This is a genomic window from Streptomyces sp. GQ60 (genome assembly GCF_059758875.1).
Window position 1 is genome coordinate 1 of sequence record NZ_JCAXEG010000018.1, and the last position, 55,829, is coordinate 55,829.

Consider the following 55,829-nt stretch of genomic DNA (forward strand, 5'->3'; position numbering starts at 1 on the left):
CGGGAGGACACCGACCCGGGCGGCGGCGCGCCGGGCCGCCGCCGAAGACGCGGGCGGCTGTGGAGCGTCGCCACCTCCCCCCGCTCGCCGGAACTCCGGCAGGCAATAGCCAAAGGGACACTTCACCTATTACCGCAAGGAGGGCAGAGACGGGCGCCGGCCGACGGCATCGCGTGCCCTCGGGCAACGGGAAGGGGTGTGCCTTGATCCAGCGCTACGCGCTGCCGGAGATGGCGGCACTGTGGACCGCGGAGTGCGCGTACGAGACGTGGGTCCGGGTCGAAGTGCTGGCCAGCACCGCGCAGGCCGGGCTCGGAGTCGTCCCGGACGGGGCCCTGGCCGACATCCGGCGGGCCCCGGTGCCGTCGGTCGCGCGGATCCGGGAGCTGGAGGCCGAACGCGACCACGAGGTCCTCGCGTTCCTGGCCGCCTACACGGAGACGATGCCGGCCGGGTCGGCGCGCTGGGTCCATCACGGCATGACCAGCTACGACCTCGTCGACACCGGGCAGGGATACCTGCTCGCCCGCTCCATGGACCTCGTCCTGGACGCGGCCCGCTCCTTCACCCGGATCCTGACGGACCGGGCCCTGGAGCACTGGGACACCGTGTGCATCGCCCGTACCCACGGGATCCACGCCGAGCCGACCGGCTTCGGACAGAAGCTGGCCGTCCACGCCCAGGCCATGAGCCGCTGCCTGACCCGGCTGGCGGATGCCCGTACGGCGGTGGCCGTGGGGACCCTCTCGGGCCCCGTCGGCACCTACTCCCACATCTCCCCGCGCGTGGAGGAGTACGTGTGCGGGGAGCTGGGACTGGGGGTCGAACCGATCCCGACGCAGGTGGTCGCCCGCGACCGGCACGCCGAGCTGTTGTCCGCGCTCGCCATCACGGGTGCCGTCGTGGAGCAGTTCGCCCTGGAGATGCGGATGCTCCAGCGCACGGAGGTGCGCGAGGTCGACGAGCCCCGCACCAGCGCGTACCAGGGCTCCAGCGCCATGCCGCACAAGCGCAATCCGACGACCAGCGAGCGGCTGTGCGGACTGGCCCTGGTCCTGCGGGCCAACGCGGGCGCCGCGTACGAGAACATCGCGCTGTGGCACGAACGGGACCTGGCGCACTCCTCGGTGGAGCGGATCGTCCTGCCGGACAGCCTGACGATCGCGCACTACCAGCTGGTCTCGGCCGCGGCCCTCGTCCGGGGCCTGGAGGTCTTCCCCGACCGGATGGCCCGCAACATCGACGAGACGCACGGCCTCGTCCACTCCTCCGAGGTGTTCCTCGGCCTCGTCGCCGACGGCGCGGAACGCGAGCACGCGTACCGGCTGGTCCAGGCGGCCGCCGACCAAACCTGGCGTACGAACGTTCCGTTGGCCGACGCCCCGGCGGCCCGGGGGGTCACCGTTCCGGCCGGCCTCCTCGACCCCCGGCGGTTCCTCGCCAACCGGAACCACCTCAAGTCCCGGCTCGAAGAACTCGGCGAACGACTCGACCGACACCTCGGCGAGGAACACGGCAAGGAGCTGTACCAGCACGTGGAAGTGTGAACAGGTCATCGGCGGCGCCCTCGACGTGGAGGAGGTGGCCGCGCTGTACCGGGCGTCCACCCTCGCCGAACGACGCCCCGTGGAGGACACCCGGCGCTTCACCCGGATGCTGGCCGGCGCCAACCTCGTCATCGTCGCCCGCGACGAGGACGGCCGCCTCATCGGCATCTCCCGCTCGATCACGGACGGCGCGTACTCCACGTACCTCAGCGACCTCGCCGTCGACGCGGCGTACCAGGGCCAGGGGGTGGGCAAGGACCTCGTCCGGGCCACCCGCGAGGCCGCGCCCCAGGCCAAGCTGATCCTGCTGTCGGCCCCGGCGGCCGTGGACTACTACCCGCACATCGGGTTCACGGCGCACACCTCCGCCTGGCCGATGGACGGTCCGGCCGCCCAGGCCTGAGCCGCCGCCCCCGTACCCGTACGCGCGCGGCCGGAGCGGGCGTGGCGGGTACGGAGTCCAGGCGGCGGACGGCGGAGCGCCGCTGGACCACCGACAGGGCCGCGATCCCCGCGCCGAGGGCCAGCCAGCCCGCCGGGCCGGCCGTCATCACGACGCCCGTCAGGAGCAGCGGACCCGCGGACTTCTGGACGGACTGGGCCATGCCCGCCACTCCCAGGTACGAGGCCCGCGCCTCCTCGGGGGCGAGCGAGACCGCCAGTTCCCAGGAACTCACCGACCGCAGCAGCTCCGCCACCGTGACCAGGACCGCGGCGACCAGCAGGACCACCGACGCGGCCACGGCTCCGGCCCCCGCGGTGAGGGCCAGGAGGGTGCAGCACGCGAACATCGTCAGCCCGTAGACGGAGACGGCCGCCGCGGCCCGGTGCGGTTCCTCGAACCTGGCCGACACGCGGAGCTGGAGTACGACGACCAGCACGGTGTTGATGACGAGGAAGACCGGGACCAGGGTGTGCGGTGCGTCGGTGTGGACCACCAGCCACAGCGGCAGGCCGACGGCCAGGACCGAGTCGTCGAGGTGCATCGGGATGTCGAGGAGGACGAAGCGCAGGTAGCCGCGATCCCGCCACGGACTCGGCGCCCGCGTCCGGCCGGTGGTCGGCGCCTCCTCCGACGCCGCACCATCCCCCGACGCGGGGCCCCGCGCCGCCACATCCCCCGACGCGGGGCCCCGCGCCGCCGTGCCGCCGGTCGTCGTCACAACCCCCGTCGCCGCAGGCCCGGTCGGCGCGACCCCGGCCGTCGCAACGGCGCCCGCCTCCCCGACACCCGCGGCCACCCGCCGCCCCTCGGCCCGCGGTTCCCTGGTGCGCCGGACCAGCGCGGCGGCCGCGAGGAAGGACAGGGCGTTGGCCAGGATCAGCGCCTGGTACGCCGCCGGCGTCCCCACCGCGAGACCGGCGGCGGCGATGCCCGCGCCAACCGCGTAGCCGGCGTTCGCCGTACTGCGCGACAGCGCCTGATAGGTGCCGCGCCGCTCCCCCGCCACCCGTGTGGCGAAGAGCATCTCGAGCGCCTTGGCCGCCCGGTCGCCCAGGTAGGTGACGGCGACCAGGGGCAACAGCACGTCGAAGCGGGTGACGACGAGCAGTGCGCCGAGGGTTCCGAGGCGCAGCAGATGACAGCCGATCAGCAGGGACCGCACCGGGAAGCGGCCCGCCAGGTGTCCCGCCAGGGGCGACCCGACGATGCCCGCCACGGCCGCGGCGCCCAGCAGCAGTCCGATCCGGGCGGCGTCCAGGCCCATGACGAAGGTGAAGTAGAGGACCGAGGCGGCGGCCCACACGCCCGTGCCGGTGCGGTCGAGCAGCTGGGCGAACAGCATGATCCGGGCGTCCCGGCCCCCGGGCGGCCGCCGCAACTGTGCCACCAGCCCGGGTCGCCGCGGCCCCCGCCCCGGCCCCGACGGCCCCTGCCACCCCTGCCACCCCTGCGAACCCTTCCGGGTCCCCGTGCCGCGCCACCACATCCCGTGCCTCCGACCCCCGCGAAAGTATCTCGATATCGAGATACCAGCGGAAGCCTGCCCGAGATGAATCTTGACGTCAAGATACTTCGAGCGTGCGAGAGGGCCGCCGGCGCGCGCATTCCGACGCCGGATCGGGGCAGAAGCAGCCTGCGAGATGGGAGAACATCATGATTGCGCTAGGCATCGTCCTGTTGATCGTCGGCTATCTCCTCGGCATTTCGATCCTGTGGACGCTGGGAATCATCCTGATCGTCATCGGGGTCGTCCTGTGGGTGCTCGGCTCGGTCGGGCACGCGGTCGGAGGACGTCGTCACTATTGGTAGCGCGGACCCGTACGGACGCTTCCCGGGAGACGGTTTCATGATCCAGATGTCCATACCGCTGATACCCGCGGATGACGGCGTCCTGATCCCCGCCGATCACGTCACCGGCCTCCTGCGCGGCCTCGCGGCCGACTGGCTCGAATCGGAGGACACCGGAGAAATGCGCGGGGACGAGCAGACCGTCCGGGACTTGGCGAACGTACTGACCGAACTCGCCGATCAGATCGATGTCGAATGCATCGGGTTCGCTTCGGCCGCTCCGCATCCGTAGGGCGGCCGCACCGGAAGCTGCGCCCGCCCACCGGCGCACTGCCGCTTCAAGCGACAGATTTCAGGCGATTCGTCATATATTGCAGGCGGACGTCCCCTGACGCATGGTGGCAGCAGCACCACCCGCACTTCTCAGGAAGGAACGCCGGTCATGAGCAAGGCAAAGGCAAAGGCGAAGCAGGCCAAGGGAGAGCTCAAGGAGAACCTCGGCAGCGCGATGGACGACACGCGCATGCAAGCAGAGGGAAGCGGCGAGCAGATGGCCGGCAAGGCTGAGGAAACGGCCTCCCAGGCCACGGACAAGATGAAGAAGGCCAAGGGCCAGCGCTAAGAATGCCCGAAGAGCCTCACGAGCACGATCCCGCGCAACCGCCCCCGTCGACGGGGGCGGTTGCGCGGGAGAGCGTGGTCCGCCTGTCCGGCGAGATGGACATCAGCCGCGTCGACGAGGTGCGCGCCCTGCTGCTCGAAGCGGTGACCCGAACGGACGGCCCCGCCGACATCGTCGTCGATCTCAGCGGTCTCACCTTCTGCGATTCGGCCGGACTTAACCTGCTGCTCCGGGCCCGCCTGCAGGCGGTGGAGTCAGGTCACACCCTGCGCCTGGCCGCACCCAGCGCGCAGATGCTCCGCCTGCTGGAGATCACCGACTCCCTCGCCCTTTTCCCCATCGACCTCGCCCCGCCCGGGTTTGACGCCCTATGACGGGGTAGGCGCGAGACGTAACCGGTGTCGAGACCCAAACCACCGGGGGAAGGGGTTCTCATGCCCTCGGCGGACGATGACCGCTTCGCGGTCGACGTACGACCCCTCGACGGTGCCACCGTCCTGACCTTGGCCGGCGAGCTCGACCACGACACCGCCGAGCCCCTGCGCGCGGCTCTCGAAGCTGCCCGGACAGGTGGCGGGCGACGCCTGCTGGTCGACGTCAGCGGTCTGCTGTTCTGTGATTCCACGGGATTGAACGTGTTGTTGCACAGTCGGCTCGCGGCCCGGGAAACGGGTGGCAGCCTCGAACTGATCGGGCTGCACCGGCCGGTCGCGCGCATGTTCCACATCACGGGCGCCGCAGGGCTCTTCCCGCAGCACCCCGATGTGGAGGCGGCACTGGCGAGTCCCCGGTGCGCGTAGCGGAGGAGCACCGATGAGCGAGCGCCGGTCACCCGAGTGGACCCGGCGTCTGCTGTTGCACGGCACCACGGATGTCGTCGGCCGGTGCCGCGACTTCACCCGCCGGGCCCTGACCGAATGGCAGTGGCTGCCGGAGGCCGGGAACGGGAACGGAAGCGGGAGCGGGAGCGGGACCGGCACCGAGGACGAGGCCGCGGAAACCGCGGACGACGTGCTGCTCCTGGTGTCCGAAGTCGTGGCCAATGCCTGTATGCACGCGGGCGGGCCCCGCTCTCTGCTCTTGCACTGCACCGGCGATCGGCTGCGCATCGAGGTCACGGACGGCAGTCCGGCGGTGCCCGTCTTCCACTACCCCTCCGATCCGGCCCGGCCCGGCGGGCACGGGCTGCTCATCGTGGAGCGGCTGGCCCGTGCGTGGGGGGCGGATCCCGTGGACGGGGGGAAGTGCGTGTGGGTGGAGGTCGTCACTCCACTGGCCCTCCGGGGGGACGCCGAGGCGCCCGCGCGCCGACCGGGCAGGTCTCCCCGCCCGAACGGTTGAGCGTGGGCCCGGCATCACCGGCTCAGCGCTCGGCCCTACGTCTCGGGGCCACTCGGCGCGCGCGCCCGGAGCGGCTCCGCGATCGCACCCTCCCGGGCCTTCTCGTCGCCCTCGTCCTCTTCCTCGTCCTGCAGCATCCCGGTCCGCAGCCTGGCCATGATGCGGCTCAGCAGCCGTGAGACGTGCATCTGGGAGAGCCCCAGCCGAGCGCCGATCTCGGCCTGGTTCAGCTCCTCGCCGAAGCGCAGCGAGAGGATCAGCCGGTCGCGGTCACTGAGCGTGGCGAGCAGCGGTTTCAGCGTTTCCAGGCACTCGATGAGGTCGTACGCCGCCTCTTCCTCCCCCAGCGGCCACGCCCGGGTGCCGCCCTCCGCCTCGGGCCCCACCGGCGCGTCCAGCGATCCCGCCACGTAGCCGTTGGCCGCCCGGCGGCCTTCGTCCAGCGCCTCCGTGCTGATGCCGAGGTGCTCTGCCAGCTCGAGGTCGGTCGGGTGCCGCCCGAGCCGCTGTTCGAGCACGTCGTGGGTTTTGGCGATGTCGAGCCGGAGTTCCTGGAGCCGCCGCGGGACCTTCACGGACCAGCTCGTGTCGCGGAAGAACCGCTTCATCTCGCCGGTGATGGTCGGAATGGCGAACGTGGTGAATTCGACCCCGCGCTCGACGTCGTACCGGTTGATCGCCTTGATCAGGCCTACCGTGCCGACCTGGACGATGTCCTCCAGGGGCTCCGAGCGGTTGCGGAACCGGCGTGCCACGTACTTCACCAGGCTGAGGTTGAGCTCGACGAGCGTATTGCGCACGTACGAGTACTCGGCCGTCCCCTCGCGCAGCTCCTTCAGCCGCCGGAAGAGCGCGGTGGACAGCGTCCGCGCCTCGCCGGTGCTGGCGGTGAGCGGGTCCTCGGGGAGGTCTGGGGTCTGGGCACGGAGTTCGATGCGGAACGGATCCGTGATGTCGCCGGATACGGGTGCCATGAGTTCCTCCGACGGGTCGGTGGGTACCGGCCGCCCCTGAGCGGGGCGGCAAGAACCGTCGTGGTCTTCCCGGAGGGATATACCCACATAGGGGAAATATGACCCTCTTTTTTTACGGAACCTCCCGGTCGGGGCCGTCCGCGTCCGGAACGTGAAGGTCCAGGACGCAGACGTCGTCGCGATGGGTCGCGCACAGCGCGGCGAGCCTGCGGGCGAGGGTTTCGCCGTGGCCCTCCCCGAGGAGTCGCAGGACCGACGCCGCGAGGCGGTCGAGTCCGGCTTCGATGTTCTCACCCGGCTCCTCCACCAGCCCGTCGGTGTAGAACAGCAGGTGGTCGCCGGGCAGCAGGTCGATGACGGCCTGCTCGTAAGAGGCTTCGAAGGTCGCGCCGAGCAGGGTGCCCTGCGGCTGCTCGAGGAACTCCGCCCGGCCGCCGCGGATCAGCAGGGGCGGCAGGTGGCCCGCCCGTACCCACATCAGCCGCCGGTCCCAGGGCTGGTACCGGGCCATGACCATGGTGGCGGTGGCACTCCCCGAGGGGTCCGAACCGGTGTGCAGCAGGAGGGTGTTGAGTCGGCGCAGGACGTCGGGCAGGGCCGACCCGGTGACCGTCATGCCCTTCGTGGTGAACCGGAGCTGGGCCATGGTCCCGACGGCCGCCAGACCGTGCCCGGCCACGTCTCCCACGACGAACAGAGCGCTCCCGTCGGGGAGTTCGATGGCGCTGTACCAGTCGCCGCCGACGTTGATCCCGCTGTCGGCGGGGACGTAGGCCACGTCGATGCGGAGACCCGCCAGTTCCAGGGACTGTTCGGGGATCGGCAGCAGGGTGTCCTGGAGGCGTGCGGCGAGCGCGCGTTCGGCCTGGAGCATGCCGCGCTGGAGGAGGACGGCCCGCTCGCTCTCGCGCAACGCGACTTCCACGTCGTGCTGCGCGGTCAGGTCCTGGAAGAAGCCGTGTACCTCGACGGGGGCGCCGTCGGCGTCCGTCTGTGCCTCGGCGACGATCCGGAGGTGCCGGACTCCGCGCGCGGTGGTGATCCTGAACGCCTGGTCGATGGCCTGCCCCTCGCTCAGCAGCCGTTCGACGGCGGCACCGAGCTGCGGAAGGTCGTCGGGGACGAGGTGGTGCGGCAGTTCCTCCAGCGTCATCGGGCCCCGGGCCGGATCCCGGCCGAAGATGGCATAGACCTGCTCGGACCAACTGACGGTGTCGGTGACCAGGTTCCAGGCCGCCCAGCCCAGGTTGCCGAGGCGCTGCATGTCGGCCAGCCGGCGCGTCTCGCGCTGGCTGCTGTCGTGGCAGACCCAGGACACGACCAAGTGGTCTCCGAGCCTGGAAGCCCGGACCGAGTAGACGGACTGCCGGGGCACGCCGGCGATCACTTCCTCGTAGGTGAAGGGTTCCCCTTCGTACCTGGTTCCGGTGGTGAGCGTCTTGAGGTAGCCCTCCCAGAGCGCGGTGCCCGCCACCGTCGGGTACGTCTCCAGGATCCGGCGACCCACGAGTTCCTTCCCCCGCCGGCCGACGACGTCCACCGACTCGGGCGCGGCCGCGTCGATGCGGTAGTCCTCCACCTCCCCCGCCTCCGAGCGCAGGGGGGTGAGCAGGGTCGCGGGTCCGGCCATGGTGTCCAGGATCAGCTGGACGGCCGCCGCGTAGTCTCCGCCCGCCACCACGGTCTCCGTGTCGCGGGCGCGTTCCGGCGCCCCCAGGGGCCCCGCGCACAACCGGGTCGCCTGGCGCAGCAACGCCCGGGTGTCGGCTGCGAAGGGGCCGGGCCGTGTGCGCAGGAACCCGACGGCCACCGTCGGGGGTCCGTCGCCGGGCACGGGGATCCAGGCCCGCGAAGGCCAGCGCTCCGGCGGGTCGCCGATCAGCAGATAGCGCCGGGCGTCCTGTTCGGGGTCCTCCAGCCAGAGGGCGCGGCGGCCGGCGATCGCTTCGAGGCCGGCGACCCCGATCAGTGGGGGAACGTGGCGCCACTGCTCGGCCAGCGCCTCGTCGATTCCGGCACTTCCGCTCAGGTCCAGGCTTCCGGCGGCGGCCACGGCGTAGATCATCACCGCGTCCACGCCGGTGGCCCCGCCGAGCACGCTCACCAGCAGCTCCGCGATGTCGTCGCCGCCGTGCGCCACGGCCAGTCCGTCGGCCACCCGGGACAGGAGCGCACTGAGTTCGGCCGCACCTTGGTGGCGGCCGGACAGATAGCGCCGCCTGCTGAACGCCGAGGCACCCGGCGGCGCACTGAGTTCGGCCGCACCTTGGTGGCGGCCGGACAGATAGCGCCGCCTGCTGAACGCCGAGGCACCCGGCTCACCCGGCTCCGTCTCCGGGGCCTTCTCCATCTCCGAGGCCTTCTCCGCGTCCGGGGCCTTCTCCGCGCCCGGGGGCTCCTTCGGGCCCGTGGCCGCAGCTGTGGGCAGGGAGATCCGGGCGGTCCCCGGCGGCCGGCGCACGCGGACCTGGCCCAGCGCGATCCAGCATTCCTCCAGGACGGTGCGGCCGCGCCGGGCGGCGCGTTCGAGAAGCAGTTCGTACGCGTCGCCGGCGGAGACTCCCGCCTGGGCCATCAGTACGCCCTTGGCCCGCTCGACGACGGCCGTCGTCGCGGCCACGCCCTCCAGGTCCACGACTTCGGAGCGGAGTCTGGCCACCACCTTGGCGAGCGCCACCACCTCGGGTGCGGCGCCCTCACCCACGGGTGCGGCATCGCGCTTCACATCTTGAGCATGGCACGCCCACCCTGCGGGCGCCCAGGTGCGACCCGGCCTCACTCACCGCGCGGGCCGACCCACCGGGTGCCCTTCCCGTCCGGCTTCTCGGGCTGCTGGGGACGGTCCAGACGGCTGGCTTCGTCCGTGTCGGCCGCCGTCGTGGTTTTGTCGTCGTGACGCTCGGTGGTCCTGTCGTCGTGACGCTCGGTGTGCGCCTTGCGGCGCTTGTCCTGTTTCCCCTCTCCTTCCAGCGGCACTCCTCCTGCGCCACCCTGCTCGTCGTCCATGGCCGTCCTCCTCCTCGCTCGACGGAATCCCCGCACGGGCGGCTGCCCCGCTCGGGGTCCCGCAAACAAACCGGCGTGCACGCTCACCGCACCGCGCAGGCGTCGGCCGCGCGCGACCGGGTAGGCGCCCGGCGCGGGATGCGGCCTCGGCCTCATGGCTGCGACGGGGGTCGCATTCCGTCGTCGCGGGACGGCGACGGCCCGTACGGGCGCCGGGAGGGCCCGGACCACCGAGCAAGGCGTACGCGGACCCTTTCCGGGAAGGCGCGGAAGAAGGAAAGGACACGCACGGAGAGGCTCGAACCATGAGCGGGCAAGACATCTGGGGCCACGAAGACGCCACCGGCTATGCGAAGGGGATCGACCTCGTCGGCTACAAGGTCGAGGCCACGGACGGCGCCATCGGGAAGGTCGACAAGCACTCCGAGGAAGTCGGGGCCTCCCTCATCGTCGTCGACACCGGCATGTGGATCTTCGGCAAGCACGTCCTGCTCCCGGCCGGCGTCATCACGCGGATCGACACGGGCGAGCAGACCGTCCACGTCGACAGGAGCAAGGAACAGATCAAGAACGCGCCGGAATTCGACGCGTCCAAGTACGACACGGGGCCCAGCTATCTGGAGCAGTTCGCCCGGTACTACAACCAGCCCCACATGTGACTCCGTCCGCCTCCGCCTCCCGTCGCCGGGGCGCGCTCATCCCCCTCGCGCTAATCCCCCTCGAAGGGCTCCGCCAGTACGTCCTCCGGGCGGATCTCGCGCCGTACGAGCCGCGCGGCGGCGTCGGCGGTCCGCAGCCGGCGCCGTGCGGCGAAGGCGCGCAGGTGCAGTTCCGCCTCGTGGGGCCGTAGGGATGCGGTGGCGGCGAGCACGCCGTGTCGACGACGGCCTTCGTCGAAAGCGCCGCCTGGGTGCGGGTGACGATGTCGGCGACTCCCAGGGGCTCCCGTACCCAGGTGAGCAGGGCGTCGTCGCGACGTCGGCCAGGGCCCGCAGCACCCCGATCTCGTCCGCGGTGAGCGTGGTGGGGACCCGGGCGAGCAGGTTGAGCGCTCCCAGCGTGTGGTCCCGGGCGCGCAGCGGCAAGGCGTGCGCGCTCTCGTATCCGCTGCTGCGGGCCACCCGGAGGAAGACCGGCCAGCGTTCCTCGTGGTCGCTCAGCCGGTCGGCGTGGACCGGAGCGCCGAAGGTGAAGGCGTCGACGCACGGGCCCTGACTGGCCTGTGCCTGCATCAGCTCGGTGAGGGCGTCCGTGGCCGCGGCCGGCCGGAGCTGGTCGCGGGCGTTGGCGAGCATGACTCCCGCGGCGTCCACCCGCGTGAGCGCGACGCAGTGGCGGACCAGGCGGTCGAGGAGCGTCAGGGGGTCGACGTCGTCGGTGAGGGTGTCGCTGAGGTCCACGAAGGCCTCCGCCAGCTGCTGGTCGCTCGTCATGCCGGTCTCACCGCTTCCGTGCTCCGACCCGTCGGTGGGGGCGGGCCTAGTCATGAAACCTGATTCTCCCGGCGATGACGTCGAAAGCCGCCTCGGTGACGGACTGCCCGCCGGCGAAGGCGTGGGCCCTCAGGCGGGCCAGGGCCTGAGGGGGGCCGATCCCCAAATGAACCATGATCATTCCGGTTGCCTGGTGGACTTCCTCGTGGTCCGTCTCGGCTCGTCCAGCCAGGAGCCGTCCAGTCCCTCTCCGGCGTCCCGCGCCTGGAGGGCGAGCAGGGCGGTCGTGATGGGGTCCGCCGCGGCGCACGCGAAGGAGCGGTCCCGCGCGGACCGCGGACCGGTGCTGTCGCGGTAGAGGTCGAGCGTGCCGATCGCGAGGGCGCTGCTGCCCAACGGGAGCGAGAAGACGGCCCGGACCCCGAGTTCCACGGCCTGCTGGGTGAAGACGACCTCACGGGCGGCGTCCGCGCCGCCCGTGAGGTCCGGGGCGAGCACCGGGGCGACGTGCGTGACAGCGGTCACGCACGGCCCGTCGCCGAGGGTGTACTGGGTCTCGGCGAGGCGGCCCGCGCCGTCGTCGCTCGGCCACCACAGGGTCCGCGTGTCCATGTCCCCGCCCGTCAGCGAAATCAAGGCGCCCGTGACCTCCATGAGGTCGACGCACTCCCGGCACAGAGCGGCGGGCACGTCGGTACCGGTGACACCGCACACGGCTCCCGCGAAGAGTTCGCCGAGCCGCCCGGTGGTCTCCGTGTCGGGGTGGGGGCCGCCGCCGGGGGACCGCCCGTCGTCCTCCGGTTGCACGGGGTCCACGGCCATCACCTCCACCCGTCGGGCCCGTTCCGCCCCGTCCTCCCCCACACCGGGGGCGCCCCGCACGCACCCCGACCGGCGGGTCACGTCCCGGCGGGTTGCCGTCCCGGGGCAGGGGTGTCCGTCGTCGGCGCGGGCCCGGCGGGCGCCCTCCGCGCGCCACCACGGTCCCTGGCGTCGAGGCTCCGGCGCAGCGTGGCATCCTCCGCGTCCGGCCCACTGCCGGAGGGGCTGCGTAGCGAGAGGCGCAGGAATCGGGGGGCGTGGCGTACCCGTCCAGGGTGCGTACGAACTCCACCAGGACGGCGGAATCGCCGTCGGCGAACCGGCGCCGACGGACCGGGGCGGCAGGACGGCCGGCCCGCGCCCGATCGCTTCCGCGCCGCCGGCAGCGGGCTCCGCCGGGCCGTCGGGGCACAGGCGGAGCCAGGAACTGAACGTGCGTGGTCCGGAGCGCCAAGAATGGCGCGGCGGGCAGCGGAAGGGCGGAGCCGTGGCCCGCTGCCGCCCAGCGGCGCCACCGCCCGCCGGCGCCACGGCTCAGCGGCGCAGTCCGGGTGACCGGGATGACGACGGGCTCAAGTGACCGGCTCCGGGGCCGGCACGGGGCCCGGCAGGGGCCCCGGCGGCGGGTGCCGATCGGGCCGCGGTGCCGGGGGCGGATCGGGTTCGGGCTGCGGAGGCGCCGGCGGCACCGGGTCCGGCCCGGGCGCCGGTACCGGTCCCGGCAACGGCCCGGGTTGCGGTCCCGGGCCGGGGCCCGGCGCGGGGGTCGGGTTGGGTGGCACCGGGTCGTTCGGCGGTGTCCCCATCGACGCTCCCGCCCCTGGTGCCGGACGGGGACGGGTGGGCGGGCGGCCTTCGGAATGGGTCATGCTGCGTCCGATCGTTCGTGCGGGAACCGGCGCGACGCCGGTCGGGCACCTGGTGGTGCCCCGGTGCGCACGTCACTGCTGCCCGGCAGCAGGCGCGGCATCCCGCGCCTACCCGCATCGCCGGTCCGTAGACGCCCCTCGCCGGCGTGGGCCCCTGCCGCCGAGCGGCCCTGTGGGAAAGCGCCTAGCGGTGGCAGCCGCCGCGGGCGCTGGGCCTCACCGGCCGCGGTCGGTGAGGCCGGAGACCCAGTCGGGCATGGCCGTGGCCAGGCTCGGGCATGGTCGTGGCCAGCCCGGGCATGGTCGTGGCCAGCCCGGGCATGGTCGTGGCCCGCACCCGGCTCGGCGGCACCCGGGTGGCGGACCTGCCGATCGCGGAGCAGCTTCCGCGGATCTGCCGCACGGCACCCGTCCTCCGCCGCGGGCCCCGCCGCGGTGGCGGCCGACTGCCGCGGGGTTAGGCTCGGAATGAGGCCGCGAAAGGAAGGTTGCGCATGTGCCGGTGGCTCGCCTACTCGGGTTCCCCCATGCTGCTCGACGCCGTGCTCTACCGTCCGGAGCACTCGCTCATCAACCAGAGCCTCCATGCCCGGATGGGTGTGGAGACGACGAACGGCGACGGATTCGGGCTCGGCTGGTACAGCGGCAACGGGGACGGCACACCGGCGGTCTTCCGGGACATCGCCCCGGCCTGGAACAACCGCAATCTGCGCGAGCTCGCGGCTCACGTACGGTCGCACCTGTTCTTCGCGCACGTGCGCGCCTCGACGGGCTCGGCCGTCCAGCAGACCAACTGCCACCCGTTCCGTCACGGCCGGTGGCTGTGGATGCACAACGGGGCCATCGCGGACTTCCACCGGCTGCAGCGCGACCTCTGCCTGGCCGTCGACCCGGCGCTCTTCCCGTCCATCGAGGGGTCCACCGACTCCGAGGTGATGTTCTACCTGGCGGTGACCTTCGGGCTCGACCAGGACGTCCCCGTGGCGGTGGCCAGGATGGCCGGGCTCGTGGAGCGGCTCGGCAAGGAGCACGGTGTCGCGGAACCGCTCCAGATGACCCTGGCCATCAGCGACGGCGAGCGGCTCTGGGCCTTCCGCTACTCCAGCCAGGGTGCGTCCCGGTCCCTCTTCTACAGCAGCCGCGCCGAGACCGTCCGCCACCTCCACCCCGAGGTGGAGTACCTCCAGGAGATCTCCGACGCCTCGCGCCTCGTGGTCTCCGAACCGCTGGGGGACCTGCCCGGCGTGTGGAACGAGCTTCCCGAGGCCAGCTACACGGTGATCCCGTCCGTCCACGAGCAGGACTACCTGCCGTTCGTCCCGGAGTACGGCTGACGGCCCGCGCCGGACCCGGCAGGCCGCGCCCCGGCCCCCGCCGTCACCGGTCCCCCTGCGTGCGCCGCGCTTCGAGGGGTAGGAGCCCTTCATCAGCCGGCCCGGGACGCCGGGGCCCGATCGACCGCTGATCTGCCTCGACTCACGGAGGGGCTTTCGATGTCACTGACCGTATCCACATCCGCAGCCACATCCGGACAGAAGGAAAGCGCCGCACCAGTGTCGGCCGCCGCGGACCACGGCCGCGAGGGCGTCTCCGGACGTGTCCGTGCCCTGACCATGGGCGTCGAGGAGGAGTTCCTGCTCGTCGACCGCTGCAGCCGGGCCCCGGTGGGGCGCGGCCCCCGCGTCATAGAAGCGGCCGCGCACGCACTCGGCCCGCTGGTCCAGCCGGAGTTCTTCACCGCCCAGGTCGAGGTGTGCACCACCCCCACCGCGAGTGCCGCCGCGCTCCGAGCAGAGCTGTCCCGGCTCCGGGCCGAGGTGATCCGTGCCGCGGCCGCCGAGGAGTGCCTGCTGCTGGCCGCCGGAACCCCCGTCGTACCGCCCGAGCATCCCCTGACGGTCACCCGCAACGAGCGCTACCGCAGGATGGAGTCGCGCTTCGCCTCGGTCCTCGGCAACTACGACCAGGCGGTCTGCGGCTGCCACGTCCACATCGGCATCGACTCCCGGGCGCAGGCCCTGGACCTCGCGAACCGGATGCGTCCGTGGCTGCCCGTGCTCCAGTCCCTCGCGGCCAACTCCCCCTTCGACCGGGGCAGGGACTCCGGCTACGCCAGTTGGCGCGCCGTGGAGCACGCCCGCTGGCCCACCGTCGGACCCGCCCCGGTCCTCGACGAGGCCTCGTACGAGCACTGCGCCGACGAGCTCGTGCGCAGCGGCACGGTGCTGGACCGGGGGATGATCTACTGGTACGCCCGCCCGTCCGAGCACGTGCCGACGCTGGAGATCCGCGTCGCCGACGTGAACGCCCGGCTCGATACCGTCGTCCTCCTGGCCGTGCTGGTACGGGGCCTGGCCGCCACCCTGCGCACGGAGGCGGCCGAGGGCGCACCGGCCCCCGAGCCGCATTCGGCGATGCTCCGCGAAGCCCACCGGCTCGCGGCCGCCCACGGCCTGCACGGCAACGGCCTCGACCCCGTCGGCGGCGCCGCGGTGCCCGCCTGGACCCTGGTCTCCCGGCTGCGGGAACGCGCGGCCCCGGGGCTCTCGGCGTCGGGCGACGCGGTCCTCGTCGACGACCTGCTCGACGAGGTCCGGACCGAGGGAACCGGAGCGGCACGGCAACGGGCCGCGCACCGGCGTGACGGACGGCTCAGCCGGGTCGTGGACAGCCTGGTGGAGGCCGTGGCCGCGCCCTGAGGGCCCCCGCCCGACACCCCGCCTGGAGATGCCGGCCGGGTGGATTGGGGAGCGCGGGAGAGGGCAGGCGCCGTGCGTGCGGCGGGCCCGCACGCACGGATCCCGTGGGGAGTTCCACGGGACGGAACCCGGAGGTGAAGCGCATGGAGCGGACCACCGAACCGCGCCCCGAGGGCCCCGGACCCACGCCCGAAGGGCCTGATCCGCTGCCCCGCGATCCCGTGCCCGCGCGCCCCGGCCCCGAGCCCGACGACCCGCGACCGGCTCCGGAGCCCTCGCCCAGCGAACGGCCCGTGGTGCCCGAACCCCCCGACTGAAGGAGGCGAGTCCGGTGCGCATCGCCTTTCTGACCGCGCCCGAGGGCGTGGAGGAGATCGAACTCACGGAGCCCTGGAAGGCCGTCGAGCGGGCCGGGTGGAATCCGCAGCTCGTCTCGACCGGACCGGGCCGGGTCCGCGCCTACCATCATCTCGACGAGGCCGGCAGCTTCCCCGTCGACCACATCCTCGCGGGTGACACCGCGGACGCCTTCGACGCCCTCGTCCTGCCCGGGGGGCTGGCCAACCCCGACGCCCTGCGCCTGAACGAGCGGGCCGTCGGGTTCACCCGTAGCTTCTTCGAGGCGGGCAAGCCCGTCGCGGCGATCTGTCACGCGCCGTGGATGCTGGTGGAGGCGGACGTCGTCCGGGGCCGCACGCTGACCTCGTGGCCGAGCCTGGCCACCGACATCCGCAACGCCGGGGGCGTCTGGGTGGACGAACCCCTGCGCGTCTGCGAAGCGGCGCCCTCGACGCTCGTCACCAGCCGCAAACCGGACGACCTCGATGCCTTCTGCGCGGCGATCGTGGAGCAGTTCGGGAACGGACGGCCCTGACGACACGGCCGCGGAGTCGGCCGTCCCGGCTCCGCGTCGGCCTCATGGGTCACGGTGTTCGAGCCCCGCACCAGCGCGCCGCGCGGCCCGTGGCCAGGCAGCGGGCGTAACTTCCCTACGCGGACCACCACACCCCGCCGCCGCCCCACCGCCCCCCACGGCCCCGGACCGGAGGAACCTCGTGCCGACACCCGGAGAACCCGCTCCGCCGACCCGTCAGGCCCCGTCCGCCACCCAGACACCCGACCCGGTCGCCGTTCCGACGGTCGGCCGGGCCCTGGGGATGCTGATGGCCACGACACCGTGCTCGGTCCGCGAGGCGCAGCGCATCCTCGCGACGGCCGCGGACCTGGCCGACGTCGCCCCCCGAGACCTGGCCGCCGCGCTGACCGCCACCGCGTACGGCAACGAACTCCCCGCGCGTCTCGAACGCGCCGTGCGCCACGCCGTGGAAACCGCCCGGACCCGGGGACGGGCGGCGGGACCCCGCGTGGCGGGGATCGCACCGAATCCCGCCCGGACGGAAGAGGTCCTGACGCGGCTGCGCGGATGCCAGGCCCGCCTCGCCGCCTCGCCCCAGGACCCCGCGGCCATGCGGGCCATGGACGACACCGTGTACACGCTGTGCGTGCTCATGGGCCGGCCGACGGCCCACGAGGCCGTCATCGCCGCGGAGGAGCAGCTCGCCACGGTGGGCTGAGCGTTCCGGCGCTCCGCGTCAGCGCTGGGAGGTGTAGCGGACGCGGGCCCACAGGGGCAGCACGAACCAGCACAGCGTGTACCAGGCGAACACTCCGCCCACGAGCCACGACGCGACGGTGTTCTCGGTCGCGACCCTCAGGACGAGGAGCAGGGCCGAGGTGCTCGTGGCAAGGAGCAGGATGAGTCCGGTGAACGTCAGGCGGGCGGCCCACGCGACCGCCTCGGGCTTGATCCGGCGCCCCGAGACGATGCGGTGGAAGGCGACCGGACCTATCAGCGCGCCGGTCGACAGAGAACCCAGGACGACCGTCACCACGTAGATCGTCTTCTCGGTCTGCGTGAGCCCCGCGAAGGCGGGGGTGAAGACCACCGTGAGCAGGAATCCGAACAGGATCTGCACGCCCATCTGAGCGACCCGGATCTCCTGGATGAGTTCCTGCCACTGCCGGTCGGCACGTTCCTCCGTGGACTCGTCCCGTCCCGCCTGCGTGTCGCTCGGCATCGCGCCTCCCTGTAGGGCCAGTTCCCGAAGGTGTCTCCCGACGGCGTCTACCCCCGGGTCCGCGCATCATGTTCCGGGTGCGGACCCGCGGGGGGCGCACACCCCGCCGTAGGCTCGTCCTCACGCGTGGCCGGCGCCCTGTCCGACCCTCTCGTCGGGAGCGACCGGGCCGGGTGCGGTGCCGTCGCCGAACGGGCGTCCGCCCAGAGCGGCCCGACCGTGCGCCGAGAGCCAGGCCGTCGCGTCGGGCCCGGCCGGGACGATTCCCGTGGGGTTGATGTCGGTGTGCACGAGGTAGTAGTGCCGCTTGATGTGGTCGAAGTCGACGGTGTCGCCGAAGCCGGGGGTCTGGAACAGGTCGCGCGCGTAGGCCCACAGCACCGGCAGCTCCGTCAGCTTGTGCCGGTTGCACTTGAAGTGGCCGTGGTACACGGCGTCGAACCGGACGAGTGTGGTGAACAGCCGTACGTCGGCCTCGGTGATGGTGTCCCCGACGAGGTAGCGGGACCGCTCGAGCCGGACGGACAGCCAGTCGAGCCTGGCGAACAGCCGTTCGTAGGCCGCGGCGTAGCCCCGCTGTGTCCCGGCGAACCCGGCCTCGTAGACGGCGTTGTTGACGTCCTTGTAGACCACCTCGTTGACGGCGTCGATGTGCGGCCGGAGCGCGGGCGGGTAGAGCTCCGGCGCCCCGGGCCGGTGGTACGGCTTCCACTCCGCCGCCATGTCGATCGTGATCTGCGAGAAGTCGTTCGTCACCACCTTGCCGGTCGGGACGTCGACGATCGCCGGCACGGTGATGCCCCGGTCGTAGTCGGGGTCGCGCGCGAGGTAGGCCTCCTGCAGCCGCTCGATGCCGAGCACCGGGTCACGCCCGCCGGGATCGAGGTCGAAGGTCCAGCTCCGCTCGTCGTGCACGGGTCCGGCGACGGCCATCGGCAGCGCCCGCTCCAGCCCGAGGAGCCTGCGTACGATCACCGCGCGGCTCGCCCACGGACACGCCCGGCTGACCACCAGCCGGTAGCGGCCGGGCTCGACCCGGTGGCCGTCGCGGCCGTCGGCGGTGATCCGGGTGCTGAGGTAGCGGCCGTCTCGGGTGTACTCCTGGCCAGGGCTTACGTAACTCACCCCTGGCGCCTACCCCCGATCGGCCGGTGAACCCCTCCCGGGCCGGCCCCCTGGCCCGCGGACGTGCGAACGCCGGCGCCGCCCGGGGCCCGGCCGCCGCTACCGGGTCGGGGGCGCCGGCGGGGGTTCGGGCGACGGCTCCGGGTCGGGAAGGGGCGTCGGGATCGGCCTCGGCGTGTGCGGATCGCCGGGGACGGGGCGGGTGGGCGGCACCGGGCTCGGTCCCGAGCCGGTCGGACGGGTCGGCGACCCGGCCCGTACGTGCGCGCCGATGGGGGTGGTTGCGTTCGTCATGGTGACTCCGGCTCGTCGGACACGGCTTGGTCACTGCGGCGCCTGCCCGTTCTGGTCCGTCCCAATCCCGGCTGCCCGACCGACGACCGGCAGTGGCCGCGGCCGGGTGGAGCTCCCTCACCTGACCCGGTTCCCACGTCGCTCCCACCCGGTCGCGGCTCTGCCGGGCGTCTGCCCAGGGCGCGCTACGCCATGCCGGGGATCAGCCGGTTCGACCCGTGGGTCGTGCGGCCGCGCGGCCGCGTCCTCCCCGGTCAGGCCGCCCGACGGGATCCGGAGCCGGTGGCCGTGGCCGAGCCGGTGAGCGCGTCGCGGAGTGCGTCGCGCGTCATGGTCGAGCGCCCCGGGATTCCGGCCGCCGCGGCCTTCTCGTAGAGCTCCGCCTTCGTCAGGCCCGCCAGCTCCGCCGCCCCGGGCGTCCCGCCGCCGCGCGTCTTCGCGTGCCGCGAGGACGTGCCGCTGGAGCCGGCGGCCCGCTCGACGCTGGCACGCAGCGCCTCCGCGAGGTCGACCACTTTGGTGGACTCGGCCGCCGGCTCCGCCTTCTCCACGCTCTCGCCGGCCCGCTTCGCCTTGATCAGAGCGGCGACCTTCTCCCGGAACGTGTCGTGGAACTCCTCGGGCTTCCACTCCATGCTGAGCGCCTCGACCAACTGCTCGGCCATGCGCAACTCCTTCTGCGAGGCCTTCGCCTTGCGCGGCAGTGAGTCGATCTCCGCGCGAGGGTCTCGGATCTCGTCGGCCCAGTGGAGCGTGTGGCAGGTGAGCAGGCCGTTCTCCGCCTTCACGGCCACGAGGTACTCATGGCTGCGCATCACGAACCGGGCAATGCCGGCCTTCTCCGCCTTGGCGAGGGCCTGCTCCACGAGGCTGTAGATCTTCCCGTACTCCTTGCCCTTCGGTGCCAGGTAGTACGTCGCGTCGAAGAAGATCGGATCGACCTCGGCGAGATCCACGAACCCCTCGATGTCGAGGGACTTGGAACGGCCCGGCGCGATCTCGTCCAGCTCCTCCGGCTCCACGAGCACGTACGCGTCACCGTCGTCGAACCCCTTGACGATCTCCTCAAAGGGCACTTCCTCACCGGTGCGCTCGTTGACCCGCTTGTTGCGGACTCGGTCCGAGGTGCCGCGCTGCAGCTGATGGAAGTGGATCGTGTGGCTGTCGGTCGCCGTGTACAGGCCCACCGGCAGGCTGACCAGGCCGAAGGTCAGCACGCCCGCCCACACCGGTCGCGCCATGACCACCACCACCGCTCTCGTCTCGCGCGCCCGCCGTGCTCAGGGCGGGTCCCGGCCGTCAGATCGCGGCCGCTCCGCCGGTCCGGTCCGGTCCGGTCCGGTCCGGTCCGGTCCGGTCCGGTCCGTGGGCCACGTGTCCGCCCAGGGCGCCGCTCACGGCAAGGGCGGCCACCCCGGCGAGGGACCAGCTCCTCCCTTGAGCGCGTGCCCTCGGACCCTGGCCGAGAGGGACATCGTGTAGCAGGCGATCACGGCCACGTTCGACACGGCGTGCGCCAGGCCGACCCGGGCCCGCGCCGGCGGCAGCTCCGCCCAGTCCACCCATCCGGCGACGGCCGCCGGCCCGGCCCCCGCCAGGCCGCCCGCCGTGAGCGTCCCGGCGGCGGGCTGTCCTCCGGGCACCGCGTCCAGCAGCCCGGCCGACAGCCAGCAGCCGACCGGGAGCTGGACCAGCACGGGATGCAGGGGATGCCCCAGCTGCCTGCCGTGCAGGAGGTCGCGTACGGCGCCCGGCGGAAGCCGGCGGATGCCGTGCTGGAGCACGCGGACGGCCGGATCCAGGGCGGGGGCGCGCTCGATGGCGGCCAGGGTGTTCAGCCACCCGGCCGACACCGGATCGAGGGCGAGGGCGGGGTCGCGCGAGCGCACGGAGCCGATGTGTCCGTTCATCCGGCTCGCCTCCGTCCCTCCTCGCCGGCGGCGCCGCTCGCCTCGGTCGGCTGGGTGCGGTGGGGCCGCTGCCGGAACAAGCGGTCCATCTGACCGCGCAAGGCTTCGAAGTCGTCCCAGCAGGTCCGCGCCGTCCCCTCGGACCGGTCTGTCTGCTGCTGGTTCTGGTGCGTCCCCTTCACGGTTCTCTCCTTCGGCCGGCGATCGTCCGTACGCCCCCTCGCTCGCGTCCGGCGCCTACCCGGGGAGGCGGTACGCACGCACGCACGGCCGGCCGGCCCGTGCGGGAGATCATTCCGGCGGGATCAGGCGGACACCGGCGTGGATGGTCTTGCCGCCCGGCCGGTGCCGGATCCCTACGTCGCTGCCGAGCTGATGGACCAGGGCCCAGCCCCATCCACCGCCGCCCTCCAGATCGGGCGCCCTCAGGCGCGGCTCCACGTCGCTGTAGTCGGTGACGTCGATCACGATCTCGTCGGGCTCCAGTTCGAGGTCGAGAACGCAGCCGTCCGCCGTGTGGCGGATCGCGTTGGTGACGAGCTCACTGACGAGCAACAGCGTCGTGTCCATGACCTCGGGCGCCACGAAGCGGCCACCGCGCGAGGCGTCGTCGAAGAAGTGCCGGGTGAGGTCGCGGGCCGTGGCGGCCGCGGTCGACCCGTCAAGATCGCTGTGCTGTCTCAGATGGAGAGTCATCCCCGCTCCCGCGGCCTCCAGTCTCGATTCCCCGGACCCGTCCGCCTGGATCAGCGGTGACGACCGCCCGGGAACGGACGGTTTCCCCATGGGTGCGCGTACCCACTCCGCCCGGGTTAACCACACTCGACGGCCGCGCCAGGTCCATGCCGCAGGCACGCCCCGCGTCGGCGCTCGCGTCGACGTCCAGGCGCAACAGCCCGGCCATCACGTCACGGCCGTCACGGCCGGCCGCTTCCGCGGCGACGGCCGGTCGGAGGCCGTCGACGAGTGCCAGCAGGCTCGCCGGCTGCCGCTGCCAGTGCCAGGCGTGGAACTGGGCGCCCCGCTCCCGCACCGTACGGACGAAGTCGAGGAAGTGGTGCAGGCCGGCCACGTCCATGAACTCCACTCCGCACAGGTCGCAGACGACCACCTCGGTGTCCGCGCCCAGTACGGCGCGGAGCCGGTCGAAGGCGGCGCCCGCCTCCTCGTCCAGCTCGCCGTGGGGCATCAGGTGCACGGTGCGGCCGCGGGAGGTCGTCGCGATTCCGAAAGCGTTCGCCATGGCGGTCACCTCACCTCGGGATCGGTTCCCGCGCCGCACTCCGGGGGCAGGACCACGATCCGACCTGATTCGATGGTCGACCCGCGTGCCCGGGAAACGCAACCTTCGCCGGCCCTGGGACCGGGCTGGGCCCCTGCCGGGATCGGTCATCACCGGGATCGGTCATCGGCGGCCGGCGCGCCCGGCCCTGCCCCCCGGGCGGCGGCCCGCTCGACGCGCTCCGGATCGGACGGAGGCGCGCTGGAACCGGTACCCGTCCGTGAGGGAACTCCTGGCGGGCGCCCGTGCTCATCGACCATGGCACCCTCGTCGGGCAGCAACTCGGCGCGGTGGTCCTCGGGGCGGCGGCCCCGGGTTTGGCGGTTGCGGGGGTGGTGCGGGCCTTGTTCCCCAGGTTCGTGCTCGCTCATGGCTGCCTCCTCGGCTGCGTCCGCCCCGTCCGAGCGCCTACCCCGCTCGTCCCCGGCCAGACGGAGGTGGGCGGTCATCACCTTGGTGATGCTCGTGATCGGTACCGGCCGCTGTTCGCCGACCGTACCGAGGGAGCCGACCCCCTCCACCTCCAGGGGGTTCGTGGTGGGGGTCGTGTCCCACCGCGCCCGGAACGGTCCGGGCCCGGTCCACCGGCAGCGGCGGGGCACACACCGGGGCGTGGCCGCTCGACGCATCAGAACCCCGACCGTTCCCCATCGGCGGCCGCTCGGGCGTGTCCCGGTTCGGCGGCAAGGGGTCGTCGTACGGCCAGGGCCACGGCCCCCGTCGCCCGTTTCCGGGGATGGAGGCCGTGGCCGTGCGCTTTTCGACGTCGGTGACGCCGCCCGCCCGCTAGTCCTTGAGGGCGTCCTTGGCCTTCTCCTTGGCCTGGCGGGCGTCACCCTTCATCTGTTCCGCGCGCCCCTCTGCCGTGAGCCCTTCGTTGCCGACGGTGCGGCCCACCGCTTCCTTGGCCTTGCCCTTGGCCTGTTCCTTCTTGGCCTTCATCTTCTGCTCACCCGACACGGGTCTCACTCCGTTCCACGGCGATCCTCTGACGTGCCGCGTCTGTCCGATTGCCCGTCCCGTAAACGTCGGTCCCTCCCGATGCCCGGAGCGCCGTCAGCGGTTGCGCACGGCTCCGCGTTAGCCGCGTGCGGCTCGGGGCAGGAGCCGTGGGGCAGGGAGCGAACGGAGGCAGCCGTGGAGACCTCGAAGATCGTCTACAAACCCGTGGGTCTGGCGCTCGGCGCCACCGGCGGTCTGCTGGCCGGCCTGGCCTTCAAGCAGCTCTGGAAGCGGCTCGGTCACGAGGGCGATGCACCGAGCGCGACCGACGAGGACCGCTCGTGGCGGGAGATCCTGATCGCCGCGGCCCTCCAGGGCGCCGTGTTCGCCGCGGTCAAGGCCGCGATCGACCGCAGCGGCGCGGTGGCCGCCAAACGCCTGACCGGCACCTGGCCCGCTTGAGCCCGCCCGCCGCCCGGCCCGGGAACGGTTCATTCGGACCGGAGCGACGCCGACTGCGTCACGCGACCGGGTCCGTCCGGACGGGTGATGCGGGTGCCCGTACGGCGGGTCGTCAGCCGGAACGGGCGGTGGTCGTCAGGCTGACCCCGGTCGGCGGGCACCGCCCGCCCCTACCGATGGGAGCAGTCCGTGCTGGAGCGCAAGCGCCGGAAGCACACCACCGAGGTCACCTTCGTCCTTCCCGCGGACTCTCCGCCGGGGCCGGTGAGCGTCGTGGGTACGTTCAACGACTGGCGTCCGGGTGCACACGTCCTCGAACCCCGGACCGATGGCATGCGGGCCGTGACCGTGGCCCTTCCCGCCAAGGCCACCCACGGTTTCCGCTACCTCGCGGCGGGCGACTACTGGTTCGACGAGGCGGCCGCGGACGGACACGAGGAAGGCAACAGCCGCCTGCACACCTGATTCCGGGAAGGTGATCAGCCGTCCCGCGGCAGGCCCCGCGGTGTCAGCCGGTTGACGGCGATCATCTCCTCCGCGGCCAGCAGTGCGCCGTGGGCGCTGCGCCGGCCCATCACGACGCACAGGGTGTACGCGGCCTCCTCCAGCTCGCTGCGCACACGCGCGTCGTCGGGAGCCGCCATCGCGCGGCGGCGGGCGGCTCTCAGGTGGTTCACGTGCTCCCGCAGGGTGTCCGGGTGCGGCGGTGACCAGGGCCCGGGGGGAGGAGCGGGCAGGGTACGGGCCCGGGCGAGCGCGCGGTACAGCACGTCCTCGACGACGGGCGCGGCCGGTTCGCCGGCCCCTGCGGCGAGAACGGCTTCGGTCGCCTCCCGCACGTCCGTGCCGGCTCCGATCGCCACCTCGGCCAGGATCCGCCGTGCCTTGGCCGCGGTGCAGGGGACGAGGGCCATCAGCACCCCCGTGGCGCGGGAGGCGATGGCTCGTGGCTCGTGACTTTCCGGCGGCCCGGCCGGCGTCGCGGACGTCCTGGGCTGCTGCGCCGGGTGGTCCATCCGTCCGCTCCTCCGCGTGGCTCACCCTTCGGATCCGGGTGGGTCCTGCTGTGTAGCAGGCGGCACGTTGCACCGGGTCGCCCACACGCCCGTGCCACGGCCACAACCGCCCGATCCGGCCGTGCGCAGCGGCCCTGGTTGACCCCTCGCGTTGTCCTCTCGCCGGGTGTCCCGCTCACCGGTCCGGGGCGTCGTCCGCTCCCGCCCGCTGATCCCCGGAAGGGGCGACGGGCAGGCCCACGGGTGGGGCCGCGGGCCGGGGTGGCGACGGCCCCGCGCTCGCCGCGGGGTGCGCACGGAGGTAGGTGACCACCGTGTTGCCCACGGCCACGAGCGGGACGGCCACCACGGCCCCGCCGATTCCCGCGATGGTGCCGCCCGTGGCCACGGCCAGGACGACGGCCAGCGGGTGGACCCGCACCGCCCTGCCCAGGATGAACGGCTGGAGCACGTGCCCTTCGATCTGCTGCACCACGAGGACGACCATCAACGCCATCAGGGCGGTGAAGACCCCATCCGTGACGAGGGCGACCACGACCGCGAGTGCTCCGGAGACGAAGGCGCCCACGAGGGGCACGAAGGAGGACAGGAAGATCACCACGCCGATGGGAACGGCCAGCGGCACGCCGAGGAAGTAGATGCCCACGCCGATGAAGACCGCGTCGATCATCGCGACGATCATGGTGCCGCGCACGTAGGCGGTGAGCGTCCGCCAGGCGCGCGGGCCGGCGCCTGCGACCCCCGAGCGGGCCGCCGCGGGGACGAGCCGCAGGGTCCACTGCCAGATGCGCTTGCCGTCGTACAGCAGGAAGAGGGTGGCGAACATCGCCAGCAACAGTCCGGTGATCACCTCCACGAGGACGGTCACGCCCTGGAGGCCGGTGGAGGTGATCTCACTCGTACTGGAGCCGATGGTGTCGCTCAGCTTGTCCGCGACGGCGTTGATCTGTTGTTCCGTGACGTGCAGAGGACTGTCGATCAGCCATTGCTTGAGTTCACCGATGCCCTCCTGCACGCGGTCCGACAGGTTGCCGAGGTTGTCGAGCACCTGCCACACGACGAACCATCCGACCAGCCCGAGCATCACGAAGCCGCAGGTCGCGGTGAGCGCCGTCGCCGCGCCCCGGGACAGTCCGCTCCGGTGCAGCCGGGCGACCGTCGGCTGGAGCAGCGCGGTGACCAGGAGCGCGACGACGAAGGCGAGGGCGACCAGCCGTACCGCCCCGATGACCCGCATCAGCACCCAGACCGTCGCGGCGAGCACCAGGAACCGCCAGCCGGCCTCGGCGGCCACCCGTACCCCCCAGGGCACCGCGGCCGCCGGGTCCCGGGATCCGGCGTCGGACCCGTGCCGCGCCTCCGGCGTCACCGGTTCCTCCCAGGCCGCCGCGGCCTCCGCCTCACGTCGGGCGTGGAGGCGGGCTCGGCGCTCGCCGAGCCCCTCGGCGCCCTTCTTCACGCGCCCGAGCCATCCGCGCACTCGGGGCAGAGGTCGGACCACGTGGAGTCCTCCGAGTCGTTTCGTAGGAGAGCTCCCTCCAGGCTGGCCCGTCAGCTGCCCGGCGGCACCCCGGGGCCCCCCGAAGGAGGGCCCCGGGGTGGGTCTGTCAGGCCGGGTGTCCGGGGGCGATCGCCCTGACGTCGCCGTACCGGAGCAGAGCGGGCGTGTCCGGGAGGGCCGGGGAGACCTCGGTGGGCGCCAGGAGGAAGCCGACGTGGTCGCCCGCGTGGCCGCCGTGGTCGCCCCCGTCGATCCGTGCCTCGATCCGCCCCACGAACCATGCGGGCACACCGGCCAGCAACGGGACGCCGTCCGCGCTGACCGTCCACTCGGTCCGGTCGAACTTGTCCGTCCGGTCGCCCGTCTCACCCCCGAACAGCTCCGCCAGCGACCGCTGGTCGCGGCCGAGCACATGCACCGCGAGGTGGGAGGCCGTCCGTGCCACCCGGAAGGTGTGGTTGAGCGTGGACAGCCACACGATGAAGCGCGGCGGCCTGATCGAGCACTGCGAGGCGAAGCCGACGAGACAGCCGGCCCGCTGGTCCGAGCCCCCGGCCCCGCCCGCGGTCGTGACCACGTAGACGGGGCCGTCCAGGACTTCGGCGAAGGCGTCCAGTTCCGTTACCGCCACGGCCTCTCCTTCCGAGCTGTGCGGGCCCTCCCGAGTGGAAGGGACGGGAAGCGGGTACCCGCGTAAGAGGAGGCCCTACCATGCCCAGCTCTGACTGGCTCCTGACACCAGGAGAACGTGGCAATGCCGCCACCCGGCTGGAGCACCGCCGGGCGGACGGCGCGGCTTGGTCCGAGGGCAACGACGCCCGCCCGCTGGTCCACGGCGCACGGTACTTCCCCGAGCTGCTCTCGCGGATCCGGGCGATGCGCGCCGGCGACCTGCTCCTGTTCACCGACTGGCGCGGCGATCCCGACGAGCGGCTGGACGGAGCCGGTACGGAGATCGCGGCCGTGCTGGCCGCGGCGGCCGAGCGCGGTGTCATCGTCAAGGGCCTGCTGTGGCGTTCGCACCTGGACGGCTTGCGGTTCAGCGAGGAGGAGAACCGCTCCCTCAGCGAGCGGGTCGAAGCGGCGGGCGGTGAGTGCCTGCTCGACCTGCGCGTGCGGCCGGGCGGCTCGCACCACCAGAAGATGGTGGTCCTGCGGCATCCCGGCCGGCCCGACTGCGATGTCGCGTACGTCGGCGGGATCGACCTCTGCCACAACCGCAACGACGACGCCGACCACCGCGGCGACCCCCAATCCCTGCCCTTGGCGCCCGGCTACGGTCCGCACCCCCCGTGGCACGACGTCCAGCTGGCCCTGAGCGGGCCGGCCGTCGGCGATGTCGAAGCCGTCTTCCGCGAGCGCTGGGAGGATCCCGCGCCGCTCAGCCGCAGTCCGCTGATACGCCTGCGCGAACGGCTGGCGCGCGAGGACACCTTCGCGGACGGGCTGCCGCCGCAGGGACCCGATCCCCTGCCGTGCGGCACGCACGCCGTCCAAGTGCTGCGCACCTACCCGAACCGGCTGCTGCGCGGCTATCCCTTCGCCCCCGACGGCGAACGCAGCATCGCCCGGGGGTACCTGAAGGCACTGCGGCGGGCCCGGACGCTGATCTACCTGGAGGACCAGTACCTGTGGTCCCCGCGCGTCGTGGACTGCTTCGCCCGGGCCCTGCGCGAACATCCGCGGCTGCGGCTGGCCGCCGTCATACCCTCCGTCCCGGAGCAGGACGGCCTGCTCACCGGGCCCATGAACCTGATCGGACGGATCACCGCACTGGAGGAGCTGCACCGCGCCGGTGGGGACCGGGTCGCGGTGTACGGCGTGGAGAACCATGCCGGGACCCCCGTCTACGTGCACGCCAAGGTGTGCGTGATCGACGACGTCTGGGCCGCCATCGGGTCCGACAACGTCAATCTGCGGTCGTGGACGCACGACTCCGAGCTGAGCTGCGCCGTCCTCGACCTGAGCAGCGATCCGAGGCCGCCGCACGATCCGGGCGGGCTCGGGGACGGCGCCCGCCCGTTCGCGCGGGAGTTGCGCCTGGAGCTCATGCGCGAGCACCTCGACGCCGGGGACGGGGCGGGGGCGGGTGCGGACGCCCTGTGCGATCCGTCGACCGCGTTCGACCGCTTCCGCGAAGCCGCCGCGGCGCTGGACGCCTGGCACGCGGGCGGGCGCCGGGGGCCGCGCCCGCCCGGGCGCCTGCGCCGCTACGTCGCTCCGCACCTGCCCACCGTCCGGCGCCTGCTCGCCACCCCGCTGCACCACGCTCTGGTCGACCCCGAAGGCCGCCCGCTCGGAATGCGGCTCCGGAACGGGTTCTGACGCTAACGGGCTCTGCTCCGGGCTCCGCCGCGCTCAGGTCTTGAGCAGGCGGTTGAAGAAGGAGCGGTAGTGCTGCAGCGCCTGCCGCAGGTCCTCCGTCTCCACTTCCTCGCCCCGGCTCCACTGGGCCTCCAGCTCCTGCTTGTGCGCGGCGAAGGTGCCGGCCAGCGTCTGCATGACCTCGGCGACCAGAGCGTCCGCGGACCGGACCGCGTCCTGGGGGTCGTCGACGAAGCGGCCTTGAATGTCGGTCCACGCCTGACGGAACTCCTGGGATTCGGTGGCGCCGACGAGGGGCGCGGAGTCATCGTCGGCACCCTCTGCGGGCGCGTCCGCGCCGCCGGATGCGACCGTACGGTCCTCCGCCGCGGCCGGGACGTCCTCCCCGCCAACCTCGCTCCCGCTCCCCTCTTGGTCCCCGTAGCCCTCGCGGACATCGCGGACGTCGGGGTCCTGGGTGGCCTCTCCGGGGTACACCGGTGCCTGCTCCTCGTCCTCCGATGCCGGATGTGCGAGGTCTTCCGTGGTCAGGCCTGCCTGGGTGGGCCGGCCCTCCATGTCCGAAGTCTCCATGTCACCGGTTCCTTTCGTCCGTGAGCAGCTCCGTGAAGAGGGCGCGGTAGTGCACCATCGCTCCCCGGAGTTCCTCGGTGGTCGCCCGCCCGTCGGCGCTTCGTACCTTGACGTCGTGGGCGGAGCGGTAGTGGTCCAGCGTGCCCGCGTGTGCGACGGAGAGGTCGCGCACTTGTCCGCCGTACCCGTCGGTGGGGTAGCCGCGCTCCCGCATCAAGCGGGACACCAGCTCGTCCGCCTCGGCCACGGAGCCGTCGGGCCGGTCCACGAAGTGTTCCTGGACGGTGGTCCACTCGTCGGCGTACTGGCGGCGCCGCTCGGCCGGGAGTTCCTTGATCTCCAGCCGGTCGTGCCGCTGCTCGCGGGCGCGCAGTTCGCGTTCCGCGGCCAGGGCACCGCCCTTCTCCTCGACGGTCCGCTCGTACTCCGGCCCGAAGCGGTCGCGCAGGTGGCGCCGGCGCGCCAGCATGGCCAGGGTCAAGCTCAGCGCCACGACCACGACGGCCGCCGCGACGATGATCGCTATGAGTGTGCTTGTAGACATGTCCCGCCTCCATCAAGCGGTTCCGCGGCTCGTCGCCCTCTCGGCTACCCGCTCGGAGGAGAGGAAACCCCCGGAAAGGAGCGCATGTGCCGCGGCGCGTGCGGGGGCTCTGCCGGGAGCAGCTCCGGTACGTGTGACGACGTGAGCCCGGGTAGACGTACGGCATGAATGCGACAGAACACTGGAAACCGGGTGAGATCGTCCCGCAGAGCGGCATCTACGCCTGCGACTGCGGCAAGGAACACGTGTGGAGCAAGAGCACCGACGTCCGCGGGCACCGCTTCCCTCCCCTGCCCTTCGACTGCTCGGGCCGTTCGTGGACGCTGCGCACGCAGGCCCACCCTGACGGGGACTGACGGCTGCCGTGCGGCTGCGGACCAGCGATCCCCGCGCACCGGGATGGCGCCGCGTGCGCCACGGCCGCGGCTTCCGCTATCTGGACACGGAGGGCGCGCCGCTCTGCGAGACGGACCGGCAGCGCGTCCGTGCCCTCGTGATACCCCCGGCCTGGCAGGACGTCTGGATCTGCCCGTGGCCCAGCGGCCACCTCCAGGCCCTGGGGACGGACGCCGCCGGGCGTCGCCAGTACCTCTACCATCCGGCGTTCCGTGAAGAGCGCGACGCCGCCAAGCACGAGCACGTCCGTCGGGTGGCCCGCACGCTCCCGCGGCTGCGCGAACACGTGACGCGCGATCTCGACGGCCGCGGTCTGACCCGTGTCCGGGTGCTGGCCTGCCTGACCAGGCTGCTCGACCTGGGCTTCCTGAGGATCGGCGGCGACCGCTACGCCCGGGACAACGGGAGTTTCGGACTGACCACGCTGCTACGGGAGCACGTCGCCGCCTGCCGGAACGGCGAGATCCGGCTCGACTTCCCCGCCAAGTCCGGCAGGACGGTCACGCGCACGCTGGTGGACCGGCAGGCCCACGCCGTGATCCGCGCCCTGCTGCGGCGCAGGGATCCCGGGCCGAGGCTGTTCGCCTACTGGGAGCACGGGTCCTGGCACGACGTCCATGCCGAGGACCTGAACGACTACCTGCGGGAGCTCGCGGGACGGGAAGTGACGGCCAAGGACTTCCGGACCTGGTACGCCACCGTCCTGGCCGCAGTCGCCCTGGCGGTCTCCGAAAGCACCGCCGGCGCCTCCGATGCCCGGCGCGGCAGGGTCGTGGCGCGCGCCGTGCGCGAGGTCAGCGACTATCTCGGCAACACTCCCGCCGTCTGCCGCGCGTCGTACATCGACCCACGTGTCATCGAACTCTACGAAGCCGGGGAGACCATCGCGCCGGCCCTCGGCAAGCTCGGCGAGGACGGCCTGTTCGGCGAGCCGGCCACGCACGGCGCCGTTGAGCAGGCCGTCCTGGACCTCCTGGAGGCCGACCGCGAGTGACCGGCCGTGCGGGGCCGACCTCGAGGGACCCGTCCGGCGAGCTCAGACGCTCGGCCTTCGGGCCGGGGCGGGTGCGCCGGCAGGGGCCGAGCCGTTCGCGCCCGCGTGAACCTGCGGTCGGCCGACGGCGGACGGATCGGACGCGTGCCCGTCCGGCCCGAGGTGGTAGACGGCGAAGGCCCGGTCGATGACGGGCATGGCGACGTTCCGGACCCTGATGCCTCCCGCCGTCATCCCGTGCTCGGTGCCGAGGTGGGCGTGGCCGTGGACGGCCAGGTCGGCACCCTGCTCGTCCATCGCCTCGGCGAGCAGGTAGCTGCCGAGGAAGGGGTAGATCTCCCGCGGCTCGCCCGCCAGCGTGTCGGGTACGGGCGCGAAGTGCGTCAGAGCGATGCGCAGCGCGCAACCGGCTTCGCGGAGCTCGGCCAGTGCCCGCCCGAGGCCCTCCGCGCAGCCGCGGGTGTAGCGGATGAACGACTTCATCTCCGGTTCGCCGAACTCGCTGGCGCTGCGCCCGGCGAAGCCTCCGCAGAAGCCCTTGGTCCCCGCGACGCCGAGCTTCGTACCGGCGAGGTCGAGGGCGACGCCGCCGCCCTCCAGGACGTGCACGCCGGCCGCCCGCAGCTCTCCGGTGACGGCGTCCTGCAGGTCGCTCTGGTAGTCGTGGTTCCCGAGGACCGCGACGACGGGCACCGGCAGTCCGGCGACTTCCGCCGCCACCACCCGGGCCTCCGACGGCGTGCCGTGGCGGGTGAGGTCGCCCGCCAGCAGCAGCACGTCCGCGCAGTCCCCGAGGGTGTCGAACGCGGGCCGGAGCGTCCCGGCGCTGTCCGGGCCGAGGTGGATGTCCCCGACGGCCGCCACGCGGATCACGGCAACTCCTCGGAATGGTCGGGCGGCCGGGGGTGGCTCACGGTGAGGTCGTCGTACCAGTCGAGGCCCCTCAGCTCCTCCCCCGCCATGCGCAGGACGGCCGCCCTGCACTGCTCGTCGGGGACGCAGCCCCGGACGACGGCTCGGGAGCCGTGCGTGTCGACGCGTACGCCGAGCTCGGCGGTCTCCTCGCGCGCGAGCCGGTCGCGCAGGTGCTCGATGCGGTACTCGGTGATGCCGTCGGAGTTCACGTCGCCTCCTCTCTCCCGTCGGGCCCCGCGGGGCGGTCGATGACCTGGAGTCGCGCGAGCAGGTAGAGGAAAGCGTCCGAGAGCGGGCTTCCCCGGTGGTCGCGGTCGAGGCGCTCCCAGTCGATCTGTTCGCGCAGCATGCGGGCCATGGGCAGCAGGTCGCCGAAATCGCAGTAGTGCTCGCAGAGCGCCACGAGACGGCTCTCCATGAGGTCGGTGGGCGAGAGGACCGGCATCCACACCGAGTCCACCGCCTTGACGCACGCCCGGTCGAGCAGTTCCGTACTGACCGGACGCCGCGCCAGCTCGAAGATGAGGTCGATCTCCTCCCCGCCCGAGCTGCCTTTGACGAGCCAGTCCTCGGGGGCCCGGCGCATGGAGATGCCGCCGCCCTCCAAGGCCTCGACGGCCGCGTCGGCGTCCTCGGGCCGGACGCAGAAGTCCGTGTCGTGCTGGAACCGGGCCGGCAGGCCATGGGCGAAGGCGGCCACGCTGCCCGCGAGGGCGAAGGGCCTTCCGGTCTGCTTGAGCAGCGCCGCCACGTGCTTGGTCGTTTCCAGGATCGCCTGGGTGTGGTCCTCGGGCAGCGGAGCGTCGGGCGGAGCCGGGGGGCTCAGGCCGCCGGGAGCCGGCGGGCCCGCCGGAGCGGTGGTGGGAACCATGGTGCCCCTCTCGACCGGTGGAGGACGCGGATGCACGTGGAGCATCTAACCGCAGCGGACCGCCGCAAACCCACCCGTCCATCCGGGGCGGGTGCGGTGTGGGGGTACGGAAGGCGTGGAAGGGGTGGAAGGGGGCGAAGGGATTGCGCCGATGCGTTCCCGGTGCCTTCCCGAGCATTCCCGATGCATTCCCGATGCATTCCGTCGATGCATTCCCGCCGATGCACTTCTATCGAGAGGCCGCTCATGCACTTCACCCTTCGCAAGGACCTCGGGCTGCTCACCCTGCGCCTCGCGGCAGGCGGCGTGCTGATGGCACACGGCACGCAGAAGCTCTTCGGCTGGTTCGGCGGCGGCGGCATCGAGGGAACGGCCCGGGCGATGGAGCACATGGGCTTCAGCCCGGGCAGACCGAGCGCCATCGCCGCCGGGCTCGGCGAGGCGGGCGGCGGTGCCCTGCTGGCGCTGGGTCTCGCCACCCCGGCGGCGGGTGCCGCCGCCGCGGGTGCCATGGCAGGGGCCGTCTCCGTCCACGCTCCTGCCGGCTTCTTCGCCCAAGGGGGCGGCTTCGAGTACCCGGCCCTGCTCGGCTCCGTCGCTGCCTGCCTCGGCGTCACCGGGCCGGGGCGCATCTCCCTCGACCACGTCAGCCGGCACAGGCTCGACCGCCCCGCTGTCATCGGCGTGGCCTTCGCCCTCAGTGCGATGGCCGCCACCCTCGTCGTCCACCGGCGCATCGCCGCGATGGATCCCCCGGCCGGAGCCGACGAGGACTGAGCCGGCCCCGCGGCCGGGCTACGCGGGAAACGCCCGCGGTGGGGGTGGCCGGGGCGCGGCTCCGTCGCACACGCCCCGTGGCCCTGGTCTGCCCACACCCGGCCCCTTCACACCTTCGCCACAGCAGGCGCACCACCGACGCAACCCTCGGAACCGCGGCCCTACCGGGGGCCCGTAGCGGTGCGTAGACTCCACCCGCATGACGGCGGGGATGGGCGCATCGGTGCTGGTCGGACGGGATGCGGAGATTCGGGCCATGCGTTCCGCGCTGGCCCGGCCGCCCGCCGTGGTGCTGGTCGAGGGCGAGGCCGGGATCGGCAAGACGCGACTCGTGCGCGAAGTGCTCGCGCGGCGGCCCGACCGCGGGGCGCGGGTGCTGTCCGGAAGTTGTCCGCCGCTGCGCGAGCCGTTTCCGTACGGGCCGCTGTTCGATGTGCTGCGGACCCTGGCCCCCGCCGTCCCGGCCGGGCTCAGCCCGGTGTGCGGGGCGCTGCGGCCGTACTTGCCCGAACTCGCCGAGCGGCTGCCCCCGCCCTGCGAGCCGTTGCACGACCCGGCCGCCGCCACGCACCGGATCTTCCGTGCGGTGGGAGCGCTGCTGGCAGCCGCGTGTCCGGCCGTGCTCGTCGTCGAGGACCTCCACTGGGCCGACGACGGCACCCGCGACCTGATCCGGTTCCTGATCGAGGATCCGCCGCAGGGGCTCGCCACCGTGCTCACGTACCGCCGGGAGGACCTGCCCTCCCCCGGGCTGCCGTTGGGGCGTGCCTACCGGCGGGCGGCCGGTCACGAGTCCCTGCTGATGCGGCTGGAGGCGCTCGACGCGGGCGAGGTGCGCACCCTGGCCGCCGCGCTCACGGGCGGGCCCGTATCCGCACGGCTGGCCGGCGAATTGCACGAGCGCACCGCCGGAATCCCCTTCGTACTGGAGGAGTTCGTCCGTGGGCCGGGTCCTCCCACGGCCGTGCCCGCCCTGCTCCAGGAGGCGATGGCCGACCGGACCGCCGGTCTGGACGCGCCGGCCCTGGCCGTCGTCCACGCCGCCGCGGTGCTGCGCGATCCGGCGCAGGAGGCCCTGGTCACCGCCGTGGCGGGGCTCGACGAGGAGGCCGGGGCCGGGGCGGTGGGGGCCGCGCTGCGGGCCGGGGTGCTCCACGACTGGGGCGAGGACCGGTACGGGTTCCGCCACGGGCTGGCCCAACAGGCCGTGTACGAAGCCCTGCTGGGCCCCGAGCGGCGGCGCCTGCACCTGCGTGCCGTCACCGCTCTGGCCGCGCTGCCCGCGCCTCCGCTCGTACGGCTCGCCTACCACGCCCGGCAGGCCGGGGCCGTGGAGAAGTGGCGCCGTTACGCGGAGGACGCCGCCGAGCACGCCCGGGAGATCGGCGACACCGCGCTCGCCGTGGAACTCCTCGAGGGGCTCCTCGACGATCCGTCGCTGCCGCCCGAGGACTGCGCCCGCCTGGCCCTGCGGCTCAGCCGCGCGGCCACGATCGGGCTCACCCACCGCCGCACCGCCCGGCTGCTGCGCCGGGTGGTCGACGACGGCGGGGCGCTGCCCGACGCCGTGCGCGGGGACATCCGGCTGAACCTGGGGCTTCTGCTGAACAACCAGGCCGGCGACCACCGCCAGGGCCGGCTCGACACCGCCCGCGCCGTCGCCGAACTCCACGAACGGCCGGCCCGCGCCGCCCGGGGCATGGCGGGGCTCGCCATGCCGACCTGGGGCGGGGAACCGTACGCGGTCTACCAGGAGTGGATCGACCGCGCCGAGCGGATAGCCGCCTCGCACGGGGACGAGGCCCTGCGGCTCGCGGTGCGCGGCAACCACCTCGTCCTGCGGATGGCCCTCGGCGAGGGGGCGGTCCGCGGCGAAGCGGAGTCCCTGCTCGCCGCCGGCGCCGCGGACCGGGCGGGGCGCCTGGAGTTGGCGCGGATGTGCGGGAACCTCGCGGACGCCGCGGCCTGGCTGGGCAAGGACCCGGATGCCGAGCTGTTCCGCCGGGAGGGCGACCGCATCGCGGCCGCGTGCGGAGCCCCTTACCTGCGCGGGATCATCGACGCGACGGTGCTGCGCCTGGAGTGGACGCAGGGGCGCTGGGAGGGGCTCGGCGAGCGGGCCCGGCAGGTGTGGGAGGCGGCTCAGGGAGCTTCCGGGATCGAGTCGGAGGCGCGCCTCGTGCTGGGGCTCCTCGGCGCCGCGCACGGGGAGTGGGACGAGGCCCGGGAGCACCTCTCGGCGGCCGCCCTGGGCGATCCGGAGAACGCCGCCTCGCCCGTCCTGGCCGCCGCGGGCGCCGCGGCGGTACGGATCCACCTCGCGCGGGGTCAGGCCGGCGCGGCCTGCGCCGAGGCGGACCGGGGGCTCGCCCGCGTCCGGCACAAAGGGCTGTGGGGCTGGGCCGCCGAGCTGGCGGCGGCCGGCGTGGACGCGTACGTCCGGGCGGGCCGCTCCGCCGACGCGGCGCGGCTGACCCGCGAGTACGCCGAGGCCATCGCGGGACGCGACCACCCCTTGGCACTGGCCGCGCTGCCGTTGTGCCGGGCGGCCGTGGCCCGGTCCGCCGGACAGCCGCAGGAAGCGTCGGCGCACTACCGCCGGGCGGCTGCCGAGTTCGCCGCGCTGCGCCGGCCGCACAGCGCGGCCCAGGCCGTTGACGCGGCCCTGGAATGCGTACCGGATGCCGGTGAACTGGCTCTCCTCGCCGTCGAGTTCGAGCGCATCGGGGCCGTGCGGGAGGCCGCCCGGTGCCGCCGGCGGCTGCGCGGGAGCGGGCATGCGGCGACGGCCCGCCGCGGCCGGGGCGGATACGGCGAGGCGCTGTCGCCGCGGGAGGCGGACGTGGCCCGGCTGGTGGCCTCGGGCCGGACCAACCGGGAGATCGCCGAGCTGCTGTTCCTCTCGCCGCGCACGGTGGAGCAGCACGTGGCGAAGGTGTTGCGGAAGCTGAAGGTCAGCAGCCGTACGGAGGTACGTACTCCGTAGCGGCGGGGGCGCGGGCGGCGGCGAATAGGTACTCCTACGGACCCGGGTACGGATTGCCGGGCTCCCCCGGGTGTCACGAGGGTGGTCCCCGTGCCCCGGCCCCCACGCCGGGGCATCCAGGAACCCGATCAGTAGGAGCAGTTGGATGCGTGCACAGCGTGCGGCAAGAAGCACCCGGCTCGGGGCCATATGTCTCGGTGCCGCCACCGCGACCGTCCTCGGCCTGTTCGGCGCCGCCACCCAGGCCCATGCCGGACCCGCGGAGGGCCGGGTCCTCGGCGAGGGCGCGGCGGACACGGTGAGCGGCCGGTACCTCGTCGTCCTCGACGGCGCGCCCTCGCTGCGCGCCGCCGCCACCGCCGAGACCGCCGGGGAGGCGAAGAGCCTGACGGACCGGCACGGAGGGGCGGTCCGTCAGCTGTACACGGCCGCCCTCAAGGGCTTCTCCGTGAAGGCCACCCCGGAGCAGGCCCGCCGGCTCGCGGCCGCTCCGGGCGTGCGCTACGTCCAGGCCGACACCGTGTTCCGCGCCTCCGGGACCCAGCCCAATCCGCCCTCTTGGGGCATCGACCGCGTCGACGGAGCCAAGGACGGCTCCTACGCGTACCCGAACGACGGCAGCGGGGTGACCGCGTACATCGCGGACACCGGCCTGTACCGACAGCACTCGGACTTCGGCTCCCGCGCCTCCGCGGGCTACGACTTCATCGACAACGACGCGGACTCCGCCGACTGCCACGGGCACGGCACGCACGTCGCGGGGACCGTGGGCGGCAGCGCGCACGGCGTCGCGAAGAACGTCAAGCTGGTCGGGGTGCGCGTGCTCGACTGCCAGGGTTCCGGTTCCACGGAGCAGATCGCGGCCGGGATGGACTGGATCGCGAGGAACGCGAAGAAGCCTGCCGTCGTCAACATGTCCCTGGGCGGCAGCACCGACCGTGCGCTCGACGACGCCGTGGCCGGGGTCGTCAACGCGGGCGTGCCGGTGGCCGTCGCGGCGGGCAACGACAGCAAGGACGCGTGCAACACCAGCCCGGCGCGCCTGCCCGCGGCCATCACCCTCGGTTCCACCGACAGCAACGACGCCCGTTCCGGCTTCTCCAACTACGGTTCCTGCCTGGACCTGTTCGCCCCCGGCGGCTCCATCGTCTCCACCAAGATGGGCGGTGGCACCCAGACGATGAGCGGCACCTCGATGGCCACACCGCACACGGCCGGAGCGGCGGCGATCTACCTCTCGGCGCACGCCGACGCCACTCCGCAGCAGGTGCGCGACGCGCTGGTGGACAACGCGCAGTCGGGCGTGGTGACCGGGGCCGGCTCGGGCTCCCCCAACAAGTTCCTGAACGTGGCGAAGCTCGGCGCTCCCACCCAGCCCGGTGAGCCGGTCGCGGACTTCGCCGCCCAGTGCTCGGCATCGGCGGCTTCCTGCGCCTTCGACGCCTCGGCGTCCAAGGACCCTGACGGCTCGATCGCCTCGTACGCCTGGGAGTTCGGCGACGGTGCGAAGGGTGAGGGCGTCAAGCCGTCCCACGAGTACGCCGCCGCCGGGACCTACTCGGTCAAGCTGACCGTCACCGACGACTCCGGCCGCACCGCCACCGTCACCAAGCCCGTCACCGCCGGGACGACGCAGCCCCCGTCGGGCACCCCGCCGACCGCGGCGTTCTCGGTGTCCTGCTGGTACCAGGACTGCTCCTTCGACGCCTCGGCCTCGAAGGACTCCGACGGCTCGATCGCCTCGTACAAGTGGAAGTTCGGCGACTCCGCCACGGGCGCCGGCGCCACCGTCGCCCACCGCTACCCGGCCGGTCAGCGCGGCTACACCGCCGAGCTGACCGTGACCGACAACGCGGGCCTGACGGCGACCGCCTCGCGCCGCATCGACTGCTACGCCTTCGGCACCGGCCAGTCCCTCTGCTTCGCCTCCTGACCCTTCTCCACCCCACCCGCACGGCGGCCCGGCCCTCTCCCTCCCCGGGGAGGGCCGGGCCGCGCACGTCCTGGACGAACCGCCGGAGGCCGCCACTGCCCGTGGTGCTCGTGCAGGGTCCGCCACCGGCCCGGATGCCCCGTCCGTCCACGCGGAATCGAATCAAGGAGCGGAAACCCCTGTCTGACTCCGCCTCCGGATGGCAGGCTCTACTTCTCTGAGCGCCGTCCTGGGGGGGATCACACGTCATGGAACCGGGTACGGGCATGGGCCTGCGGGGCCGCAGCGGCATCCTGTCGCTGGTCGACTCGTGCCTGAAGGAGGACCCGGCGGCCGAGCGTCCCCTGACCATGCTCCTCGGCCCGGCCGGCAGCGGAGCCAGCGAGGCGCACAGCGCGCTGATGGAGCGCTTCGGACCCGACTACCCCTTCGCCTTCGTCAACTTCGGCGGGGCCCAGTCCCTGCTGCCGCGCTACGCCCTCGGGCTCCTGGCCCGCCAGCTGGAACGCAAGCTGCCCCGCTACGGCCGCTCCCACTTCCCCCTGCTCAGCCTCGGCCTGCTCGCCTCCGACCAGGAGCTGCGCATGCGCAGCCTCGCGGAGGGCCGCCGCGCGGTGCAGCGCCAGCTCGACCGGTTCCAGGAGGAGAACGAGGCCCGGCACGGGGACTACCTGGCCGCCTTCTTCGAAGTGGGGATGGGCGCGGTCGGCATGCCCGAAGGCGCCTCCACAGCCGCCCTCACCCTCTTCCAGGACGCCCTGCGGCGCGGCCGCCGCACCGTGCCCGGCCTGCTCGGCGGCCGCCTGGGCAGCCGGCTCACCGCAGGTGCCCACTGGTACGGACGCCACCCCGCGACCCGCAGCGCGGACCCCATGGAAGCCCTCGTGGAGCTCAACCTCTGGCGCCACGAGGGGGACGAGAACGAACAGGAGCGGCTCGACCTCGTCCTGTTCTCGGCCTTCCTGGAGGATCTCAGGCGCAACACCGCCCGCAACTTCATGCCCCGCTCCTACCTGCTGCTCCTGGACAACTCCCACACCGAATACGGCCGCCGCTTCCTCGACCTGTTACTGCGCTCCCGGCACGACCAGACCGTGGTTGCCGGGCACGCCAGCGACCCGCTGACCGTCGTCGCCAGCTCCAACCGCTGGCTGCCCCGCTGGGGTCCGGCCACCGGGGACTCCTGGCCCTGGCAGCTGCGCGGCCCCGACCGGGCCTCCCTGGCGGACTGGCACGCCCACCGGCCGACCCGCGACAGCGAGGACAGCTGGTGGTACCCGCTGCGGCTGCGCGACCTCAACCTGGACGAGGTGCGCATCCGGATAGAGCTCCAGCTCGGCGGCAACAGCGACCTGGCCCCGCTCACCCGCCTCACCCCCTTCGTACACCGGCTCACCGGCGGGCTGCCGCGCGCCGTCCACCAGGTGCTCGACGTACTGCGCCAGGCCGGGCCGCTCCCGGACTCCGGTCCGCAGCAGGACCGTTGGCTGCGCACCCTGCCCGACCGGCCGCTGCGTACCGGCGAGGCCACCGCCACCCTCGCCGACACGGCCCTCGGGCACCTCCTGCGCGATTTCGACGGGAACCAGCGCGCGGCCCTGGCCGAGTGCTCCGCCGCCCGGGACTTCTCCGTGGCCACGCGGCTGCTCAGCCCCGACGACTCCCTGTTCGGCGACATCCGGGCCCGCTGGCTGCTGACCGGGCCCGTCGCCGTGGTCCCCGTACTCCACCCTTGGCTGCGCCGGCTGCTCCTGTGGCGGCTGGCCGCGCGCCCCGACGGGTGGGACGCCGCCCACGAGCTCCTCGCGGAGCACTACCGCGGCGAGGGCAAGCCGGTGCCGGAGATGTACCACCAGCTCGCCCGCGGGCGGACCGAGGAGGTCACCGCCCACCTGACCCGGCGCTTCACCGCCGTACCGGCCGCTCAGTGGATCTCCGAGTTCGACGCGATCACCGCCGCTCCGAACCGGCTCCCGGCCGGCAGCGGGCCGCTGGAGCTCCTCGCCGGGCTCGTCCCGCGCCGGCCCGGACGCGTGATGGACACCGAGTCCGTGATCCACACCCTGGTGACCACCCGCTGGGTGTGGAGCGATCCGCTCGCCGACCCCGCCATGCGGCTGGGGGACCTGATCGCCGACGGCTACACCCAGCTGTCCCAACTGCGGAGGAACGACATCGTGGCCCTGTTCAACGAGGCCGAGCGGTACCGCCATTGGCGCGATCCACAGACCGCGGGCTGGGAGGGCTGAGCGCGTGGCCAGACTCGAATGGCCCCTGCACGTCGTACGCCGCGTCGCGCTGGCCGCCGCGGCGGCCGTCACTCTCGTCGCGGCGCTCTGGCTGGGTGTGGGATGGCTCCAGGAACGCGCGGCCCGGTGCGCCGACGGCGTCGTCCAACAGGGACGGGACGACGAGTGCGTCGGAGTGAGCGACGGCTCCTACGTCTTCGCGCCGCACCTGGACGCCGTCAGCGCGAAGATCGAGGAGGAGAACCGCCGGGTCCTCGCCAACGCCGACAAGGAACCGTACGTCACCGTCGCCTACTTCACCTCGTTCACCACCACCTCGGAGGACAGCAACTCGGCCGAGGGCGTCCGCCACGAACTCCAGGGCGCCCACCTCGCCCAGTACCGGCACAACCAGGGCGACTTGGCCGCCACGCCCAAGATCCGGCTGCTGATCGCCAACCCGGGCAGCAAGTCCGCGCAGTGGAAGCACACCGTCGACGAACTGATCGCCCGCAAGGACTCGCCGGACCGGCTCGTCGCGGTGGCCGGCCTCGGTCCCAGCACCAACGAGAACCTCGCGGCCATCAAGCGCTTCTCCGAGAACGGGATCGCCATGGTCGGCGCCACGCTGACCGCCTCCAACATCCAGGGCATCAACGGATTCGTCCGGATCGCCCCCACCAACGAGGACGAGGCGTACGCGGGAGCCGGCTACCTCAAACGGCGCGGAGTCTCCACCGGCGTCGTCATCCAGGACGTGGCGGCGGGAGACCTCTACGCCTCCACCCTGGGCACCGCCTTCACCAAGGCGTTCCAGGACGGCGGCGCGCACAAACTCGTCGCCGAGCGCATGACGTACGACTCCTCCGTCAGCAGCGCCTGGCAGAACGAGCTGCGCTACATGCCGGGCCAGTTGTGCCAGCAGCGCCCCCAGGTCGTCTACTTCGCCGGCCGCGGCCTGCACCTCACCCGCTTCCTCGACGCGCTCGCCAACCGCAGCTGCACCGACCAGCGGTTCACCGTGTTCACCGGGGACGACACCAGCAACCTGAACCCAGAGCAGCTGGCCCGCGCCGCCGCGACGGGCATCGAGGTGCTGTACACCGGCCTGGCCCACCCCGACATGTACCGCGCGGCGCCACAGGCGGTGTCCGCGCCCTCCGCGAAGAACTTCCAGCCGGGCGGGCTGCTGGAAGAGTGGTTCCCGCACGACCCCCGTGAGGACGGCGGGGCCCTGATGGGCCACGACGCGGTGCTCGCCGCCGCCCACGGCATCCAGATGGCCGCCCGCTGGCAGGGCCAGGTCGTCGGCGACGCGGTGGCCCGGATGTTCCACCAGATGGACGGCACCCAGCAGGTGGCCGGTGCCAGCGGGTTCATCTCCTTCCAGAACAACGGCAATCCCCGCAACAAGGCCGTCCCGATCCTCCGCCTCAACGCCAAGGGCCAGGTGGAGTTCGTCGAGGTCTCCGCGGCGGAGGGCAAACCACCGCAGGAACAATGACGCGGCCGGCCGCGCGGCACCCCGCCCGCCGCCTATATCCGCGCGGCTGCGAACGAAACCCCCGAGCAGCCGACGAAGACATCACATTCAAGTGGAAAACATGAGACAGGACAAAGACGTTATCTGCTCGTTATGAAACCGGGGGTGGGGTGGAAATGTCGGCATTTTCCATAGAAGACCGGGCTCATTGCCGGCACTTTCACCGCCCCGTGGAGGGGTTTCCACCTATCACGAACAGCACCCGCCGCGTAACCCCTCAGGGCCGTGCAATCTCGTCCAAGCATCGGTAGCTTCGGCCCGCATGACTGCTCATGCAGAACTGGCCCATTACCGGAAGACCCCGCCCCCCGCCCCGACCACCTCGACGACGCACATCGACCGCCCCCGCCGAAGCGACGGCCGCCTGCTGTGGCGCCTCGCCCGCGACTCCGGGTCCCTGGACCTCAACTCGCCCTACAGCTACCTCCTCTGGTGCCGTGACTTCGCCGGCACGTCCGCCGTGGCCCGCGACCCGTCCGGGCGCGCCGTCGGATTCGTCAGCGGATACCTGCGGCCCGACAGCCCCGGCACCCTGCTCGTCTGGCAGATCGCCGTCGACGCATCCGTCCGGGGCCTGGGTGTCGCCGGGGAGCTGCTCGACGGCCTCTCCGCCCGGGTGGCGGCGGAGCACGGCCTGAGCGCCCTCGAGGCCACCATCTCCCCCGGAAACCTCGCGTCGGAGCGACTGTTCGCCTCGTACGCCGCGCGGCACGGCGCCACGCTCACGCGCGAAGTGCTGTTCACCCCGGAGGAGTTCCCGGACCGCGGGTACGCCCCGGAGGTCCTGCACCGCATCGGGCCGCTCCACTTCTGATGCCGGCCCGCACACCCCGTACCGAGCCAGCCCGCACCGAACCCCCGCACGTAACACCCCCCGTTCATTGGAGAGTTGCCTTGACCATGACCGAGCCGGTCCTGTCCGTCTTCGAGACCATGGAGTCCGAGGTGCGCAGCTACTGCCGCGCCTGGCCCGTCGTCTTCGAGCGCGCCACGGGAAGCCGGCTGTACGACGAACACGGCAGCGGCTACCTGGACTTCTTCGCGGGCGCCGGATCCCTGAACTACGGCCACAACAATCCCGTCCTGAAGCGGGCGCTGCTCGACTACCTGGAGCGGGACGGCATCACGCACGGGCTCGACATGTCGACGACGGCCAAGAGGGCCTTCCTCGAGACCTTCCGGTCCCACGTCCTCGAACCCCGCGCACTGAACTACAAGGTGATGTTCCCCGGACCCACCGGGACCAACGCCGTCGAAGCGGCACTCAAGCTCGCTCGGAAGGCCAAGGGCCGCGAGTCGGTCGTGTCCTTCACCAACGCCTTCCACGGCATGTCGCTCGGCTCCCTCGCCGTGACGGGGAACGCCTTCAAACGGGCCGGCGCCGGCATCCCCCTGGTCCACGGCACCCCGATGCCGTTCGACAACTACCTCGGAGGCCGGGTCCCCGACTTCCTGTGGTTCGAGCGCCTGCTGGAGGACCGGGGCTCCGGCCTCAACCACCCGGCGGCGGTCATCGTCGAGACGATCCAGGGCGAAGGCGGGATCAACGTGGCGCGCGCGGAATGGCTGCGCGCCCTCGCGGACCTGTGCCGCCGCCGCGACATGCTGCTGATCGTCGACGACATCCAGATGGGCTGCGGCCGGACCGGCGAGTTCTTCTCCTTCGAGGAGGCGGGCATCACCCCCGACATCGTCACGCTGTCGAAGTCCATCAGCGGCTACGGACTCCCCATGTCCCTGTGCCTGTTCAAGCCCGAACTGGACCTGTGGGAGCCGGGCGAGCACAACGGCACCTTCCGCGGCAACAATCCGGCCTTCGTCACCGCGACGGCGGCCCTCGAGACCTACTGGGGCGACGGCGTCCTGCGCGAGCGGACCCTCGTCCAGGGCGGGCACATCGAGGGTGCGCTGCGCGAGCTGTGTGCCGAACACGGCCGGCTGGGTGCGACGTACCGGGGCCGCGGACTGGTCTGGGGCATCGAGTTCACCCAGAAGGAGCGTGCGGCACGGGTGTGCCGGAGGGCTTTCGAGCACGGCCTCCTCGTCGAGACCTCGGGCCCCGAGGGCGAGGTCGTGAAGCTGCTCCCGCCGCTCACCGTCACCGGCGACGAACTCGACGAGGGACTCGACATCCTCGCCCGCTCCGTCCGCGAAACCGTCTGACCGGCACCCGTCACACACCACGAAGGGCACCATCATGATCGTCCGCTCGTTCCGGGACATCGAGGAAACCGACCGCCACGTCAGGGCGGCATCCGGGACCTGGGAGAGCAAGCGCATCGTCCTGGCCAAGGAACGCGTCGGCTTCTCCCTGCACGAGACCGTCCTGTACGCCGGCACCGAGACGTCCATGTGGTACGCGAACCACGTGGAGGCCGTGGTCTGCACGGAGGGAGAGGCCGAGCTCACGGACGAGGAGACGGGTCTGACGTACACGATCACGCCCGGAACCATGTACCTCCTCGACGGCCACGAGCGGCACACCCTGCGCGTGAAGCACGAGTTCCGCTGCCTGTGCGTCTTCAACCCGCCCGTGACCGGGCGGGAGGACCACGACGAGAACGGCGTGTACCCACTGCTCACCGAGCCCGAGCCCGAGCCCGGAGCCGGGCCCGCAGCCGGGCCCGCAGCCCGACCCGGAGCCGGACCCGACCACAGCTGAGTTGCGGAAACGCACAGAGAGGAGAGGCAGGCACCACCATGACCCACGCATCCACCCGCACCGCGAACGACCTGTATCCGACCCGGGGCTCCGAGGAGGTGCTCACCGGCCGCGCGGACCCCGTCGTCTGGTCCGAGCCCGGCACTCCGGGCCCCATATGGGCCCACGAGCTGGAGAGCTACGAACGCGACGGCTTCCTGTCCGTAGACGAACTCATCACGCCCGACGAGACGGACGTGTACCGGACCGAGATGGACCGGCTGCTCCGTGACCCATCGACGCTCGCCGACGAGCGGTCCATCGTGGAGCCGAAGTCCCGGGAAGTGCGCTCCGTCTTCGAAGTCCACCGGATCAGCGAGGTGTTCGCTGCCCTCGCCTCCGATCCGCGCGTCGTGGGGCGCGCCCGGCAGATCCTCGGCGCCGAGGTGTACGTGCACCAGTCCCGGATCAACGTCAAGCCGGGTTTCGGCGCCAGCGGCTTCTACTGGCACTCCGACTTCGAGACCTGGCACGCCGAGGACGGTCTGCCGCACATGCGCACCGTGTCGGTGTCCATCGCGCTGACGCCGAACTACGCCACCAACGGCGGCCTGATGATCATGCCCGGCTCCCACCGGAGCTTCCTGGGCTGCGCGGGAGCGACGCCGGAGGACAACTACAAGAAGTCCCTCCAGATGCAGGATGCGGGCACCCCTTCGGACGAGGCACTGACCAAGTTCGCCTCGGCCTGCGGCATCAAGATCTTCACCGGCAAGGCGGGCTCGGCCACCTGGTTCGACTGCAACGCGATGCACGGCTCGGGCGACAACATCACGCCCTACCCGCGCAGCAACGTGTTCCTCGTCTTCAACAGCGTCGAGAACCGCCCGTCGAAGCCCTTCGCCGCCCCCGTGCGCCGCCCCGGTTACATCGCCGCGCGGGACTTCACCCCCGTACGCTGACGCGCCCGACGGCCCGATCCGCCCGACCCGACCCGGCACCCGCTGTGGCGGGTCGGGCAGCCCTTCGCCGCGCCGGACGGCGAAGGGGTCGCGCCGCGGCCAGGGCGGCGCCGCCCTGGCCCGTACCGGGACCTCACCGCTCACCGATCGGTGATTCTGGCGCTCGGTCACGGGCGTCCGGAGATCGACGCGGTCTGGCCTCCGAACGGCCCAACGTGCGGACGGGGCACCGGAATGCCCGGGCGATGATGCCGAGACGTCACCACGGTGACAACCATGCCAACCGCCCGGTTGCGAGAATCCGTCCCCCGACCGGACCGGCCCTCATGCGACGCTCAGCGCATCCTGCTGGTTGACCCACGCGTAGAGCACGTCGCCGTCCATGTACGCGTAGTACGGGCCGCAGCGCGCGGTGGCCTTCGTCGCGGCGTCCTTCGGGAACCAGTCCGCCTTGACCTTCTCCGGCACGATCGGGTTCGTCTCCGGCTTGCCCGCCGTGCAGCCCGCCGGGAGCGAGGCCGACGGCAGCGTCGCCTTCAGCTTCCGTTCGTCACTCGTCGTCTTCCACGCCCACGTGATGTCCTCGGCCTCGTCCGGGAGCCACCTCGGCATCGTCTGGCGGGCGCCCTTCCCCGCGGCGCCCGTGCTGTAGGTGTCCGCCTTTTCGTGCCTGCCGTCCAGGAACTGCTTCGCGACATACACGGCCACGGGCGCGGCCACGGCCAGCACCACCAGGGTTCCGACGAAGACGAGGACGATAGTGCGGGCGCGCTGGGCCATGGGGGAGCTCTCGGATTCACCGCGCATCCCGTGCGGATGCGAACTGATTCAATTCTCGGCGCCCGCTACTCCCGGCGCATGAACCCCGGGACCGAATCCGAAGTACGACTCCCGGACCATGGAAAGCGATTCGCTTCATACCAGAGTCCCAGGCCTCCCAGCCGCGCATCAGGGTTCAATCCAGTCCAGTCCATAAATGCGAGAATTCCACCACACACTCCGGCCTCCTTTCGTACGACCCAATCACTCTGAGCATCATTGAGCTTCTTCGATGTGGCCACCGATCGGGTAACGGTCCGTGAAGCGAAACGAGCGAGGCCCCCGGGCTGTTGATCGAGATGTCTGACGTCTCAATTACGTTGATTCAGCTTTTTACGGACCCAACCAGAACGGGCCACTTCCCCCGTTCCGGTTGGGGAGTTCTCGTGTATCAGGCGGCTGCTTTCGTCCCGATGGCGCTAACGTCGTGCTGCTCCTACGTACGTGTTCCGCACCCAGAACCGACGACGCAAGGGGAATCGATTCCATGACCGTCACAGCAGCACGCCGCACCATGTCACCGCGTCGCTCCGCCGCCCGCACGGCGGCCGTGGCGGCCCTGTCCGCCGCCGCGCTCCTCGGCGGCGGCCTCACGGCCCAGGCCGCCGCACCCGCCCGCACTACGGGCGCGGCCGTGGAGCTCGCGCCGGCCGGTGCGCTCGCCACCCGGTGCTACTACAAGGTCAACGCCAGCGGCGGTCTGCTGATCCGCAGCGGTCCCGGCACCAGCTACTCGGTCGTCGGGTCCTACGCAAACGGCTCCACGATCCTCGCGTCGGCGTCCACCACCAACGGCTTCCGCAACGTGGGCACCAACCGCTGGGTCTCCTCGGCGTACACCGTCCGCATCGTCAACCTTCCCTGCGAGTCCTGACAGGGACCCTCGCCGAGGACACCGCTCCCCAGCCCTTCAACAGGCCGCCGGCCGCCGGGAATCCCTCCGGCGGCCGGCGGCCTGTCCGCTGCCTTCGACCGGCCTCCGGCGCCAGGGCACGGTTGCGGGTCTTGTCAGGGGGGGGCAGTTCCTGCAGGGGCCCGCGTTTGATGCCCGTGGTCAGCCACGGACCGGCGCCCTGGTAGTGCCACCATCGCGCGCTGGGACGGACGGAGCTTGCAGCGCCGGTCGCCCTCACGGGTGACGATCAGCATGGTGAGCCACTCCACGAGTGCGTGCGGCAGGTCGATTGCGGCCGGATGGACGACCAACGAGCCCCCCGAGCACCGTAATTGAGACGTCGGACATCTTGATCAACAGCCCGGGGGCCTCGCTCGTTTCGCTTCACGGACCGTCACCCGATCGGTGGCCACATCGAAGAAGCTCATTGACCCCGCGCAGCGCCGTCCTCCCGGAGGAGTTCTTCGTGCGGTCCGGGTGACGGCCCGGCACCGAGGCGCTCGACTCCGCACGCAGCTCTCCGCGGGTGGGCGGCCGTGCGACACGCCGGTTTCCGCCCCGTGGGGCATGAGCTCCTCCCGGCGCGCCATGGACCATGATCAATTCAGGTCCACTATGCGCCTATGAGGAGGGATTCATCCCATCATGCCCCTGATCACGTTCACCGAGATACGACCGGACACGAACTGCCCCTGCCCCGGCTGCCGATCCGAGCGCCGATCCGCCGTCGCCCGGCACGCTCCGCGCGGACGGGTCCGCGCCATGGCCGTGGCCACGGTCGCCGGAGCCTGCGGCCTGGCCGTGCTGCCCGGGCCCGGCGCCACCGCTCAAGCCGTGGAAACGGGGCGCTCGCCCTTTCCCGACGGCGCGCACTCCACCCCGCAGGGCCCGGCCGGCCCGCTCGCGCGTCCTGCGGCCACGCGCCTGGCCGCGCCGGGAGCCACCACCACCCGGGCCGAGATCATGCGCCGCGCCCAGCAGTGGGTGGACGCCAAGGTTCCGTACAGCATGTACGCCTACCGGAACGGCTACCGGACGGACTGCTCCGGCTTCGTGTCGATGGCCTGGGGCCTAGGTTCCAACCAGTGGACCGGTAGTCTGGACCAGTACGCGCAGCGCATCTCCAAGTCCGAGCTGCAACCCGGTGACATGCTGCTGTTCCACAACCCCGCGGACCCCGGCGCAGGCTCGCACGTGGTGCTCTTCGGGGGCTGGGCCGACTCGGGCCGGACCCAGTACACCGCCTACGAGCAGACCCGCCCGCACACCCTGAAGCGCACCACCCCGTACGCGTACTGGAACAACTCCGCGCGCTACGTGGCCTACCGCTACACGGGCTTGCGCCAGGGCGGTGGCGACGAGGGCTCCGGCTCCTTCCCCGGAGCGCAGGCCTTCGGCCCGGGTGCGAACAACGCGCACGTCACCCGGCTCGGCACGATGCTCGCGGCGCGCGGCGGTGGGCGTTACTACGCCTCCGGCCCGGGGCCCGTGTGGAGCTCTGCGGACCGGGCCGCGACCAAGGCCTTCCAGGAGGCTCAGGGGTGGCGCGGCGCCGAGGCGGACGGCGTCCCCGGTCCGGCCACCTGGACCCTGCTGACAGGTGGCGGAGGACGGGACATCGCCTCCGGTAGCGGCGGATCGACGACCGGCCCGGCCTTCCCCGGCCGGCAGCACTTCCGCCCCGGACAGTCCAACGGCCACGTGGCCGAGCTGGGCCGCCGGCTCGTGGCGTGCGGGTACGGGCAGCACTACTCCGAGGGCCCGGGACCCCGTTGGTCCGAGAGCGACCGGCGCAACGTGGAGGCCTTCCAGCGGGCGCAGGGCTGGAGCGGTGCGGATGCGGACGGCTACCCGGGCCCGGAAACCTGGCGCCGGCTCTTCGCTTAGCACCCGAGCCGCCCCGGCGACGGCCGCGGCACGGCGGGACGTACCGACCGGCGCCACGGTGCGGGCCGGTCGGTACGTCGGGGCGGCCGACGGGACCGGTGGCGGCCGGGTCGATGCCCCCAGCCTCGCGGCCGGAGCGCCCTTACGACCGGAGCGCCCTCGTGGCCCGTGACGTCACGGGCGCACGGTGCCGACGCCGCCGCCACCACGGGACGACAGCGCATGGCCGGCCACACCCGGACAACCGCCCTGACCTGCTCCTCGACCTCCTGATCGGCAGCGGGCGGACCAGGAGCATTCCGGCACGGCGAATCGGCCTGCTGGCTGATCCCCCCCTGGGAGTTGGCGTGTTGACGACCCATCAGAGGCCATCATACTCGCGGAGGTTTGGGTGGACGTCGGTACAGATCGGCCGCACAGGACGACCGATTCCGGGCCGTGGACGGCCCTTGACGGTGAATGGGCGTTGTGCGAATCTCTCGACAGGTCTGGACCAATTGTCTAGCTAGGGCGGGGGCCCGAGCTACCTGACACCCCGGGTAATCCCGGGGCGTCCGGCGGTCCTGACCGCTCACGGCCGTCGGCCGGTCCCCGGGGGAGGACCGGACGCCACCGAGCGGTCGGCATCTCATCGAACTCGCTCGTCCCGGACTGCCACTGGGCGCTTATGCCCCGACCTGCAGGCAGCTCGCACCCGTGCCCCGTTCCGCGTCCGCACGTTCACCCGTGCCGCTCCTCCGCCCTGCTCCGACGTCCTAAGTGAGCCGCCGAATGTCCGAAGTCCTCCCCCTGCCCGACCGCACCCCGGCCACCCCGGCCACCCCGGCCCAGCAGGGCGTCTGGCTGACCGATCGGCTGGGACTGGCCCGCGAGGCGTTCCACATGCCGGTGCGGATCTCCTTCGACCGGATCGACGGGGCGGCACTGGTCCGCGCCGTGGACGCGGTCATCAGGCGCCATCCGGCTCTTGGCGCCCGGCTGGTGGAGCGTGACGGCCGGGTCTGGCAGGAACCCGCGACGCGCCGGCCCGAACTGGTGCAGCTCGGAGCTCCCGCGGACGAGGCCGACTTGGAGAAGCGACTGGAGGAAGAGATCGGCCGTCCGTTCGCCCTGGAGACCGGCCCGCTCAGCCGCTTCACCCTGTACCAGCGCGCCGACGGCAGCGCCGAACTGCTGGTCACCGCCCACCACTCGGTCTTCGACGGCAATTCCAAGGACGTCCTGGCCCGGGACCTCGCAGCCGCGTACGGTTCGTCGTCGCCCCTGCCCGTGACCACCGCACCGGCCGCACTGGCCGCCCCGGCCGCGCCGACCCCGGATGCGGGCACCGTACGGAGAGCTGCCGCGTGGTACGGCCCGCGTTGGGCCGCCGCCACCGACCCGGTCCTGCCCGGCGTATCGCGCATCCCGACCTCCGCCGGTGCCGGTGAGGCGGTCGAGTGGCGGCTCGACGGCGCCGAGGCGCACGAGTTGGCCGCCGCAGCCGCCCTCAGCGGCACCACCGTGTTCGAGTTCCTGCTCGCGGCACTGCACGGGCTGCTCCGCCGCTACGGCGGCGAGGCGGTTCCGGTGTCCGTCCCGCTGTCCACCCGTACGCCTGAACTCGAGTCGGAAATAGGGCTCTTCGTCAATGAACTGCCCGTCCACGCGCCTGCGGCCGATGCGTCACAGTCCTTCACCGCTTTCGCCGCCGGCGTCCGGGCCGAGCTGCGGGCCGGCTACCCGTACCGCAGCGTGCCCTTCGGCACGGCCGTCACCGGACTGGGCCCCCGCGTCGGCCTGACCGCGGTCTCGCTCGGCTACCGCCGCCGCGGCCCGGACCCGGACTTCGCCGACACGGGTGCCCGGATCGCCTGGACCGTGCACAACCGTACGGCCCGCAACACCCTCCACCTCCAGATCGTCGAAGCCCCCGAGACCCACGGCATCCTGGGCGGCGGCATCGACTTCGGCCTCCAGTACGACCCGGACGTGCTCGCCCCGGACGCCGCCCGGCGCATCGCCGGGCACTACAGCACCCTGCTCGCCGCCGCGGTCGCCGCGCCGGGCATGCGGCTGGTGGACCTGCCGCTGCTGGACGCCGCCGAACTCCGGGCCGTCACGACCGCGCCGAACGCCACCGATCGGCCCTACCCGTCCGACCGGACCGTCCTCGACCTGGTCCGCGCCCAGGCCGCGGCCACCCCCGAGGCGATCGCGGTCAGCGCTGCCGACCGCCACCTCGGCTACCGCGAACTATGCGCTCGCGTAGACCAGTTGGCCGCAATACTGCGCGCCGACGGGGTCAGACCCGGCGACCTGGTCGCCCTCCACCTCAACCGCACCGCCGACCTGCCCGCCGCACTGCTCGCCGTCCTCGCGACCGGCGCGTCGTACCTGCCGCTGGACCCCGGCTACCCGGCCGAGCGCCTCGCCCTCGTCCTGCGCGACTCCGGAGCAGTCCTGCTGCTCGCCGACCGCGAGCCTTCGCCGGCCGTCGTCGCCGCCGCCCCCGCGGTCCTACGGCTCCCGGAGCCGTCGGCGCAGGACCCGGCCGAGGCCGCCACCGGGACCGCTCCCGACGCCACCGCCGACGACTCCCCCGGTCCGGACGACGTCGCGTACGTCCTCTACACCTCCGGCTCCACGGGCCGTCCCAAGGGCGTCTCGGTCGGCCACCGCGCGTTGGTCAACCTGCTCAGCTCCTTCGCCGACCGGCTCGGCTCCGGCCCTCAGCACGCCTGGCTCGGCTTGACCTCCCTCTCGTTCGACATCTCGGCGCTGGAGCTCTACCTGCCGCTGACCACCGGCGGCCGCCTGGTACTCGCCCAGGACGGGCTCGCCGTAGACGGCCCGGGCCTGCTCGCACTGATCGGCACCGAGGGTGTCACCCACGTCCAGGCCACCCCGTCCGGATGGCGGGTGATGCTCACCGCGGGGACCGGCGCCGACGCCTCGGCCGCCGACGCACTGGCCCCCGACGCATTGGCCGCCGTCACCGGCCTGGCCGGCGGCGAGGCGCTGCCGCTGCCGCTCGCCCGCGAACTGCGCGCGCGCACCGCCCGGCTGTTCAACGTGTACGGGCCCACCGAGACCACCGTCTGGTCCACCTGCTCCGAACTCCCCGCCGAGCCGGAACGGGTCGGGATCGGCCGCCCGATCGCCAACACCCAGACCTACATCGTCGACGAGCAGCTGAACCCCACCCCGCTCGGCATCCCCGGAGAGCTGCTGATCGGCGGGGACGGCGTCGCTCACGGCTACCTCGGCCGACCCGAACTCACCACCGAGCGCTTCGTGCCGAGCCCGTTCGGCCCGCCCGGGGCCCTGCTCTACCGGACCGGGGACCGCGCCGTGTGGACGCCCGACGGCGAACTCGACTTCCTCGGCCGGATCGACGACCAGGTCAAGATCCGCGGCCACCGGATCGAACTCGCTGAGATCGAGTCCGCTCTGCTGGAGCACCCGGCCCTCGCCCAGGCCGCCGTTGCCGTGCGTACCGGGGAGGACGGGGAACCCTTCCTGGCCGGCTACCTGGTCCCGGCCGACGGCGCCCGGCCGGCCGGCCCCACCGACCTGCGCGACCACCTGATGCGCACGCTGCCGGCCGCGATGGTCCCGCAGCGCTGGCTCACCGTGGAGCGCCTGCCGCTCACCCCGAACGGCAAGCTGGACCGGCGGGCCCTGCCGGTACCGCCGCGCGAGGCTCCGGCGCCACACGCCGCCGATACCAGCGACGCAGGCACAGGCGCAGACGCAGGCGCAGGCGCAGGCGCAGGCGACGAGACGACCGAAACGGTCCGCCGCATCTGGGCCGAGGTGCTGAACCTGCCCGATGTCGGCCCCGAGGACGACCTGTTCGACCTCGGCGGGCATTCACTGACGGTGATCCGGATCGCCTCCCGGATCCGTGACGCCTTCGGTGTGGAGCTGGACTTCGACGTCTTCTTCGACGTCCCGACCCCGGCCGGCATCGCCGCCGCCGTCCGCGAGCGCCAGTAGGCCCTGTACCCGGTACCCGGTACCCGGGCACAGGCCGCTCGGCCCGTGCCCGGACCCGCCGCGTCCGCACCCTCCGACTCCCCCGCCGAACGCCCGAACAGGAACTCGATGACGGATACCCAGGACCTGCCCGCCGACTGGTCCGCAGCCAAGCGCGCCCTCCTCAGCAAGCGGCTGCGCGGCGCCGCGGCCCCCGCCCGGGTGGTGGCCCCCCGCCCGCCGGACACCGCACCGCCGCTCTCCAGCGGCCAGGAACGGCTCTGGTTCATGGACCAGTTCGCTCCCGGCTCCACGGCCTACACCCTGGCACCGGCCCGCCGGCTCCGAGGCCCCTTCGACCGGGCCGCGCTGGACGCCGCGCTGACCGATCTGGTCGCCCGGCACGAGAGCCTGCGGATGACCTTCCGCACCACCGAGGCCGGCACCGCCGAGGTCCGGGTCGCCGAGCCCGCACCGTTCGCGGCCCAGCACGTGGACGCCGCCGCGGCCCCGGACCCGCAGGCGCGCGCCGCCACCGAACTCGGCGCGCTGATCGCCGAACCCTTCGACCTCCAGTCCGGTCCGCTGCTGCGCGCCCTGGTGGTCCGGATCGCCGAGGACGATCACGTACTCGCCCTGGTGATGCACCACATCATCTGCGACGGCTGGTCCATCGACCTCCTCAACCGCGAGCTCGACCTCCGCTACGCCCACCACGCCCACGGCAGCCCGGGTGACCTACCCTCTCTCCCCGTCCAGTTCGGGGACTACGCGGCCTGGCAGCGGTACAGTCTGGAGAGCGGCCGGCTCGCCGCCTCCCGCGCGCACTGGCGCAGCGAGCTCGACGGCGTCCCGGCCCTGGAGCTGCCCTCCGACCGACCCCGCCCGCCGCTGTTCACCTTCGACGGGGCCGCGACCGAGTTTCATTGGAGCGCCGAACTCTCGTGTCAGATCGGCGAGTTGGCGCGCGCGTACGGCGCCTCCACGTACATGGTGCTGATGGCCGCCTTCCAGGCCCTGCTGGGCCGGCACGCCGGCCAGCGCGACTTCGCCGTCGGCTCCGCCGTCGCCGGCCGCATCCACCATGAACTCGAAGGCGTCGTCGGTGCGTTCGTCAACATGCTGCCGATCCGCGCCCGGCTCTCCGCCGACCTCGACTTCGGCCGGCTGATCAGCCGGGTCCGCGAGACCACGCTCGACGCGTACGCCCACCAGGAGGTGCCGTTCGAGCAGATGGTCAGCGATCTCGCGGTGGAACGCGACGTCAGCCGCACCGCCGTCTTCCAGACCACCTTCGCCTTCCAGAACTACGGCGACCGCGCCACCGGCCCCGCCGCGGGCCTGGCCTCCGAGGGCTTCGGCTACGAGGCCACCACCACCCACGCCGACCTCGCCCTCTACATGCGCGAGGAGCCGGACGGCGGCCTCTACGGTCTGTTCACCTACCGCACGGACCTTTTCGACGCCGCCACGATCGAGCGCCTCGCCGAGCGGTTCGAGTTGCTGACCGCGGCCGGCGTCGCCGACCCCGCTCTGCCGGTCGACCGGCTCCCGCTGCTCGGCACGGCCGAGCGGACGGCCGTACTGGAGACATGGGCCGTCGGTCCCGCGCTCCCGGACGGCGGTCCCGCCACGCTGACCCAGGCGCTGTCCCAGGCGGCGGCCCGGACGCCGGAGGCGCCCGCGCTGGTCTTCGAGGACCGCACGCTGACCTACGGCGACCTCGACCGGCGCGCCAATGCCATGGCCCGGCGCCTACGGGCGCTGGGCGTCGGTGCGGACGACCGGGTGGCCGTATGCCTGGAGCAGTCCGCCGAGCTGGCCGTCGCCCTGGTCGCCGTACTCAAGGCCGGCGGCGGCTACCTGCCGCTCGACCCCGAGCAGCCCCCTGCCCGGCTCGCCCACCTGGTCGCCGATGCCGGAGCCAAGGTCCTGATCACCGACACCGTGCTGCGACCGCGGTTCGGCGACCACCCGGCGGTCGACCTGCTGACCGGCGACGGCGGCGCTTCGTCGGAGTGCCGCCAGGCGGAGCGGGCCGCGACGGAGTGGGACGGGGCGCCGCTGGAGGAGGTCTCCGGCGCCGACCACCTGGCGTACGTGATCTACACCTCGGGCTCCACGGGCACACCCAAGGGCGTCGCGGTGCAGCACCGCCAGATCCTCAACTACCTGGCGGGCGCCGCCGAGCGGCTGCGGATCGAGCCCGGGGCCTCCTTTGGGCTGCTGCAGTCGCTCTCCTTCGACTTCAGCATGACCATGCTCTACCTGGCGCTCACGACCGGCGGGCGGGTGCACCTGCTGCCGCGCCGGATCGCGGGCGTGGAACTGGCCGCGGAGATCGAGCGGGCCGGCATCGACCACCTGAAGATGACGCCCTCCCACCTGGCCGCGCTGACCGCCGACGCCCCGATCGAGCGGCTG

56 protein-coding genes and 1 pseudogene (1 of these 57 running past the window's edge) are annotated in these 55,829 nt (G+C 72.7%); 32 read left to right on the forward strand and 25 right to left on the reverse strand.

What is annotated here, in order from left to right; genetic code table 11:
* The first annotated feature begins 203 nt into the window (after nt 1-203).
* Together purB and AC6CKD_RS31380 are read left to right on the forward strand one after the other, a co-directional pair.
* The gene (gene purB, locus AC6CKD_RS31375; RefSeq protein WP_498332062.1) at nt 204-1,547 is read left to right on the forward strand and encodes an adenylosuccinate lyase; all 1,344 of its coding nucleotides are present in this window, start codon (nt 204-206) and stop codon (nt 1,545-1,547) included.
* A gap of 34 nt (nt 1,548-1,581) precedes the next feature.
* Nucleotides 1,582-1,950 carry a GNAT family N-acetyltransferase gene (locus AC6CKD_RS31380; protein ID WP_498332064.1) on the forward strand — a complete coding sequence of 123 codons (369 nt, stop codon included), beginning with the start codon at nt 1,582-1,584 and terminating at the stop codon, nt 1,948-1,950.
* Here AC6CKD_RS31380 and AC6CKD_RS31385 read toward each other — a convergent pair.
* Complete coding sequence (locus AC6CKD_RS31385; RefSeq protein ID WP_498332066.1) at nt 1,898-3,334, reverse strand: MFS transporter; 1,437 nt, start codon at nt 3,332-3,334, stop codon at nt 1,898-1,900. The genes AC6CKD_RS31380 and AC6CKD_RS31385 overlap by 53 nt on opposite strands.
* A 311-nt stretch (nt 3,335-3,645) precedes the next feature.
* Between AC6CKD_RS31385 and AC6CKD_RS31390 the strand changes: the two genes are divergently transcribed.
* The 6 genes from AC6CKD_RS31390 to AC6CKD_RS31415 all read left to right on the forward strand — a co-directional run bounded on the left by AC6CKD_RS31390 (nt 3,646) and on the right by AC6CKD_RS31415 (nt 5,743).
* On the forward strand, nt 3,646-3,801 hold the full coding sequence (locus tag AC6CKD_RS31390) for a DUF6131 family protein (protein WP_498332068.1): 156 nt from the start codon (nt 3,646-3,648) through the stop codon (nt 3,799-3,801).
* Nucleotides 3,802-3,838: 37 nt separating this feature from the next.
* Nucleotides 3,839-4,072: a DUF6213 family protein gene (locus AC6CKD_RS31395; RefSeq protein ID WP_498332070.1), complete on the forward strand. Its 234-nt coding sequence runs from the start codon at nt 3,839-3,841 to the stop codon at nt 4,070-4,072.
* Nucleotides 4,073-4,222: 150 nt separating this feature from the next.
* A complete protein-coding gene (locus tag AC6CKD_RS31400) occupies nt 4,223-4,402 on the forward strand; it encodes a CsbD family protein (RefSeq protein WP_498332072.1) in 180 nt (59 codons plus the stop codon).
* A 2-nt stretch (nt 4,403-4,404) separates the two neighbouring features.
* Nucleotides 4,405-4,776 (forward strand): STAS domain-containing protein, encoded by a 372-nt coding sequence (locus tag AC6CKD_RS31405; RefSeq protein WP_498332074.1) that lies wholly within the window; start codon nt 4,405-4,407, stop codon nt 4,774-4,776.
* A gap of 60 nt (nt 4,777-4,836) precedes the next feature.
* Nucleotides 4,837-5,202: an STAS domain-containing protein gene (locus AC6CKD_RS31410; protein WP_498332076.1), complete on the forward strand. Its 366-nt coding sequence runs from the start codon at nt 4,837-4,839 to the stop codon at nt 5,200-5,202.
* Nucleotides 5,203-5,215: 13 nt separating this feature from the next.
* Nucleotides 5,216-5,743, forward strand: a complete 528-nt coding sequence (locus AC6CKD_RS31415; RefSeq protein ID WP_498332077.1) for an ATP-binding protein — start codon at nt 5,216-5,218, stop codon at nt 5,741-5,743.
* A gap of 35 nt (nt 5,744-5,778) precedes the next feature.
* On the opposite strand, the gene AC6CKD_RS31420 is transcribed toward AC6CKD_RS31415, so the two are convergent.
* The 3 genes from AC6CKD_RS31420 to AC6CKD_RS31430 all read right to left on the reverse strand — a co-directional run bounded on the left by AC6CKD_RS31420 (nt 5,779) and on the right by AC6CKD_RS31430 (nt 9,723).
* Complete coding sequence (locus AC6CKD_RS31420) at nt 5,779-6,717, reverse strand: SigB/SigF/SigG family RNA polymerase sigma factor (RefSeq protein ID WP_498332078.1); 939 nt, start codon at nt 6,715-6,717, stop codon at nt 5,779-5,781.
* A gap of 112 nt (nt 6,718-6,829) precedes the next feature.
* On the reverse strand, nt 6,830-9,442 hold the full coding sequence (locus tag AC6CKD_RS31425) for a SpoIIE family protein phosphatase (protein WP_498332080.1): 2,613 nt from the start codon (nt 9,440-9,442) through the stop codon (nt 6,830-6,832).
* 50 nt (nt 9,443-9,492) lie between these two features.
* A complete protein-coding gene (locus tag AC6CKD_RS31430; protein ID WP_498332082.1) occupies nt 9,493-9,723 on the reverse strand; it encodes a hypothetical protein in 231 nt (76 codons plus the stop codon).
* A gap of 305 nt (nt 9,724-10,028) precedes the next feature.
* Between AC6CKD_RS31430 and AC6CKD_RS31435 the strand changes: the two genes are divergently transcribed.
* Nucleotides 10,029-10,382: a PRC-barrel domain-containing protein gene (locus AC6CKD_RS31435; protein WP_498332083.1), complete on the forward strand. Its 354-nt coding sequence runs from the start codon at nt 10,029-10,031 to the stop codon at nt 10,380-10,382.
* A gap of 36 nt (nt 10,383-10,418) precedes the next feature.
* Here the strand turns inward: AC6CKD_RS31435 and AC6CKD_RS31440 are convergent, their stop codons facing one another.
* From AC6CKD_RS31440 to AC6CKD_RS31450, 3 genes are read right to left on the reverse strand one after another with little or no spacing between them, the layout of a single operon-like run.
* Nucleotides 10,419-11,210, reverse strand: coding sequence for a GAF domain-containing protein (locus AC6CKD_RS31440; RefSeq protein ID WP_498332084.1), 792 nt, complete (start codon nt 11,208-11,210; stop codon nt 10,419-10,421).
* Complete coding sequence (locus AC6CKD_RS31445; RefSeq protein WP_498332085.1) at nt 11,203-11,337, reverse strand: ANTAR domain-containing protein; 135 nt, start codon at nt 11,335-11,337, stop codon at nt 11,203-11,205. Before AC6CKD_RS31445 ends, AC6CKD_RS31440 begins: the two co-directional genes overlap by 8 nt.
* Nucleotides 11,334-11,972 carry a GAF domain-containing protein gene (locus tag AC6CKD_RS31450; RefSeq protein ID WP_498332087.1) on the reverse strand — a complete coding sequence of 213 codons (639 nt, stop codon included), beginning with the start codon at nt 11,970-11,972 and terminating at the stop codon, nt 11,334-11,336. Before AC6CKD_RS31450 ends, AC6CKD_RS31445 begins: the two co-directional genes overlap by 4 nt.
* Nucleotides 11,973-13,125: 1,153 nt before the next feature.
* On the opposite strand from AC6CKD_RS31450, the gene AC6CKD_RS31455 reads away from it, so the two are divergent.
* The 5 genes from AC6CKD_RS31455 to AC6CKD_RS31475 all read left to right on the forward strand — a co-directional run bounded on the left by AC6CKD_RS31455 (nt 13,126) and on the right by AC6CKD_RS31475 (nt 17,120).
* Nucleotides 13,126-13,308: a hypothetical protein gene (locus AC6CKD_RS31455; RefSeq protein ID WP_498332256.1), complete on the forward strand. Its 183-nt coding sequence runs from the start codon at nt 13,126-13,128 to the stop codon at nt 13,306-13,308.
* 33 nt (nt 13,309-13,341) lie between these two features.
* Nucleotides 13,342-14,181, forward strand: a complete 840-nt coding sequence (locus AC6CKD_RS31460; RefSeq protein WP_498332089.1) for a class II glutamine amidotransferase — start codon at nt 13,342-13,344, stop codon at nt 14,179-14,181.
* Nucleotides 14,182-14,400: 219 nt separating this feature from the next.
* Nucleotides 14,401-15,546, forward strand: coding sequence for a carboxylate-amine ligase (locus AC6CKD_RS31465; protein WP_498332091.1), 1,146 nt, complete (start codon nt 14,401-14,403; stop codon nt 15,544-15,546).
* A gap of 331 nt (nt 15,547-15,877) precedes the next feature.
* The gene (locus AC6CKD_RS31470; RefSeq protein WP_498332092.1) at nt 15,878-16,420 is read left to right on the forward strand and encodes a type 1 glutamine amidotransferase domain-containing protein; all 543 of its coding nucleotides are present in this window, start codon (nt 15,878-15,880) and stop codon (nt 16,418-16,420) included.
* 181 nt (nt 16,421-16,601) lie between these two features.
* The gene (locus AC6CKD_RS31475; RefSeq protein ID WP_498332094.1) at nt 16,602-17,120 is read left to right on the forward strand and encodes a DUF5133 domain-containing protein; all 519 of its coding nucleotides are present in this window, start codon (nt 16,602-16,604) and stop codon (nt 17,118-17,120) included.
* Nucleotides 17,121-17,138: 18 nt separating this feature from the next.
* Here AC6CKD_RS31475 and AC6CKD_RS31480 read toward each other — a convergent pair whose 3' ends face one another.
* The 8 genes from AC6CKD_RS31480 to AC6CKD_RS31515 all read right to left on the reverse strand — a co-directional run bounded on the left by AC6CKD_RS31480 (nt 17,139) and on the right by AC6CKD_RS31515 (nt 23,195).
* The gene (locus AC6CKD_RS31480; protein ID WP_498332095.1) at nt 17,139-17,624 is read right to left on the reverse strand and encodes a DUF6328 family protein; all 486 of its coding nucleotides are present in this window, start codon (nt 17,622-17,624) and stop codon (nt 17,139-17,141) included.
* Between the two features lie 120 nt (nt 17,625-17,744).
* Nucleotides 17,745-18,749: a glutathione S-transferase family protein gene (locus AC6CKD_RS31485; protein ID WP_498332097.1), complete on the reverse strand. Its 1,005-nt coding sequence runs from the start codon at nt 18,747-18,749 to the stop codon at nt 17,745-17,747.
* 548 nt (nt 18,750-19,297) lie between these two features.
* Complete coding sequence (ku, locus tag AC6CKD_RS31490) at nt 19,298-20,284, reverse strand: non-homologous end joining protein Ku (protein WP_498332099.1); 987 nt, start codon at nt 20,282-20,284, stop codon at nt 19,298-19,300.
* 153 nt (nt 20,285-20,437) lie between these two features.
* A complete protein-coding gene (locus tag AC6CKD_RS31495; RefSeq protein ID WP_498332100.1) occupies nt 20,438-20,953 on the reverse strand; it encodes a DUF2231 domain-containing protein in 516 nt (171 codons plus the stop codon).
* Nucleotides 20,950-21,135: a hypothetical protein gene (locus AC6CKD_RS31500; protein WP_498332101.1), complete on the reverse strand. Its 186-nt coding sequence runs from the start codon at nt 21,133-21,135 to the stop codon at nt 20,950-20,952. The genes AC6CKD_RS31495 and AC6CKD_RS31500 overlap by 4 nt, the downstream gene beginning before the upstream one ends.
* A gap of 109 nt (nt 21,136-21,244) precedes the next feature.
* Entirely contained in the window at nt 21,245-21,649 is a 405-nt protein-coding gene (locus AC6CKD_RS31505; RefSeq protein ID WP_498332103.1) for an ATP-binding protein, read from the reverse strand.
* Nucleotides 21,615-22,196 (reverse strand): STAS domain-containing protein, encoded by a 582-nt coding sequence (locus AC6CKD_RS31510; protein WP_498332105.1) that lies wholly within the window; start codon nt 22,194-22,196, stop codon nt 21,615-21,617. The genes AC6CKD_RS31505 and AC6CKD_RS31510 overlap by 35 nt, the downstream gene beginning before the upstream one ends.
* Before the next feature lie 825 nt (nt 22,197-23,021).
* On the reverse strand, nt 23,022-23,195 hold the full coding sequence (locus AC6CKD_RS31515; protein WP_498332107.1) for a CsbD family protein: 174 nt from the start codon (nt 23,193-23,195) through the stop codon (nt 23,022-23,024).
* A 177-nt stretch (nt 23,196-23,372) separates the two neighbouring features.
* Between AC6CKD_RS31515 and AC6CKD_RS31520 the strand changes: the two genes are divergently transcribed.
* A complete protein-coding gene (locus AC6CKD_RS31520) occupies nt 23,373-23,639 on the forward strand; it encodes a DUF4235 domain-containing protein (protein ID WP_498332109.1) in 267 nt (88 codons plus the stop codon).
* Nucleotides 23,640-23,828: 189 nt separating this feature from the next.
* Entirely contained in the window at nt 23,829-24,104 is a 276-nt protein-coding gene (locus AC6CKD_RS31525; RefSeq protein WP_498332110.1) for an isoamylase early set domain-containing protein, read from the forward strand.
* A gap of 14 nt (nt 24,105-24,118) precedes the next feature.
* Here AC6CKD_RS31525 and AC6CKD_RS31530 read toward each other — a convergent pair whose 3' ends face one another.
* The 3 genes from AC6CKD_RS31530 to AC6CKD_RS31540 form a co-directional block, all read right to left on the reverse strand.
* Nucleotides 24,119-24,655: a DUF5133 domain-containing protein gene (locus AC6CKD_RS31530; protein WP_498332112.1), complete on the reverse strand. Its 537-nt coding sequence runs from the start codon at nt 24,653-24,655 to the stop codon at nt 24,119-24,121.
* Nucleotides 24,656-24,830: 175 nt separating this feature from the next.
* Complete coding sequence (locus AC6CKD_RS31535) at nt 24,831-26,144, reverse strand: AI-2E family transporter (RefSeq protein ID WP_498332244.1); 1,314 nt, start codon at nt 26,142-26,144, stop codon at nt 24,831-24,833.
* 118 nt (nt 26,145-26,262) lie between these two features.
* On the reverse strand, nt 26,263-26,787 hold the full coding sequence (locus tag AC6CKD_RS31540; protein WP_498332114.1) for a flavin reductase family protein: 525 nt from the start codon (nt 26,785-26,787) through the stop codon (nt 26,263-26,265).
* An 80-nt stretch (nt 26,788-26,867) separates the two neighbouring features.
* Here AC6CKD_RS31540 and AC6CKD_RS31545 point away from each other — a divergent pair, with 80 nt between their 5' ends.
* The gene (locus tag AC6CKD_RS31545) at nt 26,868-28,481 is read left to right on the forward strand and encodes a phospholipase D family protein (protein ID WP_498332116.1); all 1,614 of its coding nucleotides are present in this window, start codon (nt 26,868-26,870) and stop codon (nt 28,479-28,481) included.
* A 33-nt stretch (nt 28,482-28,514) separates the two neighbouring features.
* Here AC6CKD_RS31545 and AC6CKD_RS31550 read toward each other — a convergent pair whose 3' ends face one another.
* Entirely contained in the window at nt 28,515-29,054 is a 540-nt protein-coding gene (locus AC6CKD_RS31550) for a hypothetical protein (RefSeq protein ID WP_498332118.1), read from the reverse strand.
* 1 nt (nt 29,055) lies between these two features.
* Nucleotides 29,056-29,598, reverse strand: a complete 543-nt coding sequence (locus AC6CKD_RS31555; protein ID WP_498332119.1) for a hypothetical protein — start codon at nt 29,596-29,598, stop codon at nt 29,056-29,058.
* Nucleotides 29,599-29,762: 164 nt separating this feature from the next.
* On the opposite strand from AC6CKD_RS31555, the gene AC6CKD_RS31560 reads away from it, so the two are divergent.
* On the forward strand, nt 29,763-29,954 hold the full coding sequence (locus AC6CKD_RS31560; protein WP_498332121.1) for a hypothetical protein: 192 nt from the start codon (nt 29,763-29,765) through the stop codon (nt 29,952-29,954).
* Between the two features lie 8 nt (nt 29,955-29,962).
* Entirely contained in the window at nt 29,963-30,988 is a 1,026-nt protein-coding gene (locus tag AC6CKD_RS31565) for a DNA topoisomerase IB (protein ID WP_498332123.1), read from the forward strand.
* A 42-nt stretch (nt 30,989-31,030) separates the two neighbouring features.
* Here the strand turns inward: AC6CKD_RS31565 and AC6CKD_RS31570 are convergent, their stop codons facing one another.
* The 3 genes from AC6CKD_RS31570 to AC6CKD_RS31580 are packed head-to-tail and all read right to left on the reverse strand — an operon-like array spanning nt 31,031 to nt 32,774.
* On the reverse strand, nt 31,031-31,861 hold the full coding sequence (locus AC6CKD_RS31570; RefSeq protein ID WP_498332125.1) for a metallophosphoesterase family protein: 831 nt from the start codon (nt 31,859-31,861) through the stop codon (nt 31,031-31,033).
* On the reverse strand, nt 31,858-32,112 hold the full coding sequence (locus tag AC6CKD_RS31575; protein ID WP_498332127.1) for a hypothetical protein: 255 nt from the start codon (nt 32,110-32,112) through the stop codon (nt 31,858-31,860). Before AC6CKD_RS31575 ends, AC6CKD_RS31570 begins: the two co-directional genes overlap by 4 nt.
* Entirely contained in the window at nt 32,109-32,774 is a 666-nt protein-coding gene (locus tag AC6CKD_RS31580; RefSeq protein ID WP_498332128.1) for a nucleotidyltransferase family protein, read from the reverse strand. The genes AC6CKD_RS31575 and AC6CKD_RS31580 overlap by 4 nt, the downstream gene beginning before the upstream one ends.
* 246 nt (nt 32,775-33,020) lie before the next feature.
* Between AC6CKD_RS31580 and AC6CKD_RS31585 the strand changes: the two genes are divergently transcribed.
* The 9 genes from AC6CKD_RS31585 (at nt 33,021) to thpD (ending at nt 45,844) form a co-directional block, all read left to right on the forward strand.
* Nucleotides 33,021-33,551, forward strand: coding sequence for a DoxX family protein (locus AC6CKD_RS31585; protein ID WP_498332130.1), 531 nt, complete (start codon nt 33,021-33,023; stop codon nt 33,549-33,551).
* 211 nt (nt 33,552-33,762) lie between these two features.
* On the forward strand, nt 33,763-36,537 hold the full coding sequence (locus tag AC6CKD_RS31590; RefSeq protein WP_498332246.1) for an ATP-binding protein: 2,775 nt from the start codon (nt 33,763-33,765) through the stop codon (nt 36,535-36,537).
* A gap of 145 nt (nt 36,538-36,682) precedes the next feature.
* Nucleotides 36,683-38,470, forward strand: coding sequence for a S8 family serine peptidase (locus AC6CKD_RS31595; protein ID WP_498332132.1), 1,788 nt, complete (start codon nt 36,683-36,685; stop codon nt 38,468-38,470).
* 248 nt (nt 38,471-38,718) lie between these two features.
* A complete protein-coding gene (locus tag AC6CKD_RS31600) occupies nt 38,719-40,719 on the forward strand; it encodes a hypothetical protein (protein WP_498332134.1) in 2,001 nt (666 codons plus the stop codon).
* 4 nt (nt 40,720-40,723) lie between these two features.
* Nucleotides 40,724-42,202: an ABC transporter substrate-binding protein gene (locus tag AC6CKD_RS31605; protein ID WP_498332135.1), complete on the forward strand. Its 1,479-nt coding sequence runs from the start codon at nt 40,724-40,726 to the stop codon at nt 42,200-42,202.
* A 301-nt stretch (nt 42,203-42,503) separates the two neighbouring features.
* Entirely contained in the window at nt 42,504-43,055 is a 552-nt protein-coding gene (gene ectA, locus AC6CKD_RS31610; RefSeq protein WP_498332137.1) for a diaminobutyrate acetyltransferase, read from the forward strand.
* 80 nt (nt 43,056-43,135) lie between these two features.
* On the forward strand, nt 43,136-44,404 hold the full coding sequence (ectB, locus tag AC6CKD_RS31615; RefSeq protein ID WP_498332139.1) for a diaminobutyrate--2-oxoglutarate transaminase: 1,269 nt from the start codon (nt 43,136-43,138) through the stop codon (nt 44,402-44,404).
* A gap of 34 nt (nt 44,405-44,438) precedes the next feature.
* On the forward strand, nt 44,439-44,903 hold the full coding sequence (locus AC6CKD_RS31620) for an ectoine synthase (protein ID WP_498332141.1): 465 nt from the start codon (nt 44,439-44,441) through the stop codon (nt 44,901-44,903).
* 38 nt (nt 44,904-44,941) lie between these two features.
* The gene (gene thpD, locus AC6CKD_RS31625) at nt 44,942-45,844 is read left to right on the forward strand and encodes an ectoine hydroxylase (RefSeq protein ID WP_498332142.1); all 903 of its coding nucleotides are present in this window, start codon (nt 44,942-44,944) and stop codon (nt 45,842-45,844) included.
* A gap of 324 nt (nt 45,845-46,168) precedes the next feature.
* Here the strand turns inward: thpD and AC6CKD_RS31630 are convergent, their stop codons facing one another.
* Complete coding sequence (locus tag AC6CKD_RS31630; RefSeq protein ID WP_498332143.1) at nt 46,169-46,651, reverse strand: hypothetical protein; 483 nt, start codon at nt 46,649-46,651, stop codon at nt 46,169-46,171.
* Nucleotides 46,652-47,150: 499 nt separating this feature from the next.
* Between AC6CKD_RS31630 and AC6CKD_RS31635 the strand changes: the two genes are divergently transcribed.
* Nucleotides 47,151-47,537 (forward strand): SH3 domain-containing protein, encoded by a 387-nt coding sequence (locus tag AC6CKD_RS31635; protein WP_498332145.1) that lies wholly within the window; start codon nt 47,151-47,153, stop codon nt 47,535-47,537.
* A gap of 203 nt (nt 47,538-47,740) precedes the next feature.
* Here AC6CKD_RS31635 and AC6CKD_RS31640 read toward each other — a convergent pair.
* Nucleotides 47,741-47,869 (reverse strand): annotated as a pseudogene (locus AC6CKD_RS31640) (IS5/IS1182 family transposase); the annotation flags it as partial.
* A 334-nt stretch (nt 47,870-48,203) separates the two neighbouring features.
* On the opposite strand from AC6CKD_RS31640, the gene AC6CKD_RS31645 reads away from it, so the two are divergent.
* The 3 genes from AC6CKD_RS31645 to AC6CKD_RS31655 form a co-directional block, all read left to right on the forward strand.
* A complete protein-coding gene (locus AC6CKD_RS31645) occupies nt 48,204-49,445 on the forward strand; it encodes a peptidoglycan-binding protein (protein WP_498332147.1) in 1,242 nt (413 codons plus the stop codon).
* A 771-nt stretch (nt 49,446-50,216) separates the two neighbouring features.
* A complete protein-coding gene (locus AC6CKD_RS31650; RefSeq protein ID WP_498332149.1) occupies nt 50,217-53,426 on the forward strand; it encodes a non-ribosomal peptide synthetase in 3,210 nt (1,069 codons plus the stop codon).
* Nucleotides 53,427-53,534: 108 nt separating this feature from the next.
* Nucleotides 53,535-55,829 carry the beginning of an amino acid adenylation domain-containing protein gene (locus AC6CKD_RS31655; protein WP_498332151.1) on the forward strand. It continues 3,402 nt past the right edge of the window, so 2,295 of the gene's 5,697 nt are visible here — the first part of the coding sequence; the start codon lies at nt 53,535-53,537; its stop codon lies off the right edge, out of view.

Coding starts and splice junctions, on each gene's coding strand:
- AC6CKD_RS31385 (WP_498332066.1), bottom strand. CDS start 3,334: ATGCTGTTCGCCCAGCTGCTCGACCGCACCGGCACGGGCGTGTGGGCC.
- AC6CKD_RS31390 (WP_498332068.1), top strand. CDS start 3,646: ATGATTGCGCTAGGCATCGTCCTGTTGATCGTCGGCTATCTCCTCGGC.
- AC6CKD_RS31395 (WP_498332070.1), top strand. CDS start 3,839: ATGATCCAGATGTCCATACCGCTGATACCCGCGGATGACGGCGTCCTG.
- AC6CKD_RS31400 (WP_498332072.1), top strand. CDS start 4,223: ATGAGCAAGGCAAAGGCAAAGGCGAAGCAGGCCAAGGGAGAGCTCAAG.
- AC6CKD_RS31405 (WP_498332074.1), top strand. CDS start 4,405: ATGCCCGAAGAGCCTCACGAGCACGATCCCGCGCAACCGCCCCCGTCG.
- AC6CKD_RS31410 (WP_498332076.1), top strand. CDS start 4,837: ATGCCCTCGGCGGACGATGACCGCTTCGCGGTCGACGTACGACCCCTC.
- AC6CKD_RS31415 (WP_498332077.1), top strand. CDS start 5,216: ATGAGCGAGCGCCGGTCACCCGAGTGGACCCGGCGTCTGCTGTTGCAC.
- AC6CKD_RS31420 (WP_498332078.1), bottom strand. CDS start 6,717: ATGGCACCCGTATCCGGCGACATCACGGATCCGTTCCGCATCGAACTC.
- AC6CKD_RS31430 (WP_498332082.1), bottom strand. CDS start 9,723: ATGGACGACGAGCAGGGTGGCGCAGGAGGAGTGCCGCTGGAAGGAGAG.
- AC6CKD_RS31435 (WP_498332083.1), top strand. CDS start 10,029: ATGAGCGGGCAAGACATCTGGGGCCACGAAGACGCCACCGGCTATGCG.
- AC6CKD_RS31440 (WP_498332084.1), bottom strand. CDS start 11,210: ATGACTAGGCCCGCCCCCACCGACGGGTCGGAGCACGGAAGCGGTGAG.
- AC6CKD_RS31445 (WP_498332085.1), bottom strand. CDS start 11,337: ATGATCATGGTTCATTTGGGGATCGGCCCCCCTCAGGCCCTGGCCCGC.
- AC6CKD_RS31455 (WP_498332256.1), top strand. CDS start 13,126: ATGGTCGTGGCCAGCCCGGGCATGGTCGTGGCCAGCCCGGGCATGGTC.
- AC6CKD_RS31460 (WP_498332089.1), top strand. CDS start 13,342: ATGTGCCGGTGGCTCGCCTACTCGGGTTCCCCCATGCTGCTCGACGCC.
- AC6CKD_RS31480 (WP_498332095.1), bottom strand. CDS start 17,624: ATGCCGAGCGACACGCAGGCGGGACGGGACGAGTCCACGGAGGAACGT.
- ku (WP_498332099.1), bottom strand. CDS start 20,284: ATGGCGCGACCGGTGTGGGCGGGCGTGCTGACCTTCGGCCTGGTCAGC.
- AC6CKD_RS31495 (WP_498332100.1), bottom strand. CDS start 20,953: ATGAACGGACACATCGGCTCCGTGCGCTCGCGCGACCCCGCCCTCGCC.
- AC6CKD_RS31505 (WP_498332103.1), bottom strand. CDS start 21,649: ATGACTCTCCATCTGAGACAGCACAGCGATCTTGACGGGTCGACCGCG.
- AC6CKD_RS31510 (WP_498332105.1), bottom strand. CDS start 22,196: ATGGCGAACGCTTTCGGAATCGCGACGACCTCCCGCGGCCGCACCGTG.
- AC6CKD_RS31530 (WP_498332112.1), bottom strand. CDS start 24,655: ATGGACCACCCGGCGCAGCAGCCCAGGACGTCCGCGACGCCGGCCGGG.
- AC6CKD_RS31545 (WP_498332116.1), top strand. CDS start 26,868: ATGCCCAGCTCTGACTGGCTCCTGACACCAGGAGAACGTGGCAATGCC.
- AC6CKD_RS31550 (WP_498332118.1), bottom strand. CDS start 29,054: ATGGAGACTTCGGACATGGAGGGCCGGCCCACCCAGGCAGGCCTGACC.
- AC6CKD_RS31555 (WP_498332119.1), bottom strand. CDS start 29,598: ATGTCTACAAGCACACTCATAGCGATCATCGTCGCGGCGGCCGTCGTG.
- AC6CKD_RS31560 (WP_498332121.1), top strand. CDS start 29,763: ATGAATGCGACAGAACACTGGAAACCGGGTGAGATCGTCCCGCAGAGC.
- AC6CKD_RS31580 (WP_498332128.1), bottom strand. CDS start 32,774: ATGGTTCCCACCACCGCTCCGGCGGGCCCGCCGGCTCCCGGCGGCCTG.
- AC6CKD_RS31585 (WP_498332130.1), top strand. CDS start 33,021: ATGCACTTCACCCTTCGCAAGGACCTCGGGCTGCTCACCCTGCGCCTC.
- AC6CKD_RS31590 (WP_498332246.1), top strand. CDS start 33,763: ATGGGCGCATCGGTGCTGGTCGGACGGGATGCGGAGATTCGGGCCATG.
- AC6CKD_RS31595 (WP_498332132.1), top strand. CDS start 36,683: ATGCGTGCACAGCGTGCGGCAAGAAGCACCCGGCTCGGGGCCATATGT.
- AC6CKD_RS31600 (WP_498332134.1), top strand. CDS start 38,719: ATGGAACCGGGTACGGGCATGGGCCTGCGGGGCCGCAGCGGCATCCTG.
- ectA (WP_498332137.1), top strand. CDS start 42,504: ATGACTGCTCATGCAGAACTGGCCCATTACCGGAAGACCCCGCCCCCC.
- AC6CKD_RS31620 (WP_498332141.1), top strand. CDS start 44,439: ATGATCGTCCGCTCGTTCCGGGACATCGAGGAAACCGACCGCCACGTC.
- thpD (WP_498332142.1), top strand. CDS start 44,942: ATGACCCACGCATCCACCCGCACCGCGAACGACCTGTATCCGACCCGG.
- AC6CKD_RS31630 (WP_498332143.1), bottom strand. CDS start 46,651: ATGCGCGGTGAATCCGAGAGCTCCCCCATGGCCCAGCGCGCCCGCACT.
- AC6CKD_RS31635 (WP_498332145.1), top strand. CDS start 47,151: ATGACCGTCACAGCAGCACGCCGCACCATGTCACCGCGTCGCTCCGCC.
- AC6CKD_RS31645 (WP_498332147.1), top strand. CDS start 48,204: ATGCCCCTGATCACGTTCACCGAGATACGACCGGACACGAACTGCCCC.
- AC6CKD_RS31650 (WP_498332149.1), top strand. CDS start 50,217: ATGTCCGAAGTCCTCCCCCTGCCCGACCGCACCCCGGCCACCCCGGCC.